Raw genomic sequence first — 57,671 nt, forward strand, 5'->3', positions numbered from 1 at the left:
GGGCGAGGGGGGCGAGGGTTTCGAACAGGCCCGACACCACCTCATCCCTGGTAACGGGGTAGAAGCGCCGGAGCCGGTGCCCTTCCGGGTGCGCGTTTTGCGCGTCCAGCCACGCGTGGCGGAGCCAATGGAATTCCACCCGGCCCAGCGCGGGTCCAAGGATCAGGTGCCGGTTCGGATCCAGCGCCAGACGGTAGGCACTGCCGCTGCGGTCGATGATGCAGGCAGCTTCCTCGACGTACTCAAACGCCGCCAACAGATCCTGTTCCGACCGGTAATACGAAAAGTCCCCGCTGTCATCGACGACGACGAAGTCCTCGGTGGTGCCCCCACTGGCAGACTTCTCCGGTGCCGGTCGGAACGTGGTGCTCATTTCAGGTGGCTCCTGCCGAGGACCAGACCGTGACCACGGTGGCTGCGGTGTCCTCTCGCTTCAGGACRGCACCGCGTGAGCTTCACAGGAACTGGCCTTAACGCTTTCCATATGCCGGAGGGTCAGAAATTTGCGTGATCCTAACGCGCCGGCTCATCCGGACGCATCGCAAGTCACCGGTGGTCCGTGTGCGTCGGGACGCCGTGAGCAGGCCGGCGAACACAAACGCCCCTCCGGAGGAATCCTCCGGAGGGGCGTTGTGGTCTTCGGGGAAAGTTTCCCGGCCAGGCGGCCGGGGCTTTTTCCGGAGTACTTAGAGCGGGCGGATGTTCTCAGCCTGCGGGCCCTTCGGGCCCTGCGTGACGTCGAATTCAACCTTCTGGTTCTCGTCCAGCGACCGGTAGCCGCTGGTGGCGATTGCCGAGTAGTGGGCGAAAACGTCGGCCGACCCGTCATCCGGGGCAATGAAGCCAAAACCCTTTTCGGCGTTGAACCATTTAACTGTGCCTGTAGCCATGCCTTTATCCTTCTGAAATGCTGCTGATCTCCGGCGGCCATAAGGCCAACGGCTGCGGAGACATTCGTCCGCTGTCCCCAACGTACGGTGCCACGGGCCGAGGTGCAAGGGTCTGTTGGGGGTCTTCGTCTCGGCCGGTCACTTCCGTCAGGCCGAGACGGTGGCGTCGAAGAGCGCGATCAGGTCCCGGCTGATCTGGTACGGCGAGGTCTCGCTGGGGCTGTGGCCCGCGCGGTAGACCGCAATCCGCGCACCGATCGACTGCGCGAAGTCGCGGTGCAGCGCCAGCGGCCAGAGGTCGTATTCGCCGACGGCGACAAGCTTTGGCAGCGTCGCGGCCGCCAGCACCCGCCGCAGATCCGGTGTGTGCTTCATGAGGCCCATGATGTCGACCACCGAGGCGCGGCGCGTGAGCGCAAACCGGCTCCTTACGAACCGCAGCCGCTGCGGCGCCACCCGGGCAATGTTCCTGCGGATACCCCAAATCATCAATGCGGTGCCGACCCTGCCGTTGACCCAGCAGCTCACCCAGCCGGCCAGGCGCACGCCTCGGAGACTCTGCCCCGGCTCGGGCGGGCAACTGATCAAGGTCAGGCTGCGGAACTTCTCTGGCCGTTGGGCGAACGCCAGTTGGGCGACGACCGCCGCGAAGGAGTACCCCACAACGTGCACCGCGCCTTCTTCGGCGTCCAGCATGGCCAGGAGATCGTCGCGGAAGAGTTCGTAGTCGTAGCGGCGCCGGGGCGGAACGAGGTTTTCGGGCCCGGCCCGGGCGGATTCATACTGCCCGGCGATGTCGCAGCTGAGGACGAAGTAGCCGGCCGCGGCGAGCTCGGGCAGCATGAGGATGAAGTCTTCCTTGGAACCGGTTGCGCCCGGGACGAGCACGACGCGCGGCTTCCCGGGATCTCCGGCGGAGATAGTCGCCAGGGTCCCGCTCGGCGCCTCGAACTCGCCGCGCACCACGCCTTCCGGAAGGACGGCCCAGTCGAAGTCGGGCAACGCGGCGTCCCGGCGGACGGCATCGTCCACCAGCCCCGAACCGAAGCCCTCGGGCTCGGGAACCTGGCCGCCCTGTGCGTTGCTGCCGGCAGACACCATCTATCTAACATAGCCCCTTGCATGGCGGCGTGGCGGCGGCGGTCCCGCTGCAACCCGACGGCCAGACGCCGGGACTGTCCGGAGGATCACGCTCAGCCAGCCAGGCTGCCGGCGGCGGTCGCGGGGGAGAGGGGGGCGTCCATCTGCCGCACCGTTCCGGCCGATCCGTCCACGGTCACGGTCTCTCCGGTCCGCAACCGGGTGGTCGCGTCCGGCACGCCCACCACGGCCGGGATGCCGTATTCGCGGGCCACCACGGCGCCGTGCGAGATCACCCCGCCCATTTCCATCACCAGGGCGCCGGCGGTCATGAACAGCGGCGTCCAGCCGGGGTCGGTGGAGGGCGCCACGAGGATTTCCCCGGGCTCGAGGTGCGCGCCCACCGGATCCAGGATGACCCGGACCGTTCCGGTGGCGGTGCCGGCCGACGCCGGTGTCCCGGCGAGGGCGCCCGAGGCGGGGGACTTGGCCATCACGGCCGCCTCCACGTCCGTGCCGTCGGAGAGCAGGAGCCGGGGAATCCGGCGCCGGCGCAGTTCGACGTCGTAGAGCCGGTGGCGGCCCGCGACGATGCCCTTGAGGTCGGCACCCCGCAAGCCCACGCGGACCTCGTCGAATTCTAGGAAATACACATCGTCCGCGGCGGCGATCGCACCGGATCGGGCCAGTTCGATGCCGATCGCGTTGAGCTGGCGGTGCATCTCCGCGAGGGCGAGGACGATGTAGAACTTGGGCAGTTCGCGCAGCCCGGACAACTGGCGCGTCCGGCGCAGGCAGAACTCCACCACCCGGGCGCGGATCCGGCTCCGGACCCTTGCCCGTTCCACCAGGCTGCGGATCCTGGCCTCGGCATGTTCCTCGGCGCGGGCGAACTGCCGGTCGGGGGCTTGCTCGGGGTCCACCACGTGAAGGTAGTTCGAGATCATGCCGAGGATATGGTCCGGCTTCTCCGACCACCGCGGCATGCCAAGGTCTATCTCCGCCACGGCGCGGTGGCCGTAGCGGTCCAGGAACCCGTGCAGGCCGGTCTGTGCCACTGCAGGCAGGGATCCGGCCTTGTACAGGGTGGCCAGTTCCCTTGGGCTGTGGGCCAGGAACACCTCATGGGACGCATCATGCGCGCCGATCGTGACGGCCAGTTGCCAGAGCTCGAGATCCATCTCGGTCGTGACGTTGTTGGGCAGCCCCCGCAACACGGCCTCGAGTTCCCGCGGTGCCGCGATGCCGCGCAGCAGCCTGCGGGCCCAGGCCAGCATGAGGTAGCCAACGGACGGTCCGGGCAGCGTCGCCAGGATCAGCCCGTCCACGGTGTTCTGCAGGATGCGCTCGGCGTGGTCGAGCCGGCCAAAAGCGGTTGCCGGCTCCGGCAGGACAAGCTCGGTTTCGAGGCGGCTTCCGTAATCAAAGGCGCGGCGCAGTTCGGCGGCCGGCCGCACCGCGGCCCGCAACAGGGACGGAAGCAGCCGGACCGTCAGGCCCAGGCCGGCCATGGCCCCGGGATCGCGTGCTGCGGCATTGCCCGCGCCGTGCCGTGTCCGCCGGGGCGGCCGTTTGCGCACGCCGAACCGCGGGTCATCCAGGAGTGCCGGAAAAACCGCGCCGGACCTCCCGTCCGCCAGCGGCAGCATCCGCAGCAGGTAGCGGCGGCCGTACCGGCTGCGCACCATGGCCGTCACGTCCACATACATCCGCAGCCCCGGGTTGACGTACCGCCATGGCCCGTTGCGGTTCCGCATTGAGCCCAGCACGGAGAGCCCCATGGGCGTCAGCGGCCGGGTCAGGCCCTGGAGCAAGGTGCCGCACAGGTACACGCGCGGGTCAGCAGCGGCCCCCGTCTCCGCGCCCAGGGGTTCGGCGGCGGCAGGGTCCGGCAGCGGATACAACGTGGTGATGGGCCGCGACTGGGTCACCCAGATCTTGCCCGCGGCGTCGATCACCCATTCCACATCCTGGGGTGTACCGAACAGCCGCTGGACGGTATCGCCCAGCGTCGTGAGTTCGCGGATCAGGGCGTCGTCCAGGCTCGGCCGTCGCCGGCCCGCGGTCCCCTTCGGTGAACGGAGGAGGACGCGTCCTGTAGCCGTGTCCACGACGAAATGGTCCGGGTTCACGCTGCCGGAGACCACCGCCAGGCCGGGCCCGGCGCTGGCATCGATGACCGTTTCGGTCCGGGTGCCCGTCACAGGATTGGCGGTGAAGAGCACGCCGGCGCTGGTGGCGGTGATGAGGTCCTGGACGACGACGGCGAGCCCCACCTCACGGTGGCTGATCCCGTTGGCGGCACGATAGGCCACGGCCCGTTCCGTCCAGAGCGAGGCCCAGCAGCGCCGGGCAGACTCGACCACGGCATCGGCTCCGGAGATGTTGAGGAAGGAATCCTGCTGGCCGGCGAAGCTGGCGAAGGGCAGGTCCTCGGCGGTGGCGGAGGATCTGACCGCCACTGTGGCCCGGCTGCCGAGCGCGGCATACGCGCCGCGGAGGGCGGCATCGACGTCGGCGGGAATCGGCGCGGTCACGATCATTTCCCGCGCCTGCCTCGCCAGCTCGCCCAAATCAGGTCCGGGCTGAGCCAACCCGGGCCGGACTGGCTGGCCGGGGCGTGGTTCGGCGTCGCCTGTTACGCCGTCATTCGACGAGTCGGGCTGCGCGGCGTCCAGGCGGGCCGCCAGCGCGTCCAGCTCCGCCGGGGCCGCCATTCGGTAGGCAACCGTAGTGAGGCAGAATCCGCGGGGTACGCGGAAGCCGGCCGCCGTGAGCTTGCCGAGGTTCAGGGCCTTTCCGCCAACGAGCAGCAGGGGAGCGGAACCCAGATCGCTGAGATCCACGACGAGACTGTCCGGTGCCCTGCCATCTGCAGAACCCATTTCCCTGCTCCCACGTCCTGTCCGCGTCTTCAAGCCGCGTTTTCAAGCCACATATTCAAACCACATGTTCAAGCCACAACCGGCCACCGGCCCTGAGTCCGGCGGCCCCTCCGGCAAGCGAAGCTGCAGGCCTACTGGCCGGCGTCGGCCTCGCCGGTGTCATCCCACATGAGATCCAGGTTGCGGAAGACCGGAGGGCCGTCGCACAGGGCGGCCATCTTCGCGGCGAATTCGGACGTCTCGGGCCGGTTGGAGTTCTCCATAGCCGACTCGTAGGAGTCGAATTCTACGATCGTGAGGTAGGTTCCGGGGCGGTCGCGGTCTGCGGTGGCCATGATGCGGCGGAAGGTCGGGGCAGTGGTTCCCTCCGTTCTGGAGGGCCGGCCGAGTTGCTCGATCTCCTCGATGCGGGAGGTCTGAAATTCGATGATCTGCACAAACCTGGCCATGACGACTCCTCGACGGCGGCGGATGCTGATGCGCTTCACGCTAGACCCTCGTCCTTGCCCGTGCAAGGGCGGGGGAGACGGCCGCGCGGGAACCCGTGCGGCCGCCTTCGAAACGCCCCTGGACAGTACAGCTACGGGGCCAGAATGCGGCCCTTGGCTACGGTTGACGGTGTCCAGCGCACGTGCACGGGCGCGCCGTCGGTCTCCGGTTCTTTGAGCAGGGACAGGCGCGGGCGGACGGCGTCGGTCCGGGCGCTCGGCGGTTTCCGGTTGCCGGCCCGGAACGGCAACGCCCACGCCGCAGAGTCGCCCACGAATGCCTGTTCGGCGGCGGCATGCAGCGTCCAGTGGGGGTCGTACAGGTGCGAACGGCCCACAGCGCACAGGTCAGCGCGGCCTGCCAGCAGGATCGAGTTGACGTCGTCGTAAGAGGAAATGGCGCCAACGGCTATCACGGCCACCCCGGCGGGGGCGGCCACCTCCTGGCGGATCCTGTCCGCGAACGGGGTCTGGTAGCTGCGCCCGTAGGCCGGCTTCTCCTCCTTGGCGACCTGGCCGCTGGAAACATCAATACCCGCGGCGCCGTGGTTCACGAAGGCGCGGGCGATCTCCACGGCGTCGTCCACCGTGTTGCCTCCCTCGCACCAGTCCGTGGCGGAGATGCGCACTGTCAGCGGTTTGTTGGCGGGCCAGGCGGCGCGGACGGCGTCGAACACCTCCAAGGGGTACCGGAGACGGTTTTCCAGGCTGCCGCCGTATTCGTCGGCGCGCTTGTTGGCCAGCGGCGAGAGGAAGGCGGAGAGCAGGTAGCCGTGGGCGGCGTGCACCTCAAGGAGATCGAAGCCGGCCGCGTCGGCGCGGCGGGCTGCGGCCACGAAGTGTTCCCGGACGTCGTCCATTTCGGCCCGGGTGATTTCCCGCGGGACCTGGTTGCGGTGGCCGTACGGGATGGCGGACGGGCCAGTGACGTCCCAGTTGCCGTCGGCCAGAGGTTCGTCGATGCCCTCCCACATGAGCTTGGTGGAACCCTTGCGGCCGGAGTGGCCGATCTGGGCGCCGATCTTTGCGGTGGACTGGGTGTGGACGAAGTCCACGATTTCCGCCCAGCTTTCACGCTGGGCGTCGGTGTACAACCCGCTGCAGCCGGGGGTGATACGGCCCTCGGCGGAGACGCACACCATTTCCGTCATGACCAGCCCGGCCCCGCCCATGGCCTTGCTGCCGAGGTGGACGAGGTGGAAGTTCCCCGGGACGCCGTCGACCGCCGAATACATGTCCATCGGTGAGACGACAATCCTGTTTTTCAGCTCCAGCGCGCCGATCCGGTACGGCTGGAACATGGCCGGAGCCACCTGGGCCAGGCCCTGGGAGGCGGCGAAATTCGCGTCCACGTGCCCGGCAAATCCGGGGTCGCGCAGCTTGAGGTTGTCATAGGTGATGCGACGGCTGCGGGTGAGCAGATTAAAGCAGAACTGAACCGGGTCCTGTTCCTTGTATTGGCCGATGTTCTCAAACCATTCCAGCGAGGCTTGGGCGGCGCGCTGGGTGGATTCGACCACCGGACGGCGTTCGGCCTCGTACGCGGCCAGCGCCTGAACCACGCTGCCGTGCTCGTGCAGGCAAGCGGCCAACGCCAGGGCGTCCTCCATAGCCAGTTTGGTGCCTGAGCCGATGGAGAAATGGGCCGTGTGGGCCGCGTCGCCGAGCAGCACGATGTTGCCGGCGCGCCAGTTTTCGTTGCGCACTGTGGTGAAGTTCAGCCATTTTGAATTGTTGGTGAGCACCTGGTGACCGCCAAGCTCGTCCGCGAAGATGGCGCTGATTTTTGCCACCGCCTTTTCATCGGACACGCCGGGGGCGAAGACTTCATTGGCGGTCTCGTCGAAGCCGGCCGCATGCCAGACGTCTTCAGACATTTCGGCGATGAACGTGGAGCCTTCGTCGGAGTACGGGTAGCCGTGGATCTGCATGACACCCCATTCGGTCTCCTTGACGAAGAACTTGAACGCCTCAAATACCTTGTCGGTGCCCAGCCACATGTACTTGTTGCCGCGCACGTCCAGCGTCGGCTTGAACGTGTCGGCGTAGTTGGCGCGGATCTGGGAGTTGACGCCGTCTGCGGCCAGCACAAGATCGTAGTTGGCTTCCAGGACGTCGACGGGCGGTGCCATGGTGCTGAAGCGGACGTCCACGCCCAGTTCCAGGGTGCGCCGCTGCAGCAGTTCCAGCAGTTCTTTGCGGCCCATGGCGGCGAAGCCCTGCCCGCCGATGGTGTTCCGCTGATCCTTGAAGTGGATGTCGATGTCGCTCCAGCGGGCGAAACGCTGGCTCATGTAGTCGGCCACTACGGGGTCGGCGTTGCCGATGCCGCCGAGGGTCTCGTCGGAGAACACGACACCGAAGCCGAACGTGTCGCTGGCGGCGTTGCGTTCCCACAGGGTGATGTGGTGGGAGGGGTCCAGCTGCTTCATCAATGCGGCGAAGTACAGGCCGCCGGGGCCGCCGCCAACAATTGCGATCTTCATGGTTTTGGTCCTATCGGGAGTTCGTGGTGGCGTTGATCCGGGCCCGCACCGCAGCATCTGCTGCGGGGGTGCCGGCGGCATGCTCGCGGGCGATGGCTTCACGGAGCCGGTAGTGCTGGAGTTTGCCGCTGGGATTGTGCGGAAGTTCGGTCACGAACCGCACGTCGCGGGGGTACTTGTAGGGCGCAATTCTCGCTTTGACGAAGTCCTGGATTTCCTTGCACTTGGCCGCGTCGCCGGTCACCCCCTCGCTCAGGACGACGAATGCGCAGACCACCGAGCCGCGTTCCTCATCGGGGCGGGCCACGACGGCGTTCTCCACGACATCGGGGTGTTCGTTGATGGCGGCTTCCACTTCCGGGGCGCCAATGTTGTAGCCGGAGGACACGATCATGTTGTCGGAGCGCGCCTGGTAGAAGAAGTAGCCGTCGTCGTCCCGCAGGAAGGTGTCGCCGGTGATGTTCCAGCCGTCGTGGACGTAGTTGGCCTGGCGCGGGTCGTCGAGGTAGCGGCAGCCGGTCGGGCCGATCACGGCCAGCCTGCCGGCCTCGTTGGGTGCTGCTTCGGCGCCGTCGGCATCGAGGATGATGGCGCGGTAGCCGGGCACGGCCACGCCGGTGGCGCCGGGGTGGATGTCGTCGTCCGCCGCCGAAATGAACACGTGCAGCATTTCGGTGGCGCCGATGCCGTTGACCAGTTTGACCCCGGTTTCCTCGTAAATGTGCTGCCAGGTTTCCTTCGGCAGGTGTTCACCCGCGGAGACGGCGATCCGCAGCCGGCTGAGCAGGTCCCCGCGCCCGGCCTTCAGGATCACCCGGTAGGCAGTGGGTGCGGTGAACAGGATGGAAGCGTTCGCGGCGGCGGCCGCCTCGGCCAGCTCCAGCGGCGTGCCCCGTTCCGTCAGCAGCGCGGAGGCGCCAAACCGCAGCGGGAACACGACCAGCCCGCCGAGCCCAAAGGTGAACGCCAGCGGCGGTGAGCCGGCAAAGACGTCGTCCGGGGTGGGCTTCAAAAGATAGCGGGCGAACGTGTCGGCGTTGGCCAGGATGTCGCGGTGGAAGTGCATGGTCACCTTGGGCACGCCGGTGGTGCCGGAAGTCGGACCCAACAGGGCGACGTCGTCGGCGGCGGTCGCGACGTTCGCAAACGTTCCGCTCTTGGCGGCACAGCGCGCGGTGAGGTCGCCGCCGTCGTCCGCACCGTAGGTAATGACCGGCAGCGCCTCCCCGGCGGCGGTGCGCAGGTCCTCGACAAAACGGTGGTCCGAGATGGCGAGCGCCGGCTTGGTGAGACCGATCAGCGTGGAGATCTCGGCGGAGCGCAGCATCGGCATGGTGGTGACGACGACGGCGCCGGCCTTCAGTACGCCCAGCCAGGCCGCCACGATCCACGGGTTGTTGGGGCCGCGCAGCAGCACCCGGTTCCCGGGAACCACGCCGAAGTCCTCGGTCAGCACCTGGGCCACCTGGTTGGCGTGCCTGAGCAGCTCACCGTAAGTCCAGGTGTCCCCATCGGGCGTGTGCAGCGCGGGCCGGCCGGCACCGAACTGGGCGACGGCGTCGTCGATCAACACGGTGGCGGCGTTCAACCGGTCCGGGTACTGCAGCTCCGGCAAGGTGAATTCGAAGGTGGGCCAGGACTCGGCCGGCGGGAGATGGTCGCGGGTAAAGGTGTCCGCATGGGCCGATGTCGTCAATGTCATGGCCGTTCCTTTCGGTTGCGATGCGATGTGGATGGGGAAGGCTGGTGCGCCGGTTCAGGCGCGGACCATGCCTTCCTGGGCGACGGTGGCCAACAGCAGACCTTCGCGGGAGAAGAACCTGCCCATGGCGAGGCCGCGGTTGTGTTGGCCGGATATTGCTTCCTGCGTGTAGAGCATCCAGTCGTCGGCGCGGACATCGCGGTGGAACCAGATGGAGTGGTCCAGGCTGGCCGTGGAGAGCCCGGGTGAGGACCAGTTGAGCCCGTTCACGCGCAGCAGCGGTTCCAGAATGGTGTAGTCGCAGACGTACGCCAAGGCCGTTCGGTGCACGTCCGCGTCGCCGGGCAGGCGGTCGAACGCCTTGACCCAGATGGCCTGCACGGGGGCGGCCTGACCTTCAACGTGAAGGTAGAGAGGACCCGGGATGTGGCGCATGTCGAAGCTGCGTCCGTGCGACCAGTACTCGGCGGCCGGGCCGGGGACGCCGTCGAGCACCTGCGCGGCGCTGCGCAGCGACTCGGGGTCCACGGCGGCCGGCATCGCCGGTTGGAAGTCGGGACCGGTTTCCGGCACGTGGAAAGAGCCCATCGCGGCGAAAACGGTCTTGCCGTTCTGGTGGCCACGGACGCTGCGGGTGGAGTAGCCGCGCCCGTCGCGCAGAATTTCCACCTCGTAGCGGACGGCCGCGCCAATATCAACGGGCCGCATGAAATAGCTGTGCATGGAATGCAGTGTTCGGTCCGCTCCCACCGAGCGCATCATGGCGGCCGCGGACTGGGCCACCATGTCGCCGCCGTAGGACTTGGGCCACGGTACGTACTGGGTCACCGCCTCGAAGGCCAGGTCATGGACCTGCGCTTCCACGGGCGTCAGCTCGATGGCTCTCAGGAACGTCTCCGACGTGCCGGCTTCGATGATTACAGATTCCCTGTCCATGGAACCTACGCCCGCCGGTAGTCTGCGAGGATTTCATCCTTGACGTCCGGGAGGTTGACCACCAGGTTTTCCGGAGTGCGGGCGGTCAGCCACACCAGGTCCTCGGTGACGGACATGTTTGCCTCGACGTGGGGCATGAACGGCGGCACGAACACCCAGTCGCCGGTCTTCATGTCCAGGAATTCAGAGTAGTTCTCGCCAAAATAGATGCGCCCGTGGCCGCGCAGCACGTACCCGCCGGTCTCCGCCTCGCCGTGGTGGTGCGGCAGTGAGCGGTAGCCGGGCGTGTTGGACACCTGCCCGAACCAGATCTTCGTTGCGGGCGTGTGCTGGATGGACACGCCGGAGACGCGGATGCAGTCACCCGACTGGGCGGTGTTCGTGTCCTCTTCACCAGCGCGGGTAACGACGGGCACAACAGCGCCGTCGGCGTTGGCGTAGATGGAGTTATCGCCCTCGACGCGGTAGGTGGTGGTTTCGCTCATGATTCTCACTCCTGGCTGATTCTTGGTGCTGGCAGTTTGCTTGCAGCGTGCTTAGTGGCTGGCGGTGGCGCCCTGGCGGATCCGGACCAGGTTTTCCAGCCGGCCGATCCCGTCAATCTCGGTGCGGAGGACGTCTCCGTCCTTGAGGAAGCGCGGCGGTTCCATGCCCATCCCGACGCCCCCGGGCGTGCCGGTCAGGACCACGTCACCGGGCCGCAGGGTGGTGAATTGGGAGATATAGGACAGCAGCCGCGCCGGGCCAAACACGAGCGTGCTGGAGTTTCCGTGCTGGACGAGCTCGCCGTTGACGTGCCCGCGCACATCGAAGCCGTGCCCGGCCGGGAATTCGTCCGCTGTGACCAGGACCGGGCCCAGCGGCGTGGTGGCATCGAACGCCTTGCCCTGGAACCACTGGAGCGTCCGGCTTTGCCAGTCGCGCATGGAGACATCGTTGGCCACGGTGTAGCCGGCAATGGCCGCTTCCGCCGCCTCTTCGCCGGCCCGGGTCAGCGAAGCACCGACAACGACGGCGAGCTCGGCTTCCCAGTCGACACGCTCGCTGCCGTACACCTCAATGGTGTCCGCGGCGCCGATCAACGTGTCCGCGTATTTGGCGAAAAGCGTGGGGTATTCGGGCAGTTCGCGGCCCATCTCCTGGATATGGTCCGAGTAGTTCAGGCCGCAGCAGATGACCTTGCCGGCCGTGGGCAGCAACGCCGCCAGCTCCGCTTCGTTGGCAGGGAGGATGGCGGATTTCTCACCCTTGGCCACGGCCGCGACCAGCGCCTGCCAGTCCGGGAGCGCCAGCAGTTCCCCAACATCGCGGGCGGGGAGCGGAAGGTAGCCGTCGGCACCCAGCGCGAGGGCCGCCGTCGTACCGTTTTCCGCGGTGCGCAAGGTGGCAAGTTTCATGAGTGCTGTTCCCTTCAAATGAATGTGTCGACTTTTTTACGACCGTCACGTAAGCTCAACGTAGCACGAAGGAGACTTCTGTCACAGCCTTTTGGACAAATTCTTGCCACTTACCCTGAAGGAAACTCGATGCCCAATAAGACGATCAATCCGGCGTCCCTGCCCAAGCCCTCTGGCTACGCCCACGGGATCCTGGCGGGAAACACCGTCTATCTCGGCGGTCAGACGGCCCTGGATCGGGACATGCAAATTGTCCCCGGCGGCATTGTGGCGCAGTTTAAGCAGGCGTTCAGCAATGTCCTGGCCACGCTGGCGGAAGCCGGCGGCGCTCCGGAGGATCTGGTCAGCGTCACGATCTACCTCACTGACGTGGACGACTATATGGCGAACGGGCGCGAAATCGGCCGGCTCTGGCGGGAAATGGCCGGGTCTGAATACCCGGCGATGGCAGGGATCGGCGTCAGCCGGCTCTGGCAGAAGGAGGCCCTGATCGAAATTCAGGGCGTTGCGGTGATCCAATAACGGCCGCGCGAAGGACAACGGGAGCGGCGCCATCAGTCGGGGACTGGGGCGCCGCTTCCGTTGTTCAAGGCCGTCGTTCAGGCTGCTGCCAGGATGGCACCATGGCCGTAACGAAGGTTCGAGGCGGCCCGGCTAGGCTTCGGCTGTCCTGTCCACGAGAGCCAACACCCGGGCCGGGCTTCCGGTTCCGCCAACAATCGGCAAGGGGCACACGATCAGGGCGGCGCCGACGGCGGGCAGCTTGTCCAGGTTCTGAAGTGAAGTGATGCCGTACTTGTCGTTGCCGAGCAGGAAGTGGTGCGCCGGGAACGGGGGGTCAAGAGCCACGCCGTTTCCGGCGTCGATTCCTACGGTTTCGACGCCAAACCCGGTGATATTGGTTTCCTCGGCGAGCCATTGTGCGCACTCGGCGGACACGCCGGGCGTGTGCGACCCTGACGCGTCCACATTCAGGAACTCCTCCTCGTTCCTTGAATATTTGTCCCAACCGGTCCTGAAGAGCACCCAGGCATGGTCGGGCAAGGCCCCGTGCTGGGCTTCCCACGACCTGACGTGGGAGATTTCCAGCAGGAAGTCGGCATCGTTGGCCACTTCCTCGCTGAAATCCAAGACGACGGCCGGGCCCATGAGCCGCTGCACCGGAATTTCAGACACGTCCAGACCATCCTTGCCGGTCGCCCAGTGGATGGGCGCGTCAAGGTGGGTGCCAATATGCTCGCCGGTGTGAATATTGTTATGGCGCCAGAAGGGGCCAGGCTCGTTGTACGCGCTGACCTCATCGAGGCTGAAGTCAATGAGGCTGGCAAACGGTGCCGGAAGGCGCAATGCGGGCGTGCTGCTGCTCAGCGGAGCAGTGAGATCGATGATTTCAATGTCCCCATGCGCCATTGCCCGCAAAGCCTCACCCAATCGGGTTGCATCTGTCGTAGTCACGAGTACTGCCCTTCTAAAGGTTGAACACAGTTTTTGACGATCGTCACCAATTTGCCATGCGTCGAATTTTGCCCACACTACCCAGCAGTACCCGCCCCGTCAATGGACGCATCACGCCACCTTCCGCGGCGCCGGCCCGTTGCGGGCGCTAGTAGCTCGGCGGCGTCACGGCGGTAATGAACACCGTTGGCTCGTCACTCGTGTTGAGCAAGCGGTGGGGCAGGGTCGAATCAAAGTGGCAGCTGTCGCCCGACTCCAAAGAAATACGTTCGCCCTGAATTTCGATTTCCAGCAAGCCGGAGATAACGACGACACACTCTTCTGCGGGATGGCTCCACGGCTCCACGTTCGACGCGCCTCCCGGCGCGAGGGTTCCACGCAGGACTTCGAGCTGGCCATAGCCGGCCGACTGTCGAAGGTAGGTGATGCTCGTGGCGGGGGACGTTATTTGGACCTGGCTGCCTTTTCGGAGGACGGTCAACCTGCTGGGGGCCTCATCCTGGTTGAAGAGCTGGAACAGCGGCACGTTCAGGACCCGGGAGATTTTTCGCAGCGTTTCGAGGCTCGGGTCGGTTAGACCACGCTCAACCTGGCTGATTGTCCCCTCGGAAAGACTGGACTGACTGGCCAGTTGAGACAGCGTCATCCCTTGCTCCGTCCGCAACTCGCGTATGCGCAGGCCATCCATGGTGTTCCTTTCGGGATCGCTGAAGTTATCTTTAGTGGCACCAAATATCTATTGACCACACTAAAGACAGTGTATATGGTCTCCTCATGACGACGAACAAAAATCCGGCACATGATGGTCAGGTCTTCGATCCGACCGACTTCCGGCGGAACTTCCCGCCGCTGGCCAACATGACCCACTTGGCCAGCTGCAGCCAGGGCGCCCTGTCGGCTCAATTAACTTACAGCCTGCTCGACATCGCCGGCTCGCTGCAGAACTCTGGGGCGCCGTGGGGCTGTGGGTGAACAAAGTGGAGGATGCCCGCGCACGTTTTGCGCGTTTCATCAACGCCGACCCCAGTGAGATTGCCATCATCAATTCCGCCTCCGAGGGCGCCTACCAGGTGGCCTCGAGCTTCGCTTGGAACAACCGGACAGGCATTGTCACGTCCGCCCTGGAATTCCCCTCCGTGGGCCATGTGCTCCGCGCCCAGCAGGTCCAGGGCGCCAAGATCAAGATGGTCTCCGACCGTTTTGAGGCGTTGGAAGTTGAAGCGTGGGCCAACGCTATCGACGAGTCGACTGCCCTGGTCTCAGCCCCGCTGGTTAGCTACCACGACGGTGCCCGGCCGCCGCTGGCCGAAATCACCGCGCTTGCCCGCCAGAACGGGGCCCGCATGTTTGTTGACGCATATCAGGGTGCCGGCGTGGTCCCGATCGACGTGAAGGCGCTGGACTGCGACTACCTGGTCGCAGGCTCGCTCAAGTACATGCTTGGTCTTGCCGGCATCGCCTTCCTCTACGTCAAGGACGGCATCGACTCGGAGCGCGAACCGGAACTCACCGGCTGGTTCGGCCGGGTGAATCCCTTCGCCTTTGACCCGGAACTGGTGGATTACCCCCAGGATGCGCGCCGCTTCGAAGTCGGGACCCCGGCCATTCCAGCCGCCTACGCTGCTGTGGCCGGCCTTGGGCTGCTGGAGCAGGTCGACCAGGTTGCCGGCTTTGCCCACGTCATGCGGCTTGCTGACAAGTTGGCTGCCGGTGCCGTGGCCGCCGGCTTCAAGGTCAGCCGATCCGATAACAGCGACCGCCACGGCCCGCAGGTGGCCGTTTTCGATGCTGACCCAGTCGTGCTTGGCACATGGCTACACGATCGTCACATCATGACGGCCCCGCGAGGCGAACTGTTGCGCATGTCCCTGCACTACTACACGACGGACGCGGACATCGATACGGCCATCCAGGCTCTGACGGAATACCGCTCGCTGTAGGCGCGCAGTCCGGACCGTCACCAGAATCCGCAAACAAGACCATTTCAACGGAGAAATAGCTTGAATATCGCAGAATTAGTGGGCCAAACCTTGGCCCAACTCGGTGTTGGACACGCGTTCGGCGTCGTCGGCAGCGGCAATATGGCGGTGACGAACGCACTGCGAAGCAATGGCGTGCCCTTCATTGCCGCGCGCCATGAGGGCGGCGCCGTCACGATGGCCGACGCCTACTCACGCATGTCCGACACGCTGGCGCTTGTTTCCACCCACCAGGGGTGCGGGTTGACGAATGCCATGACGGGCATTGCCGAGTCGGCCAAGAGCCGGACGCCGTTGATTGTGCTCGCCGCCGACAGCGCCGGGTCAGCGATTCGCTCCAACTTCAAGATTGACCAGGACGCCATCGCGCGCAGCGTTGGCGCCGTGGCGGAGCGGGTGCACTCTGCGGAAACGGCCGTGTCTGACACAGTGCGCGCGTACCGGACGGCCGTCAATGAGCGGCGGACGGTCGTGCTGAACCTGCCGCTGGATGTGCAAGCCCAGCCTGCGCCGGCCACGGCGTCCAAGACTGTTGCGCCGCTGCCGGCGCCGCAGGCAGTCCGGCCGAATGCGCACGCCGTGGCGGACCTGGCAAATCTCCTTGCCGCCGCCCAGCGTCCCGTGTTCGTTGCCGGCCGGGGCGCCCGCCGTGCCGGGCCGGCCGTGCTGGCGCTGGCCCAACAGGCCGGTGCGCTGGTGGCGACATCGGCGGTGGCGAATGGGTTGTTTGAGGGCCAAGAGTTTTCGCTGGGCATCTCGGGCGGATTCTCGTCCCCGGCAGCGGCCGAGTTTATTCGCGATGCCGACCTGATCGTCGGGTGGGGCTGCGCGCTGAACATGTGGACCATGCGCCATGGCAGGCTCATCGGCGACGACACCGTCGTCGTGCAGGTCGATCTTGAAGATTCTGCCCTCGGCGCGAACCGCCCCATAGATCTCGGTGTCGTTGGCGACATCCACGAGACCGCAAAGGCAGTCCTGGAACTGTTGAAGGGGCGCGGGCCCGCCAGGGAGGGTTACCGAACGGATGCCAACGCTGCCCGGATCAAGGACCAGTCGAAATGGCGGGACGTCGAAACCGAGGACGTCTCCACATCGACGACCATCGATCCCCGCGTGCTGACCAGGGAATTGGATGACCTGTTGCCGGAAAACCGTGTTGTCTCCATCGACTCAGGAAACTTCATGGGCTATCCCAGCACCTATCTGCGTGTTCCGGATGAATTTGGGTTTTGCTTCACCCAAGCCTTCCAGTCGATTGGGTTGGGCCTGTCCACGGCCATAGGTGCCGCGCTGGCCCAGTCGGACCGACTACCGGTACTGGGTGTCGGGGACGGCGGTTTCCTGATGGGAATCTCCGAACTTGAGACCGCCGTCAGGCTCAAGATGCCGCTCGTTATCGTCGTCTACAACGACAACGCATACGGTGCGGAAGTGCACCATTTCGGGCCGGAGGGCGTCGACCTGGAGTCTGTGACGTTCCCGCAAACAGACATTGCCTCCATTGCCCGCGGCTACGGCGCAACGGCGCTGACTGTTCGATCAGTCGCCGATCTGAGCCCCGTCAGGGACTGGCTGGCGGGACTGCAGGACGCCCCGCTGGTCATCGATGCGAAGATCGCATCCGATGGCGGCGCATGGTGGCTTGCCGAAGCGTTTCAGGGGCACTAAGTTCCACGCCGCGCACCCGCCAATGAAAGTCATATGCGCAATCTCTTACGATCGTTCAATTAGTGATATAAAGTGTGTTGCGTGGCTCACACCCCGTTGTATTCGATGTAGGAATCACCGAATAAAGGGAGCCTGATTCCGGCAAATCCCAGCAAGACCCATCCGGTTTGTAGCCGGGAGGGAAGCCGGAGTAGTGGACTGTGGCAGAGTCCGGTTCCGCCCTCCATTTCTCAATCTGAGACAACCTGGCTATTCCAGGTCCAACGGCCGCGCAGCAACAAACTGAGGGGCCGCGCTGCCGCAAACCGGCCGATAGCGAATAAAGCACTGCATTCCCAAGATTTCCCTAGAAACAAGGAGGAAAAACGTCATGACGGTACGCGAAACATCGGCTCCCTTGGAAGCGAACACCCATGGTCTGCAGCGCAGGCTGACTGGCCGCCAGCTCAGCATGATTGGTTTGGGCGGAGCAATTGGAACGGGGCTGTTCCTGGGCTCCGGGCTTGCCATCTCACAGGCCGGTCCATCAACAATCATTGCCTATGTGGTGGGCGGACTGGTCGCGCTCGTCATCGCGTGGGCGCTTGCCGAAATGGTCGTGGTTCACCCCACCGCCGGAGCATTTGGCGTCCTGGCCCACTCCTACGTTGGCCGGTGGGCCGGCTTCGTCGTGCGGTGGACTTACTGGGCCATTCAGTGCATTGCCATTGGCGGCGAAGTTATTGCCGCCGGAATCTTCGTCAGGTTCTGGTGGCCGGAAATTCCCCTTTGGCTCACCACGGTTGTCTTCTCCATCGCGATCCTTGGCGTTAACGCGGCGGCCGTAAAACTGTTTGGAAAAGTCGAATACTGGTTCTCCATGATCAAGGTCAGCGCCATTGTGGCCTTCATCCTTCTGGGCATTGCACTGATCTTCTTCGGCCTTCCCAGCCGGCCTCCCGTCGGCGTTGACAATCTGGTCTCCAACGGCGGCTTCATGCCCAACGGAGTCCAAGGCCTATTGCTGGCCATGGTCTTTGTGATCTTTAGTTTCATCGGTACCGAAGTTGTTTCGGTGACTGCCGCAGAGTCCGAAAACCCGACGCGTGACGTGGTCCGGGCCACCAGGTCAATGGCATTGCGTCTGGCACTGTTCTACGTCATTGCCATCACGATCGTCCTGGCCGTGGTGCCGTGGACTGCCACAGCCCAGGTCGGCAGCAACATCCGCGCCAGCCCGCGTCTTGGTCTTTGCGGCAGCCGGCATCCCGGCCGCCGCAACCATCATGAACTTTGTCGTCCTGACCGCGGCGCTGTCCTCCGCCAACGCCAACCTCTACCTCACGTCCCGCATGCTTCATTCCCTGGCGGCGCACCGGTATGCGCCGAAATGGACAGGGAAGTTGACCAAGGGCGGTGCCCCGGCCGCGGCGTTGATCCTGAGCTCAGTGGGTTTGCTGCTGGCAGCGATTATCTCGGTGGTGGCCGCGGACACCGCGTACCTGGCACTCTTCGGAATCTCGGTCTTCGGCGCCCTGGTTGTCTGGATCCTGATCCTGATCACCCATATGCGATTCCGCATTGTTCGGGCCCGTCACAATCTCCCGAAGTCACCGGCACGGCTGAAGGGTGCGCCCGTCACCACCGTGCTGGCGATCCTGTTCCTGACAACCGTTCTGGTGTCAACGATGTTCATCGATGGCCTGACCTGGACGTGGATGGCAGGTGTGCCGTTCTTCGCCTTGCTGCTGGTCGCGTTCTACTTCGTCGACAAGCGGACAAAAGCCGGAGGCGATCGTTACGATCCCCTGCAGGAGGAAATCGCGCGGACCAACGCCGGTTCGCCTGACTCGGACCTTGAGCCGATCGCAGAAGGTGCACACTAGCCACACCTAGTTCCTGGCCGTGAACCAGGAAGGCCCCCAGTGGACAGGGCGAGTTCTAGCGGTCGTTGCAACACCCAGACTTTGGGAGTTGCAACGACCGTTGTTCGCTGTTCACGGGGGGCCTTCGTCATGCCACCAACGTGTCCGGGTCAGGACATCAAGTGACGGGCGTGGGCTGCCGCCAGTGGGGCAATAAGCCGGTGGACTTCCAGGAATGCCTCCCGGGCGGCCAGACCCTTCCATCCATCCGGCAGGTATTCCGGCGGAAGGTTAGGGTCCTTGTACGGGAACCGCCGCCAGATGGTGAGCATGGGAATGTAGTAGCGGAACGCAGCATGCCAGATCTCCGGAGTTGATTCAGCGAGCGCTCGTTCCGGGTCGTCGCCGAGCAGGGAGGTCCATTGTTCGACTCCATCGCCGTAGAGGCCGAGAAACTGGCCAAATTGATCATCAAGATCGGCCAGGTCCCACCATTCGGCGACCTTGGCTCGTATGGTGCCGTCGGCAATGTAGTCGCCTCGAAAGAAATCCACGAACTGGCTCAGCCCGAGCACGTCGAGCTGTTTCTTCGTTCGCTCCAGCGCTGACAAGGGCGCGATCCACACCCCTGATGCCATGAAGCCAAAACCGAAGCCCGAGAGCACCGTGCGCAGCTGATGGCGGCGGCTGCGCATCGACTCGGGGACAGAGAAGATGGCCAGTACCCAGCCTTCATCGTCTTTGGCGGGGGTCGGCGAGAAGATACGCTCGTCCCCTTCGCGGAACACCTCTGCCACGTTAGCCGCAAGCTCATACTTGGCTACGTTTCCGGCTTTGACGCTCTTCAGAACTCCCTTGGCTTTTAGCCGGGACACCGAGGACCGCACCCCTGGTGCGTCGTAGCCAAGATCGCCCAGCATTTCGATCAGCGCGGAGACTGCCAGGGCGTCCCCGGATTCCCGGCTATACAGGCCGTAGAGGGTAATGATCAGTTGCTGGTGCCGAACGTGGGGTTCGGGAATGGGAATCATGCTGCGGCCTTGATGGCTGCCCGGAAGCGCTCCGGCCAGGGGGCGGAAGCGCTTCCGCCGGCCGGGACGTAGGCGGTGACAAACGTGCCGTCGGCGGCGAGGCCGCCGTCGTGCTCGCCCAGCGGGTCGGCGACGACCTCGAAGCCCAACGTCATGGACGTGGCGCCCATGGCCTGAACCCAGAGCGTGGTGGTGACGCGTTGGCCGAACCACAGCTTGGCGCGGAAATTGATCGACTGGTGCACTCGGGGAGCCGATGGAAAGTACTCGGGTAGGTCCAGCTGGCGGAACAGCTCGGCCTCGGCGGATTCTGCCCAGCGCATGATGGCCGAATTGTGTTGGTGGCCGGAGGCGTCGGTGTCCACCCACTCGACGGTGCGCTCAATGCTGGCGCGTGAAGCACCTGCCTGCGGCGGCCGGGCGCTGGTCCGCTCATTGAGTTCGCTCATGCTTTTTATTCTATGGCGATCCTCTGACGAACGTTCACAACGCGCGATTCTCAGCGCCCGGCGGCAGCACATCGGCTAGGGGGTCAGCAGGACCTTGATGGCGCGCCGTTCGTCCATGGCACGGTAGGCCTCGGGCGCCTCCTCCAGCGGCATGACCGAGTCGAACACCCGGCCCGGATTGATGGTGCCGTCCAGCACGTCGGCCAGCAGTTCCGGGATGTACGTCCGGGCCGGGGCCATGCCGCCGCCGATCGTGATGTTGGTGTCGAACAGGAAGCGCAGCGGGGCCTCGGCGCCGCCGGTGGGGACGCCGACGAAGCCCAGGGCGCCGCCCGGGCGGACGCTGTGCAGGGCCTGCTCCATGGATTCCTTGGTTCCCACGCATTCCAGCACGGAGTCGGCCAGCACTCCGCCGAGCAGTTCGCGGACCTTGGCGACGCCCTCGTCGCCGCGTTCGGCGACGATGTCCGTGGCCCCGAATTCGCGGGCGATCGCCTGGCGGTCGGCGTGCCGGGACATGGCGATGATCCGCTCCGCGCCGAGGCGTTTGGCGGCGAGGACGCCGCAGAGGCCGACGGCGCCGTCGCCGACCACCACGACCGTCCGGCCGGGGCCGGCCTTGGCGGCGAGGGCCGCGTGGTGTCCGGTGGCCATGACGTCGGAGAGCGTCAGCAGGCTGGCGCGGAGGGCATCGTCCGGATCGGTGACGCCCGGAACCTTGACCAGGGTGGACTCGGCGAGCGGTACGCGGACCGCCTGGCCCTGGCCGCCGTCGATCCCGTGGCCGGTGTCATCCTTGCCGCCCCAGCCGGCGAGGCGGTCGCAGGCGACCGTGACGCCGTCGAGGCACTGGGGGCACGCGCCGCAGCTGACCACGAACGGCGCGATCACGAGGTCGCCCACGGCGAGGTCTTTGATATCTTCGCCGATGCTCTCGACCGTTCCGATGAACTCGTGTCCGATCGCGGACGGCTTGTGGGTGGGCTTGACCCCGCGGTAGGGCCACAGATCCGAGCCGCAGACGCAGGAGGCGGTGACCTTCACGATGACGTCGGTGGGCAGCTGGAGGGTGGGGTAGTCGCGGTCTTCGACTCGGATGTCGCCGGGGCCGTGGATGATGGTGGCGCGCATGGGTGCTCCTCGCATTTGTGGTGGATGGGCTGGGAACGAGTTTAGTCCTCCCTGCGAGGCTGACCGTTTGGAGCCGTGACCGGCGCCCAGGCGGAGGGCAGCCGCTAGCGCATTCCCTCGCGCCGGATCGCGGTGGCGATCGCAGCGGCCCGGGTTTCCACTCCGAGCTTGGCGTAAATGTGCGCCAGGTGCGTCTTCACCGTGGCCTCGGAGATGAACAGCCGCTGGCCGAGCTCACGGTTGCTGCGGCCTTCGATCAGCAGGCTCAGCAGCTCCGCTTCGCGCGGCGTCAGGATCTCGTCCGGGTTCCGCAGCTGCTGGAAGAGCCGCGACGCCACCGGAGCGCTCATCACGCTCTTGCCTTGGACCGCCCCTCGGATCGCGGCGAATATCTCCTCCGGCGCGGCATCCTTCAGGAGGTAGCCCATGGCGCCGGCGTCAACGGCGCGGACAATGTCAGCATCCGAATCGTAGGTGGTAAACACCAGTACGGCCTGCCTGCTGTTGCGGCGGCGCAGCTGTTTGATGGCCTCGATGCCGTCCATGCCCGGCCCCATGGCGAGGTCCATCACCACCACGGCCGGGCCGAGCTGCTCCAGCTGGACCAGGGCCTCCTCGCCGGAGGCCGCCTCGGCCACGACCTGTATATCGGGCTGCGTTCCCAGCAGCGCCCGGAGCCCGCTGCGGACCACCAGATGGTCGTCCACCAGCAGCACGGTAATCGGATTCACTGTTCCTCCGCAGTTGGCAGTTGCGCGGCCACGATGGTTCCTTCGCCGGGGGTGCTTTCCACCGAGAACACGCCGCCCAGCCGTTCCACCCGCTGGCGCATGGCCCGGAGCCCGTAGCCTCCGGCGTCCGACGGCGGTGCCAGCGACTGCGGGTCGAAGCCGGCGCCGTCGTCGTAAACATCCAGGGTGACGGCGCCGGGCAGGAAGCCCAGCGTCACCGTGGCGCTGGCCGCCGCTGCGTGAAGCTTGGTGTTGGCCGCAGCGCTCTGCACCACGCGGAGCAGCGCGTGCCGGACATCCGCGGGGACAGGGCGCGGCTGGCCCGTGACCAGCAGGCGCACGCCCGGGACGTACTGGGACGCCGCCTGAAGCAGGGCATCCGGCAGCGGTGCAGTGTCCAGCCCGGGGGAGGCGAGCTCGTGGACCAGGCTGCGTGTGTCCGCCAGGTTCCGGCGCAGCATTCCGCTGGCGTTAAGGACGTCCTCGCGCGCCGCCGTGCTGGGCCATGACCTGTTCGCGGCTTCCAAAAGGAGGAGGCTGCTGGCCAAGCCCTGCGTCACGGTGTCGTGGATTTCCCGGGACACCCGCTCGCGCTCCTCGACCGTGCCGGCCCTGCGCTCGCTGGCCGCCAGCCGGCCCTGGGCCAGCGACACCTCGGCGTGCAGCCGGCGCTGCTCGGCGGCGTCCTGCTCGATGCGGTCGTAGATCAGCGTCAGCATGACGCCGACGGCCAGCGGTCCCAGGAGCATGGCAATATCGCTGCCGCCGCTGAGGCGGAACAGCCCGACGGCGGTGGCCGCCGCCGTCGCGCCTCCCGCCAGGTACGCCACACGGCCGCTGAAGGCAGTCCGGCACAGGAAGAACAGCGCGAACGAGCACCACGCGAAGCTTGGCGCCACGATCACCAGCACCGCCCAAAGCGCCACCAAGGCGAACATCCACACCGCCCACGGCCGGCGCCGCTGCGCGAGGACGGCGATCACGGCGTACAGCGAACACACCGCCGCGGCCAGGGCCAGCACCCACAGGTTGTCCGCGGGGCTGTGCCGCATCACGTAGCGGACCGCCGACGCCACCAACAGAACGGCAAATCCAAGATGGACGACGGCGTCAATCCGGCCCAGCGGGCGGCTTCCGGCCGCGGTGTTGTGCGGAACGGGTGCGGGGCCCGGTGCGGGGCCCGGCGGCGTGGGTTGGGCTGGTGGAGAGGAGGGCATGGGGGTCCGGTTCCGGTGGAGGAGTGCTACCCACCATGCTATGACCCGCGCCGTTACTGGTCTCTCCGCCTTTTGGCTGATACGTCCAGCCCGATGGGGGAGGCCGCGGCAGACTAACGCCCGATGCCCTGCCGGGTCCTGAGCGGAAGCATGGATTCAAGGCCCGGGGCACGAATCCGGGCAGTCCCCAGAACCTGATTCCAAGGAGTACTCGTGAAGATGTCCAAGAAAATCGCCGCTTCCGCTGCCGCCGGAGCGCTGCTCCTGACGGGCGGTCTGACGGCCGCGGCCAACGCCGGCACGTCAGCCGTGGCTCCTGCGGCGGCGGCCGCTCCCGCCGCCGCTGTTCCCGCCGTCGCTGTTCCCGCCGTCGATGTCCAGCCGGTTCCCGAAACTGTGGTTGCCCAGAACCGGATCAGCGTCGGTGCCTCCGCGGACGCGGTCAAGGCCGCCCTCGCCAAGTGCCAGGCGGACAAGCTGCCGTTCGTCACGGTGGCCCTGGTGGACAGGTTCGGGACCGTGCAGGTCTTGCTCCGGGGCGACAATGCTGCCGAGCACACCATTGAAGCGGCGCAGCAGAAGGCCTATACGGCTGCCGCCTTCGGCACGCCCACCAGCGAACTTGCCAAACGCATTAACGGCAACGGACCCAGCATCGCGGACCTTCCCGGCACCCTTTTCCTGGCCGGCGGAGTCCCGCTCAAGGTCAACGGGGCCTCCGTGGCCGGGATCGGCGTGGGCGGCGCCCCGGACGGCATGCTGGATGAAGCGTGCGCAACTGCCGGCGCCGAGGCCATCGCTGCCGGGGCCTCGAAGTAGGCTCTGGGTTCATGAAGCGGTTCAGGACATGGCGGCGGGCGCGGCAGGTATCCGTGGCATTCATCGCCACGTCAGTCCTGGCTGTCTGCCTGGCATCCTGCCAGCCGGCCGGGGACCCCGGCCCGTTGCAGACACCGCCGTCGTCCGCGTCGTCAACGCTCTCGGCGCCTGTTGCACCCGAAGCGCCGACGGCGCCGGCGGCAAGTCCGCCATCGGCGGCGACGGCGCCGTCCGCCAGTACCAGTCCCGCCTTGTCCCCTGAGGCGCAGGCTGACCTCGACCAGAGACTGATCCGGGCCGCGAAAGCCAACGATGCCGGCGCTGTGGCGGAGCTCATCCGGGCCGGGGGCAACGTCAACGCTAAGGACGCCATCCAGGACTCGGCATTCCTCTACGCCGGGGCAGAGGGGTTCAACGAGGTGCTCCAGCTGACCTTGGCCGCCGGTGCGGACGTGCGGAGCACCAACCGCTACGGCGGAACCGCGCTGATCCCCGCCAGCGAACACGGGCACGTGGACACCGTACGGATCCTCATCGCTGCGGGCGTGCCCGTGAACCACGTCAACAACCTGGGCTGGACAGCCATGCAGGAAGCCATCCTGCTCAACAACGGGGGTCCCCAACAGCAGGAGGTTGTGCGCCAGCTCCTCGACGCCGGCGCGGACCCCAACATCCGCGACCCCCAGGGCCGCACAGCCCTGGAGAACGCGGAACGGCTGGGGTTTGCGGAGATCGCGGGCCTGATCCGGGGGCGGGACCAGCCGCGGTGACGGTGCGGAACCTCCCCACCTTCGCGATCCCGGTCTGCCTTGCAGGCCGGAACACGCCGGTGAAGTGCGTCAAACGTGGGGAGGATCCGCGGCCCTTTGCCCTCAGACGGCTTCGAGCACGCTGACGTAGTTGGCGATGCCCACGCCGCCCATGTTCTGCACCGCGGCCCGGCGCGGGTTGGCCAGCTGCATGTCGCCGGCCGTCCCCGTGAGCTGCATGGCGGCGATGACGTGCTGGGAGACGCCGGTGGCGCCGACGGGGTGGCCCTTGGCCTTGAGCCCGCCCGAGACGTTGACCGGCAGCTTGCCGTCCTTGAAAACCCAGCCTTCCTCGAGCGCCCGGGCGCCCTGGCCGCGTTCGGTCAGTCCCATGGCCTCGTACATGAGCAGCTCGGCGATGGTGAAGCAGTCGTGGACTTCCGCGAAGTCGAGCTCCTCCAGCCCGACGCCGGCCATCCCCAGGGCCCGCTGCCAGGAGGCGCGCGTGGCGGCGAATTCGGTGGGGTCCCGGCGCTCGGCCGGGAAGAAGTCGTTCGCCTGGCCGAAGCCGGCGAGCCGCACCGGCGCGGTGGCGCCGCCGGTCGGGGCAACGCTGAGGACGACGGCGGCGGCGCCGTCGGACACGGGGGAGCAGTCGGTGCGGCGCAGCGGATCGGCCACCATCGGGTTCTTGTCCGAGGCGGTGCGGCAGAACTCCTCGCCGAGGTCCTTGCGGAGCTGGGCGTAGGGGTTGTCGACGCCGTTGCGGTGGTTCTTCGCTGCGATGGTGCCCAGGACGTCGCCGAGACTGCCGGAGCCGTAGCGCTTCCCGTAGTGCTTTGCGACCTCGGCAAAGAGCCCTGTGAACCCTGTGGTGGAGGCCTTGCCGGCCATGTCGTAGTCCGCGCCGAGCAGGGCAGCGCCCACGACGTCGGCCCCGGCCTGGGTCATCTTCTCGGCCCCGATCACCAGGACGGTCTTTGCGGTGCCGGCCAGCAGGGATTTGGTGCCCTGCTGGAACGCGGCCGAACCGGAGGCGCACGCGTTCTCGACCCGGGTGGACGGGACGTTGGCGAGCTGGTCCGAGACCTGCAGTGCGAGGGAGGACGGGAAGGCCAGCGGCATCATGCCGGAGTTGAACTGGCCCAGGTAGATTTCATCGATCTGGCCGGCCTCGATCCCGGCATTCCCGATCGCCTCCGTGGCGACCTGCACGATCAGGGACTCGAGGGTCTCGTCCGTCAGCTTGCCGAAGCGGCTGTGTCCCCACCCGGTCAGCAGGACATCTTTGCCGAACTGTTCGCGCAGGCTCATGCCGGAGCTCCTTCCAGGGTGGGGGTTGCGTCGAGGGAGGGAGCGACGTCGAACGCGGCCTCGGTTTTCTCGCGGATTTCGTCCACGGTGACACCCGGGGCGAGGCGGGTGAGCGTGAGCCGCCGAACGCCGTCGACCTTTTCAAGGTCGAAGACCGCGAGGTCGCTGATGATGCGGTCCACGCAGCTGAGCCCGGTGAGCGGCAGCGTGCATTCCTTGACGATCTTGGCGGTGCCGTCCTTGGCGTTGTGCTCCGTCAGGACCACGACGCGCGGGGTGCCGGCCACGAGGTCCATGGCGCCGCCCATGCCCTTGACCATCTTGCCGGGGATGGTCCAGTTGGCGAGGTCGCCGTTCCCGGAGACCTGCATGGCGCCCAGGATCGCGACCTTCACGTGGCCGCCGCGGATCATGCCGAAGGAGGTCGCGGAGTCGAAGATGCTGCCGCCGGGCAGGACCGTGACGGTCTGCTTGCCGGCGTTGATGAGGTCCGCGTCTTCCTCGCCCTCGTAGGGGAATGGGCCCATGCCGAGCAGGCCGTTCTCGCTCTGCAGGACAACGCGGACGCCGTCGGGCAGGTTGTTGGCCACCAGCGTGGGGATGCCGATGCCAAGGTTGACGTAGTCGCCGTCGTTCAGTTCTTCGGCCGCGATTGCGGCCATTTCATCTCGGGTCCAGGCCATGGTGGTTCTCCTCGAAAAGTGGGGGAAGGGCGGGCGCCAATGCTGGCGCGCTCGGGGTGGGCGGCGCTCAGGCCGGATTAGACGGTGAAGGCGGACGCGGCGTGCGCACGTTCTACTTCCGCTTCGGGACGGGCGCGGACGGTCCGCTGCTCGATGTCCTTGACGCGGCCGCTGGCCCGGACCAGGCGCTGGACGAACACTCCGGGGGTGACGATGTGGTTCGGGTCCAGCTGGCCGGGCTCGACGATCACTTCGGCTTCGGCGACCGTCACGGCGCCCGCCGTAGCCACCACCGGATTGAAGTTCTGGGCGGTGTACCGGTAGATCAGGTTGCCGTCTGTGTCGGCCGTGTGGGCGTGGACCAGCGCGACATCGGCCTTGATGGCGCGTTCCTGGACATAGGTCTCGCCGTCGAACTCCGCCAGCGGCTTGCCTTCGGCGACGAGCGTGCCCACGCCGGTCTTCGTGTAGAACGCCGGGATGCCGGCGCCGCCGGCGCGCAGCCGCTCGGCGAGGGTGCCCTGCGGGGTGAACTCCACCTCCAGCTGGCCGGCGAGGTACTGCTCGGCGAAGAGCTTGTTTTCCCCGACGTAGGACGCGATGACCTTGCGGACCTGGCCGCCCTCGATCAGTACGCCGAGGCCCTTGCCGTCCACGCCCATGTTGTTGGAGACGACCGTCAGATTCTTCACCCCGGAGTCCCGCACGGCCTCGATCAGGTCAGCGGGGATCCCGCTGAGGCCGAAACCGCCGACGGCGAGCGTCATGCCGTCCCGCAGTACGTCCTGCAGAGCGGCCGCCGCCCCGGATTTCACCTTTGACATTGCATCTCCTCGTTGAGCTCTTCTTGCTGTCCACTCCGGCAATCCACTTTGTGGACTCCTTGTCTGAAGAAGGAGCCTATGGTGTGTCGCAGACCACTGTCAATGCGAAGTTTCCGTGCGAACTGGCGAAGTTTATAGTGTGGACGCTACGCTTACGACTATCCATTATGTGGACAATTGATGCGGAAAATTGTGTAAAAGCATTGGTCAGGTCCGGTCCGAGAAGAGGCAAGAGATGAATGCGACACCCGTCCAGGGCGCCCAGGTGGTCAGCCGGGCAGCCGGCCTGCTGCGCCTGGTCGGCAGGAAGCCGGAGGGCTGCCCGCTGGTGGAGCTCGTGCGTGAATCGGGGCTGACGCGCCCCACCGTGCACCGGCTGCTGAGCTCCTTGGCGGCCGAGGGGCTGCTGGACCAGGATCCGGGCAGCGGCAACTGGGTCCTGGGCCCGGAGATCCTGCTGCTGGGGTCCGTGGCCTCGGCGCGCTTCCCCCTGGAGGACATCGCGAGGCCGAGCCTGCGCCGCCTCGCCGAAGAGACCGGCGAAAGCGCGTTCTTCTCCATCCGCCGCGGCAACGAAACCGTGTGCCTGCTCCGGGAGGAAGGCAGCTTCCCGGTCCGTTCCTTCGTGCTGCACGAGGGCGTGCGGTTCCCGCTCGGCGTCGCCTCCGCCGGCACGGCCATCATGGCCTTCCTGCCGGCACAAGAGCAGGACGAGCTGCTCGGAAACTGGGCAGCCCATGCCGGCAGCTTTGCGGCCGCGCACACCGAAGCCCGGGTCAGGGAGAACCTGGAAGCGACGCGGCGGGCCGGTTATGCGGTCAATCCGGGGCTGGTCCTGGAAGGCAGTTGGGGGATGGGTGCGGCGGTCTTCGACCAGCGGGGGCGCCCCGCCTGGGCGCTGTCGCTGACCGGCATCGAGCCGCGCTTCCGGGAAGACCGGCGCCCGCAGCTGGGCAGGCTGCTTATGGACGAGGCCCACCGGATCTCGACGCTGCTGACCCGCTCGCCAGGCGCCTGACCCTCGCCGGGGACCTGAATTTCGACGGCGGCACCCGGCGCCCCGTCGTGCCCGGCCGTCGTGGGGCACTTTGACGCGGACACGCCGGCAATTGAGGCCGAAACGGTTCAGCCAGGGCTCAAAGTGCCCCGGTTCGGCTCAGGCTACCTCGGACAGTTCACCTGGTCGCGAGGCTCTTGCGCAGGCGCCAGTTGTGCCAGAAGCTGGCAGCACAGCTCACGATCGCGTCGAGCCGAAGGAGCGCAGCCTCATGAAAAACATCAAAATCTCTTTCGATCACTATGGCAGCCCGGACGTCCTCACTGCGGGCGAGGAGGAACTGCCGGCTCCGGGGGAGAGCGAGGTCCAGGTGGGAATCCGCGCCGTCGCCGTCAACCCGATGGACTGGAAAATCGTTGCCGGCTACCTGGAGCGGTACCTTCCCCTGGACTTCCCTGCAGTTCCCGGCTGTGAGGCGGCTGGAACAGTGACCGCCGTCGGCCACGGCGTGACCGGGTACGAGGTGGGCGACGAGGTCATCTGGAACGGCATTTCCGGAGGCTACCGCGCCGTGGCCAATCTTCCGGCCAGCCAGCTGACGCCAAAGCCCGCGGGCATCGATTTTGAGCAGGCGGCGTGCGTCGCGATAGCTGGCGGCACAGCGTATTCGGCGCTGGTCCAGCTTGGCATTGGCGTGGGGGACACGGTCCTCATCCACGGCGCAGCGGGCGGGGTCGGCTCGGCGGCAGTCCAGGTCGCGCGGCACCTCGGCGCCCGGGTCATCGGCACCGCATCAGAGCAGAATCATGACTATTTGCGCGGCCTCGGCGCCGAGCCTGTGGCCTATGGCGAAGGGCTCGTGGAACGCGTCCGCTCCCTGGGCACCATCACCGCCGTCGTGGACACCTTTGGAGGGGAGGAGACGACGACGGCGACGGTCGAGTTGCTCGGCGGCCACGGCGCCGCGGTGACCACTATGCCTGGAAAAGAGGCCAACGCCGCCGGATTTGCACCGGTCAGGCTGCTGGACGGACGTGTTGCGGAGGCGGCCCGGCTGTCGGCCGATGGAAAGCTCCGCTTCAGCATCCAGGAGCGGATTCCCCTCACCGATGCGGCCCGGGCGCTGGGCATCAGCCGCGCTGGGCATGTCCGGGGCAAGCTCGTGCTGATCCCGTAAAGAAGGCTGTCGTGGGGCACTTTGACACACGCCGGTCGTTGAGGCCGAAAAGGCTCAGCCACGGTGAAAAAGTGCCCCTTTTCGGCCTGCAGCCCGGCCCCGGGGCTCCCGGCTCAGGCTATTTCCACCAGGTGTCGAAAATCGTCACGGGCACCGTGCGCTTGTGCCGGGTCCGCAGGTACATCGACTCGATCCGTTCGGCCGCGGCATCCGGCACATCGCGGCCCTCGAGGTAGTCATCGATCACGTCGTAGCCCAGACCGAGTTCGTCCTCGTCGGTGCGGCCAGGCTTGCCGTCCAGGAGATCCGCCGTCGGGATCTTTTCCCAGATCCGGGCCGGGGCGCCGAGTTCAGCCAGCAGCGCGCGGTTCTGGCGCTTGTTGAGGCCGAACAGCGGCAGGATGTCCGCGCCCCCGTCGCCGAACTTGGTGAAGAATCCGGTGACGGATTCGGCGCCGTGATCCGTGCCGATCACCAGGTAGTTGTGCTCGCCGGCCAGGGCGTACTGGGCGATCATCCGGGTCCGGGCCTTCGTGTTGCCCTTGTGGAAATCGGAGATCTCCGTGCCCACGGTCTTCTGGAATTCGTCCTCGAAGCCGTCCACCGCGGCCGAGATGTTGAACGTCCATTCGGTCTTGGCGCGCACGAAGTCCAGGGCAGCCTGGGCGTCGTCCTCGTCGTGCTGGACGCCGTAGGGAAGCCGCACGGCCACGAAATTCGCCTCGGTGCCCTCGGCCTCGAGTTCCTCGACCGCCAGCTGGGCCAGGCGACCGGCCAGGGAAGAGTCCAGGCCGCCCGAGATGCCCAGGACGAAACCCTTGGTGTGGGTGGCCGTCAGGTATTCCTTGAGGAACGCCACGCGCTTGCGCACCTCCCCGGCGGGGTCGATCCGGGGCTGCACGCCCATTTCCTCGATGATCTTCGCCTGGAGTTCACGCATGCCTCACAGCCTAGCCAGCGCTGTCAACAACGCTCAACTGTGTCCGTCAGCATGGCGCTGCGCACAACTACTGGCGCGGCGTACAACGACTGGCGTTGCGTAAAATACTCTGCGCTGCGCACAACCACTGGCGCTGCGCGAAATACTCTGCGCTGCGCGGATACCCCTAGCGCAAGGTATTCTGCGCAGCGCTCGCCAGGCGGCGCAGCGGAAACCACACCCCGCCATCACAAAGCCGGCCGCACCGGGCCGGTGGAGCCCCGGACCGTGAGATGGGTGGGCATCACGGACCGGCTTCGGATGCCGCCGCCGGCCAGCGGGTTCAGCTGGGCCAGCAGCATGGACACCGCCACGCGGCCGGCCTGTTCGATCGGTGAGGCCATGGTGGAAAGCGGCGGATTGCAGAAGTCGGCGCCAAAGATGTCGTCGCAGCCCACAATGCTCATGTCCTGCGGGACGCGGATGCCGCGTTCGCGAAGGCGCTGGAGCATGCCGATCGCGATGAGGTCGTTGAACGCGAGGCAGGCGGTGACTCCACTGTGTACGGCGGCGTCCGCGGCCGCCGCGCCGGACTGCGTCTTGGGGGCGAACGGCCCCAGCCGGCAAACCTCCACGCCGCGCTCCTCTGCTGCCACGGACAACGCGGTCCACCGCTGTTCGCTGGACTGCGACGTCGCCGGACCGGCCACGTAGGCCACCCGCGTGTGTCCCAGCGAAATCAGGTGGTCCAGCGCCTGGCTGGTGGCGGACGGGGTGTCGATCAGGACCGCGGGAACGCCGGGCACGTCACGATTGATGGCGACCATGGGCATCTTCGCCGCCGCGTCCAGCAGGGCTTCGTCGCTGAGCCTGGATGCGGCAACGATGATGCCGTCGGCGCTCTTGCGCAGCTGCTCCACGGTGCTGGCCTCCACCTCGTCGGATTCTTCCGTGTCCACCAGCAGTTGGGTATACCCGGCCGCCTTGAGCTGGAGCTGGGCGCCCCTGATCAGGTCGAAGTAGAACGGGTTGGTGATATCGGGAACTAGGACTCCCACTGCGCCCGTGCGGCCGGAACTCAGCGCCTTCGCCTGGCTGTTGGGCGTGTAGTGCAGCTGGGCCGCGGCCGCCTCGATCCGCTGCCGCGTCCTGATGTTGACGCGGTCCGGCGTTGACAGCGCGCGCGAAACCGTGGAGGCCGCCACACCGCAGAGGGCGGCGATGTCATGGATGGTGGCCGGGCGGTCCACTGCTGCTGGTTGCGTCGTAGCCACGGCGCTCCTCTCTGAACGTGGTGGCCGGGCCGTGGTGGCCGGGGCGGTCGCCGGGCTGTGATTGCCGCCACGGGACCGGTCAGCAAAGAATGCCACAGATTGTCAGAGTTTGGCAATCGGTTGTCATTTAGCTGCGGTGCTGTCTAGACTGGGGCGTACACCGTTTGTGAACCGCGTCACCGCGCCGGAGCCGGAAGCTGCCCGCGGCGGCCGCGAAACCCAGGAGATCCGCGTGAGCAAAACACCAACCGCAGTCTGGTCGCTTTCAGGCTTCGGCGACGAGATAGATCCGGACCCGGCAGTCCAGGCCGCCGTGCTGCTGGCGCTGGGCGCAAGCCATATCGAGGTGCGCAGTGCCTGGGGGACTAACGTCTCCGAGCTGGAGCCCGGGCAGGTTGCCCGGCTCAAGGAAATCCTGGATGAAAAGGGCCTCAAGGTCTCGGCCGTGGCCAGCCCCATCGGCAAAGTGGATGTAAGCCTGCCGGTCGAGCATGAAATGGCACGGCTGCGCCAAATCATCTCAGTGGCCAAGGGACTGGATACCAAATACGTCCGCATCTTCTCCTTCTTCCGGGCGGAAGACCTCAGCGCGGAAGACATCCGCGAGGACGTCCTGGTCCGCATGGGCGCCCTTGCCGCGCTCGCCGCGGAAGCCGGCGTCGTGCTCCTGCATGAAAACGAAAAGGGCATCTACGGCGATACGCCGCAGCGCGTGCTGGACATCATGGAGTCCGTGAACTCGCCAGCGCTCCGCATCGCGTGGGACAACGCCAACTTCGTCCAGGTGGGCGTCAAGCCCTATACCGAGGGCTACGCCATGCTGCGCCCCTACCTCGAGTACTTCCAGGTCAAGGACGCGCTCGCCACCACCGGGGAAGTGGTTCCCTCCGGCGAGGGCGATGGCGAACTCGACGCCACGATCGCCGCCCTCAAGGCGGACGGGTACGCCGGTTTCGCCTCGCTGGAACCCCACCTGGCCAGCGCCCACGAGCTGGGCGGCTTCTCGGGCCCGGCGGCCTTCGGCACTGCGGCCCGGGCCTTCGCCGCGCTGGCCGCGAAAAACCAGATCGAGCTCGTCTAATCGATCTCTTTTAGCAGGAATGCACCACCACTAGGGAAATAGGGAGCTCCGGATGCCAAAGGCGGCAATCATCGGCTGCGGCGACGTGTCGGTCGTTCACTTTGAAGCACTTGCAGGGATGGACGACGCCGAATTGGTGGCCGTCTGTGACACGGATCCGGGGCGGCGCGCCGCGGCGCAGGAGGCCCACGGGGTCCCCGGCTTCGAGGACTACCGCGACATGCTCGAGGCGACCGCTCCCGACGTCGTGCACATCACCACCCCGCATCACGAACATGCGGCGATCGCGATCGAATGCCTGCACCGCGGCGTCAACGTGGTGCTGGAAAAGCCCCTGGCGCACACCCTTTCCGAGGGCGAAAGGCTGCTGGCCGCGGCTGCCGCAAGCCCGGCGAAAATTGGCCTGTGTTTCCAGAACCGCTACAACGCCCCGGTGCAGGAAATGCGCCGGCTGCTGGACTCCGGTGAACTGGGCAAGGTGCTGGGGGCCTCGGCCACGGTCATGTGGCACCGGCAGCCCGATTACTACCTCGGCCGGCCCTGGCGCGGAAGCTGGGGCGAGGGCGGCGGCGGCCTGATGATGAACCAGGCCATCCACACCGTTGACCTGCTGCAATGGCTGTTGGGCGACGTCGTCACGCTCGCCGGCACCGCCTCGACCCATGCGCTGGCAGAAGCGATCGAGGTGGAGGACACCGCGGAGTTTGCCGCGCTGCACAGCAACGGCGCGCGCAGCGTCTTCTACGCCACCCTCGCCAACACCTTCAACGCACCCGTCACCCTGGACATCAGTACCGAGAGGGCAACGCTGAGCCTGCGCGGGGACCTGACGGTCACTTACGACGGCGGGCGCAGCGAGGTGGTCCGTGAACGCGCCATTGGATCGGGCGGCCGTTCCTACTGGGGTGTTTCGCATGCCCTGCTGATCGTAGATTTCTATGCCGGACTGGCGCAGCCGGGCCCGTTCTGGATTGACGCCGCCGAAGGGGCGAAGTCGCTGCGGATCGTGAAGGAACTCTACCGGCAGTCCTACCCCGGCTCTGAGGAAAAGGTGTCCTAGCCGGACGCGTCTCCGCGGTTTTTCGCAACCGCGCGCGGACTTCTACGCGCTTCTCGTTCGTTGCGTGCGTGGTGATTGTTCACTACGTGCGCGCCTCCGCAGCGCCGTCGTGCACGCTTCCGCCGCGCCGTTGTGCGCCGTCGTGCTGCCCAGTCACACTACCTGTTCGCAATAATTCAATAAGGTTGTGACAACCGGTTGCCAGATGTGGCAACCCAACGTACGCTGAACCCACAAGCGGCAATGTGGCCCAAGCCACATTGCCGCCACCATCGTCCGTGGCAACGGACCTCGTCAAGCGATCCAAAGGAGCCAACAATGAAGTTCGGTCCCAAGGCAGCAGCAGCTGCCCTCATCCTCAGCGCATCCCTCGCGCTCACCGGCTGCGGCGGCGGCGCTGCAGCGGGCGGCTCGGCCGCAGGCACCACGGCCACGGCCCTGACGCTGGGCACCATCCAGGACGTCCGGTCCTGGGACCCGGCCCAGGCCCATGTGGGCCACCTCCTCCAGCCGTACCAGGCCGTCTATGACACCCTGATCCTGCGCCAGCCGGATGGAAAGCTCAGCCCCATGCTGGCAACGGCCTGGAAGTACAACGCAGCCAACACCAAACTGACGGTGGACCTGCGCACGGACGTCACCTTCAGTGACGGCGCCAAGTTTGACGCCGAGGCCGCCAAAGCCAACATGGACCACTTCAAGAAGGCCAACGGCCCGCAGATGGCCCAGCTCAACGCGGTCAAAGACGTCGCCGTTGTGGACGCCGACACCATCGACATCAACCTCAGCACCCCGGACCCGGCCCTGGAATACTTCCTCAGCCAGGCCGCCGGCCTGATGGGCAGCCCCAAGGCGCTCGGAACCGACGGCATCAAGACCGAACCGGTGGGCTCCGGGCCCTACGTGATGGACAGGGCCGCGTCGGTCAAGGATTCCCAGACCGTGTTCACCGCCCGGAAGGACTACTGGAACAAGGATCTGCAGAAGTACTCCAAGCTCACCTTCAAGATCCTGGCCGACCCCACAGCCCGCACCAACGCCCTGGTCTCCGGCCAGGTGGACGCCACCCTCCTGGACCCCAAGAACGGCAAGCAGGCCGAGGGCGCCAAGATGAAGCTGGCCGCCAACGAGGTGGACTGGCAGGGCCTGCTCCTGCTGGACCGTGACGGTGCCAAGAACCCGGCCTTGCAAAACGTCAAGGTCCGCCAGGCCATCAACTACGCCTTTGACCGCAAGACCATCCTGGACCAGGTCCTGCTGGGCCAGGGCACCCCGACGTCCCAGCCGTTCGGCAAGGCCAGCGGCGCCTGGACCGAAGGGCTGGAGAACTACTACAGCTACGATCCGGCCAAGGCCAAGCAGCTCCTCAAAGAGGCCGGCTATGAATCCGGCGTGACCCTGGAAGTCCCCAGCATCCCCGACTTCCAGACCCAGATTTCCGTGGTCCAGCAGCAGCTGGCAGACGTCGGTATCACCCTGAAGATTGGCGCCGCGCTCACCAACACCTTCACGTCCGATGTGGCTGGACAGAAATACACCACCATGTACTTCTCCCTCTTCCAGGGCCAGCCGACAGTTGCCATCAACCAGATCATCTCCACCAAGGCGCTCTACAACCCATTCAAGAACGCGTCGCCGGAGCTCGACGCCAAGATTGACGCCGTGCGCAACGGCGGCGCCGACGCCGGCAAGCTGGCCCAGGAAGTGAACAAGTATGTGGTGGAGCAGGCCTGGTTCGCTCCGCTGTTCCGCGTCAACCAGATGTACTACCACAACGCCAAGGTGAATGTGACGCCTCAGATCCAGCAGGCCGTTCCGTCCATCTACAACTACTCACCGGCCAAGTAGGACACCATGATCAGGTTCATTGCGAAAAGGCTGGGCAGCGGGCTGGTGGTGCTGTTTGTTGTCTCGGCGCTCACCTTCTTCCTGCTGTATATGTCCAGCGGGAGCATCGCCAGGAACATCCTGGGCGACCAGGCCACCGCTGAGCAGGTGGGGTTGAAAGAACACGAGCTAGGCCTGGATCAGCCCCTGCTGACCCGCTACTTCACCTGGGTGTCCGATGCCCTCAGCGGAAACCTTGGCGCATCCTGGTTCACCTCGGAACCGGTGGCCAACTCCTTGGCCAGCCGGATTCCCGTGACCATGACCATGGTTTTCGCCGCAATGATCCTGATCGCAATTTGTGCCGCACTCATTGGCATTGCCGCTGCGGTCAAGCGAGGCTGGGTGGACAGGGTGGTCCAGGTTGGCGCCATCATCGGCGACTCCGTCCCGGGGTTCGTGATCGGCGTCATCCTGGTCACCATCCTGGCCATCCAGATGGGCCTCTTCCCGGCTACCAGCACCATTTCCCCGGACTCCGGGGCCGACGCCTGGATCTATTCCATGTCCCTTCCGGTGATCGCCCTGCTGATCAACGGCGTCACCGGCGGCGCGCAGCAGATCCGCAGCGCCGTGATCAAACAACTCGAGCGCGACTATGTCCGCACCCTGCGCAGCCGCGGGATCGGCGAGCGCGAGATTCTGTTCAGACACGTCCTGCGCAGCGCCGCTCCGGCCGGCCTGACCGTGCTGAGCCTGCAGCTGATCGGCATGCTTGGCGGCGTGGTGATCATCGAGCAGATCTTCGCCCTTCCCGGCATGGGTCCGCTGGCGGTCGCCGCTACCGGCCAGTCCGATCTTCCGGTGGTGATGGGCGTCGTGATGTACACGGTGGTCGTCGTCATCGTGGTGAACCTGCTGGTGGACATTCTCAATGGCTGGCTCAACCCGAAGGTACGTGTCTCATGAGCGATTCTGTAGAAACCGCGGCAGTCGCCGCCCCTCCACCCTCTGCCCCTTCACCCGCCGCCCCTCCACCCGCCGCCCCCACAGGGAAGATCGGAACAGGGCAAAGCGGCACGCTGGTCCGTTCCACCGTCATCCGGCGCCTGTTCAAGAACCCCCTGGGCATCGTTGCCATGACCATCCTGCTGGCGATCTCGCTCCTGGCCATCCTGGCCCCGGTCCTGGCGCCCTTCGACCAGAACTACGCCAACATTGCCAAGACCCTAGCCGCCCCGGACTCCGTCAACATCCTCGGAACGGACAGCGCCGGGCGCGACGTGTGGAGCCGGCTGCTGTTCGGTGCGCAGCTGACGCTGCTTTCCGCACTGCTCTGCGCGGGCGTGGCCATTGCCATCGGCCTGCCGGCCGGCCTGATCGCCGGCTACTATTCCGGCAAGTTCGAGGCAGTCTCCAACTGGGTGGTCAGCATCCTCATGAGCCTTCCGGGCCTGATCGTGCTGCTGACCATCCGGGCCGCCTTCGGCCCCTCGGTGTGGTTGTCGATGATCGCCTTCGGCATCCTCATCAGCCCGTCCTACTTCCGGCTGACCCGGACGGCCGTCCAATCGGTGCGCAACGAACTGTACGTTGACGCCGCACGTGTATCCGGGCTCTCGGACCTGAGCATCATCGCCCGGCACATCTTCTCCGTGGTCCGGGCTCCGATCATCATCCAGACCGCGGCGATTGCCGGCGTGGCCATCGCCATCCAGTCCGGCCTGGAATTCCTCGGCCTGGGCGATCCCACCAAGGCCACCTGGGGCGTCATGCTCTCCGAGGGCTTCAAGAACGTCTACCTGAATCCGACGCTGCTCTTCTGGCCGGCACAGGCCATGGCGCTGACCATCGGCGCCCTGGTCCTGCTGGGCAACGCCATCCGCGACGCCCTGGAAGACGGCGAAAAGATCAAGCACCGCCGCACCAAGTCTCCGGTCACGGTCCCGGCTACAGGCTCGACGACGGCGGCATCCGCCGCCGCCCGCCCGTCGCGGAAGTCAGTGGCCGCCGTCGTTCCCGGAACAGAGCACCACCTCGTCAAGGTGACCAATCTCGGCGTCGGCTATCCGCAGGCGGACGGTTCCATCAAGAAGGTCGTTGACGACGTCTCCTTCCACGTGGACCGCGGCGAGTTCCTGGGCATCGTGGGCGAATCCGGCTCGGGCAAGTCCCAGACCGCCTTCTCCATCCTGGGGCTGCTGCCGGACAACGCCCGCATTGTGGCCGGATCCATCCAGTTCGACGGCAACTACACCGTGGTTCCGGGCGAGGAACACGTCAGCCAGGAGCGCCTGTCCAAACTCCGCGGCAGACGGATTTCCTACATTCCGCAGGAGCCTATGAGCAACTTGGACCCTGCGTTCACCATCGGCTACCAGCTGGTCACTCCCATGGTGCGCGTCCTCGGAATCTCCAAGGCCGAGGCCAGGAAGCGGGCGCTGAAGCTGCTCGCCGACGTCGGCATCGCCAGCCCCGACCGGACCTTCAACGCCTACCCGCACGAAGTCTCCGGCGGCATGGCCCAGCGGGTGCTGATCGCCGGTGCCATCAGCTGCGAGCCGGATCTGGTGATCGCGGACGAGCCCACCACGGCCCTGGATGTCACGGTGCAGGCGGAGGTGCTGGACCTGCTGCGCGGGCTCCAGGAGCGCCTGAACATCGGCGTCATCCTGGTGACCCACAATTTCGGAGTGGTGGCGGATCTCTGCGACCGTGTGGCCGTCATGCAGAACGGCCGGCTCGTGGAGGAGGGGCCTGTCCGCGACATACTCCGCCATCCGCAGGAACCCTACACGCAGACGCTTTTGGCCTCGATGCTTGAAGGCAAGGAACCCATGTCCATGCTCGTTTCCCCCCGGCAGAAGGAGCCAGTCGCATGAGCATCACCGAAAGCGCGCCGCTGCTCGCAGTGGACCGGCTGGTGGTTGAGTACCCCAGCAAGCATTTCCGGGCAAAGCCCTTCCGCGCCCTGACGGACATCAACATCACCATCGGCCGGGGCGAAACCCTCGGCCTGGTGGGAGAATCCGGTTCAGGCAAGACCACGCTGGGCCGCGCCATCCTGGGGCTGGCGCCCGTGACCGGCGGGAAGATCAGCTTCGACGGCAAGGACATCAGCCACGCCAGCCGCAAGGACCGGCGGGTCCTGAGCCGGGACCTGCAGGTGGTTTTCCAAGATCCCTACACCTCGCTGAACCCGGCACTGGAGGTCGGCGGCATCCTTTCCGAGCCATTGGGTGTGCAGGGCATGGATGCCGCCGCGGCCAGGAAGCGCGTGACGGAACTGCTGGACCAGGTGGGCCTGCCGTCCGACGCCATCAACCGGCTGCCGCGCGAATTCAGTGGCGGGCAGCGCCAGCGCGTGGCGATCGCCCGGGCCCTGGCTCTCTCGCCCAAGCTGATCGTCTGCGATGAACCGGTCAGCGCCCTGGACCTTTCCACCCAGGCCCGGGTGCTGGATCTGTTCCTGCAGATCCAGAAGGACACCGGCGTGTCCTACCTTTTCGTCTCGCACGACCTCGACGTCGTCCGGCACATCAGCCACCGCGTGGCCGTGATGTATCACGGGGAGATCGTCGAACAGGGCCCGGCCGGCGTGGTCACCACCGACCCCGACCACCCCTACACCCAGCGGCTGCTGCTCGCGTCCCCGGTCCCGGACCCGGACCGGCAGGAACAGCGCCGAGCGGACCGGCACCGCCTGCTCGAAACGCAGCGGATGCAGCATGAACAAGCGGGCGCCCTCGCCTGAGGGCACGCGCCAGATCCAGCACAACACGTATAGCAACGGAGGAACCAGAATGGCCAGAATTGGTGTGCAGGCAATGATGCTGAAGGACAGCGTCGCCGAACTCGGGGCGTTCGAGACGCTCCGGAAGGTCAACGCGATCGGCTACAACGCCGTCGAAGTCTCCCAGATCCCCATGACACCGGAGAACGTGGCGGAACTGGAACGCGCGCAGACCGAACTCGGCATGGAGGTGGCCGCCCTCTCCGTCGCCATGGAAACGCCCAAGGGCATGCCCGGCGATTCGCTCAAGGACCACTTCGACAAGATCGTCGAGGACGCCAAGCGCCTGGACACGACGCTGCTGCGGATCGGCATGCTGCCGTTCCCCGCCATGAAATCGGTCGACGCCGTGGTGGACTTTGCCAAGCAGGCCAACGACTACGCCGAGCGCCTGGCCGAACACGGGATCGGCCTGTACTACCACAACCACCATATCGAGTTCGCGAAGTTTGACGGCACCTACATGCTGGACATTATCGCCGCGAACTCCCCGGCCATGGGCCTGGAAATCGATGTCCACTGGGTGCAGCGCGGCGGCCTGGACCCGGTCCGGACCCTGCAGAAGTACGCCGGCCGCACGGCCATGGTGCACCTGAAGGACTACAGGATCGGTCGGCTCCCCGAGCGCGCCTTCGGGCTCCTGGAAACCGGGGATTTCAGGGGCTTCATGACCGAGTTCAAGGACGTGGTCCAGTTCGCCGAGGTGGGCGAAGGCAACCTGGACTTCCCCGCCATCATCTCCGCCGCCCAGGCCGCCGGCGCCGGGTACCTGCTCGTGGAGCAGGACGAACTGTACGGGCGCACGGTGTGGGACGCGCTGCAGACCTCCTACGACAACCTGGTGGCCATGGGCCACTCGAACCTTTTCTAGACTTTGCAACAAGACAGGGAGAATCACCACATGAGCAAGCAAGTACGCCTGGGCATCATCGGCCTGGGCCAGCAGGGCGGCGCCTACGCCCAGTTCATCACCGACGGGCTGGTCCCGAACATGGTGATCGGCGCCATCTGCGACACCGACCCCGCGAAGAAGGAACTGGCGGCCGCCAAGTATCCCGACGCGCCCTTCTACGACGACTACATCGCCATGCTCGAAAGCGGCAACGTCGATGCGGTCGTGACGTGCGTGCCGCACTTCCTGCACCCGGAAATGGGCATCGAGACCCTCAGGCGCAACATCCACGCCCTCGTGGAGAAGCCGGCCGGCGTGTACACCAGGCAGGTAAGGGAGCTCAACGAGTTTGCCGCGGGCAAGCCCGAGCTGTCCTTCGCCATCATGTTCAACCAGCGCAACAACCCGCTGTACCAAAAGCTGAAAGAGATCGTCGACAACGGCGAGATCGGCGGCATCCGCCGCACCAACTGGATCATCACCAACTGGTGGCGCCCGCAGGGTTACTACAATTCCAGCGAATGGCGCGCCACATGGGGCGGCGAGGGCGGCGGCGTGCTGGTCAATCAGGCCCCGCACCAGCTGGACCTGTGGCAGTGGATCTGCGGCGTGCCGAAGTCCGTCTACGCCAAGGTTGCCTACGGCTTCCGCCGCGACATTGCCGTGGAGGACGAGGTCACGGCCGTGGTGGACTACGGCGACGGCGCCACGGGCGTCTTCGTCACCGCGACGCACGACCTTGTGGGCACCGACCGCTTCGAGATCCTGGGCGACCAAGGCAAGATCGTGGTCGAGAACAGCAAGACCGCCACCGTGACCCGCCTGAAGAAGCCCGAGCGTGAACTCAGCGATGGCATGGGCATGGACGATGTCCGCAAGCTCTTCATGGGCGAGCTGAATCCCGGGGAGTACTACACCACCGAGGTCATCGAGTTCGAGTCGGCCTGGGGCACGCAGCACTCCGGCGTCCTGGCGAACTTCGCCGCCAACATCCTGGACGGCACACCGCTGCTGGCCCCGGGATCGGACGGCATCAAGGGTGTCCGCCTGGCCAACGCCATCCACCTCTCCAGCTGGACCGGCACGGAGGTGGGCCTGGACTTCGACGAGGACGAGTTCCTCGCCGAGCTGAACAAGCGCATCGCGGACGAAGGCAAGTTCCCCGAGCGCTCCTAGCCCCGCCCAACTGAGTCGCAGCAGGGGCCGTTTTGAGCCCTCAAAACGGCCCCTGCTGCGAGCTAGTTGGGATATTTCCTCGTTAGGATGGGGCGGTGACTGAACCCAACACGCCGGACGCTGCGGCAACAGCAGGCCCGGCCAAGAAGCACTCCCGGTCCGGAAAGTCCCACGCCACCATCTACGACATTGCCAAGGTTGCCGGCGTCAATCCCTCCACCGTCTCACGGGCGCTCAGCAAGCCCGGCCGCGTCAGCGCCAAGACGCAGAAACTCATCGAGGACGCCGCCGCCGAGCTGAACTACCAGGTCAATCCGTTCGCCCGCGCGCTGCCCACCGGCCGCACCAACACCTTCGGCCTGATCGTCGCGGACATCACCAACCCCACGTTCTTCGACATTATCCGCGGGGCGGAAACTACGGCGACGCTGCGGGACTACACCCTGATGCTGGCCGAGTCGGCCGAGTCCGGCGTCACCGAGCTGACGGCAGCACGCCGGATGATGGCCACCGTGGACGGCCTCATCCTGGCCAGCCCCCGCATGGACGACGACGACATCCGGGCCATCGCCCGGGACAAGCCGGTGGTGGTCATCAACCGCGAGGTTGACGGCGTGCCGTGCGTGGTTCCCGACGTGAACAAGGGCATCAGCGAGGCAGTCCGCAGCCTGGCCGCCAACGGGCACCACAAGGTTGCCTTTGTTGCCGGGCCGCCGCAGTCCTGGATGTCCGCGCGCCGCTGGGAAGGCGTGCAGGCTGCCTGCGAATGGTCCCGACTCGAGGCCGTGCGGCTGGAGTCCACCAAACCCACCGTCGACGGCGGCCGCCAGGTGGCGCGCGACGTCCGGGCCAGCGGCGCCACGGCGGTGCTGACCTACAACGACCTCCTGGCCATCGGGCTCATGCAGGAACTCCAGGCCGCCGGCATGGTTGTTCCGGACCAGATCAGTATCGTGGGCTTCGACGACATCTTCGGGGCCGATTTCACGACACCTCCGCTCACCACCGTGCGCTCGCCGCTGGGGGAGTGCGGCTCGGGCGCTGCCACGCTGCTGCTCGATCTCCTGCACGGCACGGGGGAGCCTGCCGCCACCCTGCGCGTCGAGACGGAGCTGGTGCTGCGCGGCTCGAGCGGACGGCTGCTGCCCGCGGGCTAGTCATGCCGTAAGGCCGCCCGCAACCTGATGGCAATTGTTGGCAACCGGTTGACAAATGCCGGAGGCAAGCCGGACCATTGATCTATGTCACAGTCGATTGCCGCCAACCCAGACCGGCTCCTGCCCGCGGATCCCGGAACGCGCAGCATTGCGCGCGACCTCCTGCAGCGCGTCCAGGACCTCCCCATCATTTCCCCGCACGGGCACGTTGACGCCGCAGTCATCGAGCACAACAGCCCCTTCCCGGACCCGGCAACGCTGCTGGTCAGCCCGGACCACTACGTCACCCGGCTGATCCACGCCAGCGGCGTCCCGCTGGACCGGCTGCGGGGCCCGGCAGCGGCGGAACCGGACTCCCGCGCGGTCTGGCACGAGTTCTGCAAGGCCTGGCCGCTGTTCGAAGGCACGGCCTCCGGCTACTGGCTCCGCACCCAGTTCAGCAGCGTCTTCGGCCTGCGGCAGGAGATCAGCGCCGAGAGTGCCGATGCCAGCTTTGATGCGATCTCCGCCAGGCTGCTGGAGCCCGGCTTCCGGCCCCGCCAGCTCTTCAAAGACTTCAACATCGAGGTCCTGGCCACCACGGACGACCCCCTGGACACCCTGGCCAGCCACAAGGCGATCGACGAGGACCCCACGTTCCACGGCCGAGTCCTGCCCACCTTCCGCCCGGACGCCTACCTCAACATCGCGCACCCCACGTGGTCCGCGAACGTGGACCGGCTCATCGCGGCAGCGGGCGACGGCGCCACCGGCTATGCCGGCTATCTCACCGCCCTGGAAAACCGGCGTCGATACTTCGTGGACCACGGCGCAGTCTCGGCCGACCAYGGTGTCCGGACACCGGCAACCCTCAAGCTCGACGCCGGCGATGCGGCCAGACTGTTCGAGCGCGCCCGCTCGGGCCAGGCCACGGCGGCCGACCGCGACGACTTCGAAGCCCACATGATGTACCAGATGGCCAGGATGTCCGTGGAGGACGGCCTGGTCATGACCATCCACCCGGGTTCCTACCGCAACCATCACGAACCAACGTTCAACGTGCACGGCGCCGACACCGGCCACGACATCCCGTTCGCCGTCAACTACACCGAGGCCATCCGCCCGCTGCTGCAGGACTTCGGCACCGCCAAGGACTTCCACCTGGTGCTCTTCACCCTCGATGAGACCGTGTTCTCCCGGGAACTCGCGCCGCTGGCAGGCTTCTACCCGTCCGTCTACCTCGGCGCCCCGTGGTGGTTCCTGGACGCACCGGACGCCATGCTGCGCTTCCGCTCGGCCGTGACCGAAACCGCGGGATTCTCCCGCTCGTCCGGCTTCATCGACGACACCCGCGCCTTCTGTTCCATCCCCGCGCGTCACGACGCCTCCCGCCGGATCGAGGCCTCCTTCCTGGCCAGGCTGGTGGCGGAGCACCGCGTCAGCGAGGACCGCGCCCATGAACTGATCGTCGACATCGTGGACGGCTCACCCCGACGGGTGTTCAAACTGTGAACGTCGACCAGCACTCCGAGGTGGCACCCGCCGTGGAACTTCCCCAACTAAGCCGCCGCCTGCACCCCGGCGCCAAGGCGCCCGTGCGGATCGTCCATCTGGGGCTGGGCGCCTTCCACCGCTCGCACCAAGGGTGGTACACCCACCAGGCGTCCGACGCCGCGGACTGGGGCATCGCGGCCTTTACCGGCCGCCGCCCCGACGCTGCACTGGCACTGGCTGAACAGGACGGGCTCTACACGATCGTGAACCGGGCCGACGACGGCGACTCCTTCGCCGTCGTCGGCAGCATCGTCGAAGCCGTGGACGGGGCGGATGTGCAGCGGCTGGCGGAGTTGGTTGCCGCTCCGGCCACCGCGGTGATCACCCTGACCATCACCGAAGCGGCCTACCGGCTCCGCGCCGACGGGCAGCTCGACCGCACTGCCCCCGACGTCGCCGCCGACCTTGCGCTGCTGGCGTCCGGCGGCGCCAACCCGACGACGCCGCTGGGCCGGCTGGTCTTCGCCCTCGCCGTCCGCCGGACTGCCGGGGCGGGACCGCTCGCCGTCGTCTGCTGCGACAACCTCTCCAGCAACGGCACTGTGGCGCACAACGCCGTGGCCGGCATGGCCGGGGCGTGGGACGCCGGCCTGGCTGGATGGATCGACGCCAACGTCAGCTTCGTCAGCACTTCCGTTGACCGCATCACCCCGCGCACCACTGCAGCGGACATCGCCGCCGTGCAGGCCGCGTGCGGCTACCGCGACAATTCGCCCGTGGTGGCCGAGCCCTTCTCCAACTGGGTGCTCAGCGGGGACTTCCCCGCCGGGCGGCCGCGCTGGGAAGACGCCGGTGCCGTGTTCGTGGCTGAGATCGAGCCGTACGAGAACCGCAAGCTGTGGCTCCTGAACGGCGCGCACTCCCTGCTGGCCTACGCCGGCCAGCTTCGCGGCCACACCACCGTGGCCCAGGCCCTGGCGGACCCGCTGTGCCTGCAGGCCGTGGAAAATTTCTGGGACGAGGCGGAAGCGAACCTGTCCGGGCCGGAGGGAAGCGCCGCGGATCTGCAGATCCCGGCCTACCGCGCGGCCCTGCTGCAGCGGTTCGGCAACGCACGGATTGCCCACCACCTCGCACAAATCGCGATGGACGGCAGTACAAAGCTGCGGATGCGCGCCGTTCCGGTGCTGCGGGCCGAGCGTGCCGCGGGCAGGTCCGGCGCTGCCGCCGCGCTCATGATTGCCGCCTGGATGGACTACAGCGCCGCCTCCGCCGCGTTCCAGGATCCCCTGGCCGGCGAGGTGGCCGCAGCGAACCGGCTCGTCGGCGCCGAGCGAATCCGCGCCTTGCTGGCCCTGGTGGATCCGGCCCTGGCCGGAGACGGCTCAGTCGCGGATCTCATTGAAAGCTTGAGCGGAACGTTCGGGGAGCGGGCTGTCTCCCCGTAACGGCGCTGCGTGCAAGCACTACTGCCCGGCTCCCGGACCACGGGGAGCCGGGCAGCAGTGTTTCGATGAACTTTCAACAAAATATGATGGCAACCGCTTGCCATTTGATTGCCAAGTGATTAGGATTACAGCAAGAGCAAAAAACCGGCCCCGGCGCCGGCCCCCAAAATCCTCCCCCGGCACTGCCCGCAAAGACGCGATAGGACCTCCCAGATGCTCAAGCCCCAGGCCAGCGAAACCCGCGAGATCGTCAACCTCGACGGCCTGTACCGGTTCAAGGTCGACTTTGACCGCTCCGGCCACCGGGACGAATGGTTCAAGGCGCCCCTGGAATCCGGACTGGAAATGGGCGTCCCGGCCAGCTACAACGACGTCTTCCCGGACAAGGCCATCCGGGACCACGTGGGCTACGTCTGGTACCAGCGCGAAGTCCGCGTCCCGCGCGGCTGGGCCGGTGAGCGCATCCACGTCCGCCTCGACTCGGCCACGCACGAGGGCATGGTGTGGGTCGACGACACCCTCGTGGCCCAGCACACCGGCGGCTACATGCCGTTCAGCGCGGACATCACGGACCACGTGACGCCCGGGCAGGTCTTCCGCCTGACGGTCTCCGTCAACAACGAGCTCACGCAGGCCACCATCCCGCCCGGGACCATCACCGTCACCGGGGACGGCCGCCGGCAACAGAGCTACCTCCACGATTTCTACAACTACGCCGGCCTGCACCGCAGCCTCTGGCTGTTCAGCACCCCCGCGGTGACGGTCGATGACATCACCGTCGTCACCGGCTTCGAAGGAACAACAGGCAGCGTCGACTACACGATTGCCACCGCCGGCGGCACCGGCGGGGAAACGGTCACCGTTTCGCTCCGCGACGCCGACGGCGTCGAGGTCGCCCGCGCCGACAGCGCCCGCGGCACCCTGACGATCGCCGACGTCGTGCTGTGGAAGCCCGGAGCCGCCTACCTGTACAGCCTCACCGCGGAGATCCGCGACGCCGGCAGGCTGCTGGACAGCTACACCCTGCCGGTCGGCGTCCGCACCGTGGAAGTCCGCGGCAAGGAATTCCTCATCAACGGCGAACCGTTCTACTTCACCGGCTTCGGCATGCACGAGGACCACGTGGCCATCGGCAAGGGCCACAGCAACGCCCAGATGGTCAACGACTTCCAGCTCCTGGACTGGGTGGGCGCGAACTCGTTCCGGACCTCGCACTACCCCTACGCCGAGGAAGTCATGGAGTTCGCGGACCGGCACGGCATCGTGGTGATCGACGAGACCGCCGCCGTCGGGCTGCACCTGGGCTTCGGCGCCGTCTTCGGCGGCATCGCCAAGAAGACCTACGAAGAGGGCGGAGTGGACGCCAACACCGCCGCCAACCACCGGCAGGCGATTTCCGAACTCGTCGCACGCGACAAGAACCACCCCTCCGTCGTGATCTGGTCGATCGCCAATGAACCCAACGGTTCGGAGGAGGGCGCCCGCGAGTACTTCGCACCCCTCGTGGAGCTGACCCGCGGCCTGGACCCCACCCGGCCCGTCGGCTACGTCAACGTCCTGTTCGACACCCCGGACAAGGAACTGCTCGGGGACCTGTTCGACGTGATCATGCTCAACCGCTACTACGGCTGGTACGTCGATAACGGCGACCTCGAAACCGCCGAGCAGCACCTCGAGAAGGAGCTGCGCGAGTGGGAAGCCAAGTACGGCAAGCCCATGATCATGACCGAGTACGGACCGGACACCATGCCCGGCTTCCACTCCATCTATGAACAGCCCTGGAGCGAGGAATACCAGGCAGCGTTCCTGGCCATGTACCACCGGGTCTTCGACCGGGTCGACGCGATGGTCGGTGAGCAGGTCTGGAACTTCGCGGACTTCCAGACTTCCAACGGCATCATGCGCGTGGACGGCAACAAGAAGGGCGTCTTCACCCGGGACCGGCGGCCCAAACCCGCCGCCTATGCCCTGCGCCAACGGTGGTCGGCACTGGCCGGCACCAAGAACAGCACCTCCGAGGCGTAGGCCTTAACGCACATTTTTCGCTGGACCCAGGTCCGGCATCGGGTAAAGGAGCCCATTCATGAAAAAGCTGAACAAGCTCAGCATCGTCGGCTATGGCGCCGGCGATGCTGCCAACAATCTTGCCTTCACCACCGCCACCATGTTCCTGCTGGTGTACTACACGGATGTGGCCGGGATCTCCGCCGCGGCCGCCGGTACCCTGCTGCTGGTGGTGCGGATCTTTGATGCCTTCGCCGACGTCTTCGCCGGCCGCGTGGTGGACCGGACCTACAGCAAGCGGTTCGGCAAGTTCCGTCCGTTCATCATGTTCGGTTCCATCCCGCTGCTGCTGCTGAGCGTGGCAACGTTCTCCATCCCTGAGCTCGGCGAATCCGGCACCCTGCTCTACGCCTACGTCACGTACGCCGCCCTGGGCCTGGCCTACAGCCTGGTCAACATCCCCTACGGCTCCCTCGCCGGCGCCATGACCCAGGACCCGGCCGAACGCGCCAAGCTCGGCTCCGCCCGGATGATCGGCGGGATGCTGGTCGGCTCCGCCCTGGGCATCTTCGTGGCCCCGCTGATCAAGCCGGGCGCCAACCTGCAGGCAACGTTCACCACCATCACCCTGGCGTTCGTCGTCATCGGCGCGGCCCTGTACCTCTTCACCGTCCTGACCGCCAAGGAACGGGTCCACCGCGCCGTCCCCAACGTCACGTTCAGGCAGAGCATGGACACCCTCAAGGGCAACAGGCCGCTGCTGATGCTGTGCGTGAGTTCCTTCTTCTTCCTGACCGGCTACCTGGCCCTCACCTCGGTCCAGCTGTACTACCTCCGCGATGTCCTGGGCCGGCTGGACCTGTACCCCGTGCTGTCCATCACCCAGCTCGTGCTGACCTTCGTGCTGGCCGGGTTCATGCCGAAGCTGGTCCGGAACCTTGGCAAGAAGCGCGTCTACATCTTCTCCTCGCTGCTCACGGTCATTGGCGGCGCCATCGTCTTCTTCACCCCGGCAAGCCAGGTCTGGATCGGATTCACCGGCCTGGTCATCAGCCTCGTGGGCGTGCTAGCGGTCAACATTGTCGTGTGGGCGCTCGAGGCCGACACCGTGGAGTACGGCGAATGGAAGACCGGAGTCCGGACCGAGGGCATCACCTACGCACTGTTCTCCTTCACCCGCAAGACCGGCCAGGCCGTCGGCGGTGCGCTCGCGGCCTACGCCCTGGCCCTGGGCGGCTACAAGTCCGGTGCCGTTCAGACGCCCGATGCCGTCTTCGGCATCCAGCTCGCCGCCGGCGCGCTGCCGGCCGTCATGACCACCCTGGCCGTGCTCGTGATGGCCAAGTACACGCTTACCGATGCCATGCACGCCCGGATCCTCACCGAGATCCGGGCCCGCCGCACCGACGGCGAAGGCACCGGAACTTCCGACGGCGCCGGCGTGCCGGCCGCTGCCCCCATTGTTTCGGCCGGCGCCGCGCCGTTGGCGCCCCGCAACTAAGACACCCCCGTAAGACCAGAAAAAGGACCTGTTGTGAAAATCATTGCCGCTGAAGTGTTCGTCACCAGCCCGTCCCGGAACTTCGTGACCCTGCGGATCACCACCGAGGACGGCGTGACCGGGATCGGCGACGCGACCCTGAACGGCCGGGAGCTCGCGGTCGCGGCGTATTTGAAGGAGCACGTCGCGCAGCTGCTGATCGGCAAGGACCCGCACCGGATCGAGGACACCTGGCAGTTCCTGTACCGGTCCTCGTACTGGCGCCGCGGCCCGGTCACGATGGCCGCGATCGCCGCCGTCGACATGGCGCTGTGGGACATCAAGGGCAAGCTCGCCGGGATGCCGGTCTACCAGCTCCTGGGCGGGGCGTCCCGGAACGGGCTGCGCGCCTACGGCCACGCCTCCGGCGCGGACCTCCCCTCGCTCTTCGACTCGGTCCGCGAACACCTGGAGCTGGGCTACAAGTCGATCCGGATCCAGACCGCGGTCCCCGGGATCAAGGCCGTCTACGGCGTCGCGGCCCAGGCCCAGGCCTCGGGCGAACGCTACGACTACGAACCGGCCGGGCGCGGCGCGTTCCCGCAGGAGGAGGACTGGGACACCCGCGCCTACCTCCGGCACCTGCCGTCCGTGTTCGAGGCGGTCCGGAACGAGTTCGGCCCGGAACTGCCGCTGCTGCACGACGGGCACCACCGGATGACCCCGATCCAGGCCGCGAAGCTGGGCAAGGCGCTGGAACCCTACGACCTGTTCTGGCTCGAGGACTGCACCCCGGCCGAAAACCAGGAGGCGCTGCGCCTGGTCCGGGCGCACACCACCACCCCGCTGGCGATCGGGGAGATCTTCAACACCGTCTACGACTACCAGACCCTGATCAAGGAACAGCTGATCGACTACGTCCGGGCCGCGTCCACCCACTTCGGCGGGATCAGCCCGCTGAAGAAGGTGATGGACTTCGCCGCGCAGTACCAGATCAAGTCCGGCTTCCACGGCCCCACCGACATCTCCCCGGTCGGGTTCGCCGCGCAGCTGCACGTGGGCCTGGCGATCCACAACTACGGGATCCAGGAATACATGCAGCACTCGGATAAGACCAACGAGGTCTTCGAACAATCCATGACCTTCGTGGACGGCTACCTCCACCCGGGAGACAAGCCCGGCATCGGCGTCGAATTCAACGCCGAAGCCGCCGCCGCCTACCCCTACCAGCAGGCCTACCTGCCCTACAACCGCCTCGTCGACGGCACCGTCCATGACTGGTGAGCTGAGCACCGCCGGTCCCGCCCGCCACCACGTTGTGGTGATGGGCGTGACCAGTTGCGGCAAAAGCACCGTGGGCGCGGCCATCGCCGATCGCATCGGAGCGGATTTCCTCGACGGCGATTCGCTGCACCCGCAGTCGAACATCGACAAGATGGCCTCCGGTACCCCGCTGGACGACGACGACCGGGCACCGTGGCTGGCCGAAATCGGCAGGCGCTTCGCGGCGTCGGACTCTGCCCTGGTCATCGCGTGCAGCGCGCTCAAGCGTTCGTACCGCGACACCATCCGCAGCGGTGACTCGTCCGTGGTGTTCGTGCACCTGCACGGGACCCGGGAATTGCTGGGCAGCCGCATGGCCGCCCGGCCCGAGCACTTCATGCCGCTCTCGCTGCTGGATTCGCAGCTGGAAACCCTGGAGGAACTCCAAACCGACGAAGCGAGTGTAGTAGTGGATATCGCCACGCCAGTGAAGCAAATCGTTGACGACGCTGTTGCGGCCCTTGACGGGCTGCAGGGCGATGCCACCCGGTTCCTGGTGGACCTGAAGGCCGCGCCGTTCAACCTCGACGACGACGCCATCGCCTGGGTGGAGTCCACCATCGACTCCATGTCCCTCGAGGAGAAGATCGGGCAGCTGTTCATCAACCACAACAACGACTACTCCCCGGAATACCTCGACGGTGTCCTGGAGCAGTATCACGTGGGCGGCATGCGGTACCGGCCGGGGCCGTCGGCCGACGTGCAGGAACACATCCGCTACGCGCAGTCCAAGACACGGGTGCCGCTGCTGATCGCGTCGAACCCCGAAATGGGCGGCGCCGGCAGTTGCGACGACGGGACGTTCGTCTCGACCCACCTGCAGGCGGGCTCGCACCCGGACAAGGACATCGCCCGGCAGATGGGGCGCGTTGCCGGTGTGGAAACAGCCGCGCTGGGCTGCAACTGGGCCTTCGCGCCGATCGTGGACATCCACTACAACTGGCGCAACACCGTCATCTCCACCCGGGCCTTCGGCAACAGCCCGGAAATCGTCGTGGAACGGGCCAAGGAGTACTTCGACGGCATCAGCGAATCACCAACCGTCTGCGCCATGAAGCACTTCCCGGGTGACGGCCTGGACGAACGCGACCAGCACGTGGTCACGTCCTACAACACGTTCGGCTACGAGGAATGGTCCAAGACCTACGGGCATGTGTACCGGGAGATGATCGGCCACGGCGTGCAGTCCATCATGGTCGGCCACATCGGCGCGCCGGACCTGTCACGGCATTTCCGCCCCGGACTGGCGGCGGAGGACATCCTGCCCGCGACCCTGGCGCCGGAACTCCTCCAGGATCTGCTCCGCGGCGAGCTCGGCTTCAACGGGCTGATCCTCACCGACGCGTCCCAGATGATCGGCCTCACCCAGGCCATGAAGCGCAGCGAGCTCGTCCCGGCCACCATTGCGGCCGGTTGCGACATGTTCCTGTTCTTCCGGAACCCGGCCGAGGACTTCGGGTACATGCTGGACGGCTACAAAACCGGGGTCATCACGGAGGCGCGGCTGCATGACGCCCTGCGCCGGATCCTGGGCCTGAAGGCCTCGCTCGGACTGCACAAGGCCGCGCGGGAATCCCTCGTCCCGCCGGCCGAAGCGCTGCAGCTGATCGGGAGTCCGGCGCATTTGGCCATCGCCGCGGAAGTTGCGGACAAGACCGTCACCCTGGTCAAGGACACTGCGCAGAACCTGCCCATCACGCCGGCAACGCACAAACGGATCAGGCTGTACGGCATTTCCGGCGGCGCGGACTTCACCATGGCGGATCCGCTGGCGTACCTGGACACCGTCAGGGATGAGCTCGAAAAAGCCGGCTTTGAGGTCCATGTGTTTAAGACGGCCGAGCAACGCCAGTCCGCCGGCGAGACCGGGGTGAATTTCATGTCCGTCATCTCCGAGGAAGCCACAGCGGATTACGCCCAGAAGTACGATGCCGCGTTCGTGTTCGCCAACGTCAAGGGCTTCGCCCAGGAGGCGGCGATCCGGATCAAATGGTCAACGCCCATGGCGGCCGAGATTCCCTGGTATGCCACCGAAGTCCCCACCGTGTTTGTCTCGCTCAACCAGCCCAACCATCTCATTGACGTGCCGATGGTGAGGACGGCCATCCACGCCCACGCGGGCACGCCGGAGGCCATCCGGGCTGCGATCGAGAAGATCCAGGGCAAGTCGGAGTTCCAGGGCACGTTCAACGAGAACGTCTTCTGCGACTCCTTCGACACCCGGCTCTGACGCGGCGTTTCCTAACGGTCGCTGCGCAAATTATCCTGCGCTACGGGGATTCCCGTAGCGCAGGATAATTTGCGTGGCGCCAACCAGAATGCGCCGCGAAAACCCCTCCCGCACCACCCCGCGCAGGCGTAGCGTGGGGCCATGGAGAAGACCGGATGCGCGGTGGTGGGCGGTGGACCCGCGGGGATGATGCTGGGCTTGCTCCTGGCACGGGCCGGGGTACAGGTGACGGTGTTGGAGAAGCACGCGGACTTCCTGCGCGACTTCCGCGGCGACACCGTGCACCCGTCCACCATCCGGCTCATTGACGAACTCGGACTCGGCCAGGAGTTCCGTCGGCTGCCGCAGAGCCGCCTGAAGAACGTCGTTTTCCCGGTCCCGGGCGGGCCGTCCGTGACCATGGGCGACTTTGACGCCCTGCCGCCGCCGTACAACTACATCGCCATGATGCCGCAATGGGATTTCCTGAGCTTCCTCGCCGACGCCGCCGCCCAGGAACCGGGGTTTACGCTGCTCATGAGCCACACCGCCACGGGTCTGGTCCGCAACGGGGGCCGCGTCCGCGGAGTCCGCTTCAGGACTTCCGACGGCACGCAGGACGAGCTCCTGGCGGATCTGGTGGTTGCCACGGACGGCCGCCATTCCGTGCTGCGCACCGCGGCCGGGCTGGCGCCAAAGGAGTTCCCGGTGCCCTTCGACACCTGGTGGTTCCGGTTGCCCCGCTATCCCTCCGAAACGGGTGAGGTGGCCGGGCTTGTGCCGGCGTTTGGGCCCGGCGAGGCGCTGCTGGCCCTGTTCCGCAACGACTACTACCAAATGGGCTACCTCGCCGCCAAGGGCGCCGAGGCCCGGATCCGTGCGGAAGGCGTTGAAGGCTTCCGACGGCGGGTTGCCGCGCTCCGCCCGGATCTCGCGGACCGGGTGGACACCATCGAATCCCTCGAAGACCTTCACTGGCTGGACGTGCGCCTGAACCGGCTGCGCTCGTGGCACATCAACGGGCTGATGTTCATCGGGGACGCCGCGCATGCGATGTCCCCGGCTGGCGGCGTCGGAATCAACCTCGCCATCCAGGACGCGGCCGCCGCCGCCGAATACCTTGCCCCCGCCCTGCTGCGGGGCCGGGTAACCACGGCAGACCTGGAGAAAGTCCAACGACGGCGGCGGCTGCCCACCGTCATTGTGCAGACGGTCCAACGGATCATGCAACGCGCGATCTTCGTCCCGATCATGACCGGGAAGCGGACAAAATTTCCGGCCGCGGCACTCTTCTTCGCCCGGCACGTTCCGGCGTTCCGCAAGATCATTCCCCGCTTCATCGCCTTTGGTCCGCGGCCCGAGCACGCACCGGCCTTCGCACGGCGTGCCGGACCCCAGCCGCAGCCCTAGCCTCAGCCCCGCCTGGGCGTCCGGCGCTCCGTGCCGGTGCCCCGGCACAGTGGGGTCCGACATACAGGACTCCGGCTGGGAATCCGCGGCGGACCAGCCACTAAACTGGGAGCCATGACTGCCACCCGTGACTTCGCAGCCGACGCTGCCGCTGCCCGTGCCCGACTCCTGGAACTGATCAAGGAACTGGCCGTAGTCCGCGGCAAGGTCATCCTCTCCAGCGGTGCCGAAGCCGACTACTACATCGACCTGCGCCGCATCACCCTGCACCACGAGGCGTCCAAACTCGTCGGACAGGTCATGCTCTCGCTGATGGAGGACGCCGGGATCGATTTCGAGTGCGCCGGCGGCCTCACCATGGGGGCAGACCCGGTGGGCACCGCCGTCATGCATGCCGCCGTCGACGCCGGCCGCCCGGTGGACGCGTTCGTCGTCCGCAAGGCGCAGAAGTCCTACGGCATGGGCCGCCAGGTGGAAGGTCCCTCGGTCGAGGGCCGCAAGGTCCTGGTCCTGGAGGACACCTCAACCACCGGCGGGTCCGCGCTGACCGCCGTCGAAGGCGTCCGCAAGGCCGGCGGCAACGTGGTGGCCGTCGCCGTGATCGTGGACCGCGATACCGGAGCCAAGGAAAAGATCGAGGCCGAAGCCGGTGTTCCGTACCTCTTCGCCTTCGGCAAGGACGAACTGGGCCTCAGCTAGGGGTTCGGCAGCGAGGGCTTCCCCTTCGGCTGGTGCGGGTGGACGGGGTATGGGCCGTGACCTATCATTTGTCCCATACCCTTCCCTTATTTCCATCTGGAGAACACGCGCCATGCTCCCGTCCGAAAAGTCCCTGAACAACGGTGTGAATCGTGGCCCTGAAGGCCAGAGCGCCGACATCTCGGTGGGCACGGTCGACCAGATTCAGAACCTGATCCTGGACAGCGCGGATTTCGAAGTGTTCCTGAACGAACTCGCGCGTTTTTCCGCGCACCAGGTGGCGGGCTCCGGTGACGATGCGCTGTGCGGAATTACGCTGCTGCGGGACCGCAAGGCCGCCACCATCGGGTGGAGCAGTGACTCCGCCCGCGAAGTGGACGAAATCCAGTACTCATTGTCCCAGGGCCCGTGCCTGACCGCTGCCCAGGAGGAACGGGAAGTCTACGTCCCGGACCTCTTCGACGAGGACCGCTGGGGCCCCGACTACGCCGCCGCCGTCGCCTCCCACGGCCTGCGCTCGGTGCTGTCGGTGCCGTTCCACCTCCAGGGCGAAGCCCAGGCGGCGCTGAACCTCTACTCCGATGTCCCGCGCAAGTTCGACGGCGACGTCGCGGCCCGGGCCCGCGGCTACACCCGCGAAATCTCCCAGGCGCTGCGGCTGGCAGTCCGGTTCTCGCTGCACACTGACAGCGCCACCAACCTGCGCGCCACGCTTGAGTCCCGGACCGTGATCGACATGGCTATCGGGATCGTCATGGCGCAAAACCGCTGCGACCAGGAAACAGCGGTCCGGATCCTCACCGATGCCTCCAGCAACGGCAACGTCAAACTCCGCGACGTCGCCAAATCCCTGGTGCAGTCTGTGGGCGGAACGGCAACAAGGACGCACTACGAGGAGCCGGATCGGCGACAGGCAGGCTGAACCGGCAGCCGCCTATGACTTGTGTGCAACCAGAAGCGCGGATACCCTGAATGAGGTTGAGCCGTCGGCCATAGACATCCTTATTTGGAGTACCTATGGACCAGACCCTGCAAGCACACGTTAAACTCGATGTCGTCTCCGACGTCGTCCGGATTAGTGTCCGGGGGAGCCTCACGCAAGCCTCCCGACCCGCCCTGATGCAAATTATCCAGCGCGTTCGCCGCATGGGGATCATCTCGCACATCCGCGTCGACCTCGGCCTGGCCGCATTCGTGGAATCATCAGCGCTGGCCGGCCTGCGCAACGACCTCAACGCAATCGACGGCGCGACCTCCGGCTCGGAGATCGCCGGCATGCACCCCGCCGGCGGCGTCTCCCTGGAACTGACCGCGCACCGCGACGACTCCGCCGCATTGCCCGCACTGGACATGTCCGGAGAATTCGTGGCTTCGGTCGATCCCTCAGGTACCCGGAAGCTGACCCGGTTCTCCGACGACGAACTCTTCGCCGCGTCCGACTCCGTGTTCGGCCTCCTCGATGACCCCGCTGACATGGCCCGCTCGGAACTCCTGGCGACCTATGACGAGATCGGCATGGAAATCAGCCGTCGCGAGGTCGGCCGCGAGCCCGAACCCGCGTAGCCGCCAACGGCGCCAACGGCGCTCCCACACTGACCTTCGGCCCCGCCGTTTGATCCGGTTTCTCATCCCCGCCGAACCGTGGATACGGTAGAGATGTGCCGGCCGAGATGGATTCGAACCATCCGCGAGGCCCCGGTGCTGCCGAGGCCCGCATGCTCCGCCGCGCCGTCGAGCTTAAACGGGTTTCCCGGCGCACGTTCCTGATCGGCGCCGGGTCCGCCTCGCTGCTGGCGGCGGACATGCTTTTCACACAGCGCGTGCAGGCCGAGCGGCGTGCCACCCGGATCCTCGAAGTACCCGATGATGTCGCCGAACGGTATTTCCCCCACGCCAGCTGGTTCCTCTTCCCCGGCTACAAAACGAGCTGGGAAGAGACCCTGTGGATCCTGAACGCCCTGCGCGGATCCCTGAACAAGAGGGGCCAGCTCGCCGCCGTCGGATATTCCAACGAGGGCTTGGACATCGACGAGGTGGTCATAGCCGTGATCGAGCACGTCCGCGCCCATAATCTCACCACCCTCTACTTCTACGGCCATAGTTTCGGCGGCATGGTGGCAACCCAAGTGGCCGCCCGGCTGCGCGAACTGCACGGCGTCGAAGTGGCGTTCATCCTCCTCGACTCGAGCCCGGCGAGCCGGCACGACGTGCTGGACCAGAGCTGGTTCGAGGGCGTGGTGCTGCTCTACGAAAGCGGGTTCCGCTTCCCCACAGTGCTGCGCGGCGGCTATGAGCTCGGCGAGAGGATGCTGCACAAGAATGAGCGCAGTTGGGGCCAGGTGGTGGACCAGACCCTGGAACAGCTGTCCCCGATCGCGCCGTCCAGTGTGCTGATCCAGTCCGAATCGGCCTACATCTACCACTTTCAGGCCAGCCGTTTCGTCGGGAAGCTGGGCGAAACGAAGATGGCGTTCATCGGCAACCCGCGGGACAAGACGGTGGATTACGAGA

Annotated in this window: 50 protein-coding genes and 1 pseudogene (1 of these 51 running past the window's edge); 29 read left to right on the top strand and 22 right to left on the bottom strand. The window is 66.4% G+C overall.

Annotated features, from left to right (window positions below; genetic code table 11):
* From AC1DZQ_RS20300 to AC1DZQ_RS20345, 10 genes are all read right to left on the bottom strand, one after another.
* On the bottom strand, positions 1–373 hold a 373-nt coding region (locus tag AC1DZQ_RS20300), incomplete at its 3' end, for a hypothetical protein (protein ID WP_476965192.1).
* Between the two features lie 313 nt (positions 374–686).
* Positions 687–890 (bottom strand): cold-shock protein, encoded by a 204-nt coding sequence (locus AC1DZQ_RS20305; protein WP_009357211.1) that lies wholly within the window; start codon positions 888–890, stop codon positions 687–689.
* Between the two features lie 147 nt (positions 891–1,037).
* Positions 1,038–1,991 carry an alpha/beta fold hydrolase gene (locus tag AC1DZQ_RS20310; protein ID WP_476965193.1) on the bottom strand — a complete coding sequence of 318 codons (954 nt, stop codon included), beginning with the start codon at positions 1,989–1,991 and terminating at the stop codon, positions 1,038–1,040.
* A 92-nt stretch (positions 1,992–2,083) separates the two neighbouring features.
* The gene (locus tag AC1DZQ_RS20315; protein WP_476965194.1) at positions 2,084–4,855 is read right to left on the bottom strand and encodes a PEP/pyruvate-binding domain-containing protein; all 2,772 of its coding nucleotides are present in this window, start codon (positions 4,853–4,855) and stop codon (positions 2,084–2,086) included.
* Between the two features lie 131 nt (positions 4,856–4,986).
* Positions 4,987–5,343 (bottom strand): hypothetical protein, encoded by a 357-nt coding sequence (locus tag AC1DZQ_RS20320; RefSeq protein WP_476965195.1) that lies wholly within the window; start codon positions 5,341–5,343, stop codon positions 4,987–4,989.
* A gap of 92 nt (positions 5,344–5,435) precedes the next feature.
* A complete protein-coding gene (locus AC1DZQ_RS20325) occupies positions 5,436–7,829 on the bottom strand; it encodes a bifunctional salicylyl-CoA 5-hydroxylase/oxidoreductase (protein WP_476965196.1) in 2,394 nt (797 codons plus the stop codon).
* A gap of 10 nt (positions 7,830–7,839) precedes the next feature.
* Entirely contained in the window at positions 7,840–9,531 is a 1,692-nt protein-coding gene (locus AC1DZQ_RS20330) for an AMP-binding protein (RefSeq protein WP_476965197.1), read from the bottom strand.
* Between the two features lie 54 nt (positions 9,532–9,585).
* Entirely contained in the window at positions 9,586–10,467 is an 882-nt protein-coding gene (locus AC1DZQ_RS20335) for an acyl-CoA thioesterase (RefSeq protein ID WP_476965198.1), read from the bottom strand.
* Between the two features lie 5 nt (positions 10,468–10,472).
* Entirely contained in the window at positions 10,473–10,952 is a 480-nt protein-coding gene (locus tag AC1DZQ_RS20340) for a cupin domain-containing protein (RefSeq protein ID WP_476965199.1), read from the bottom strand.
* 51 nt (positions 10,953–11,003) lie between these two features.
* Complete coding sequence (locus tag AC1DZQ_RS20345) at positions 11,004–11,864, bottom strand: fumarylacetoacetate hydrolase family protein (RefSeq protein ID WP_476965200.1); 861 nt, start codon at positions 11,862–11,864, stop codon at positions 11,004–11,006.
* Positions 11,865–11,993: 129 nt separating this feature from the next.
* Between AC1DZQ_RS20345 and AC1DZQ_RS20350 the strand changes: the two genes are divergently transcribed.
* Positions 11,994–12,386 carry a RidA family protein gene (locus AC1DZQ_RS20350; RefSeq protein WP_476965201.1) on the top strand — a complete coding sequence of 131 codons (393 nt, stop codon included), beginning with the start codon at positions 11,994–11,996 and terminating at the stop codon, positions 12,384–12,386.
* A 132-nt stretch (positions 12,387–12,518) separates the two neighbouring features.
* On the opposite strand, the gene AC1DZQ_RS20355 is transcribed toward AC1DZQ_RS20350, so the two are convergent.
* On the bottom strand, positions 12,519–13,274 hold the full coding sequence (locus AC1DZQ_RS20355) for a cyclase family protein (RefSeq protein ID WP_476965242.1): 756 nt from the start codon (positions 13,272–13,274) through the stop codon (positions 12,519–12,521).
* A 193-nt stretch (positions 13,275–13,467) separates the two neighbouring features.
* Positions 13,468–14,007, bottom strand: coding sequence for a cupin domain-containing protein (locus tag AC1DZQ_RS20360; protein ID WP_476965202.1), 540 nt, complete (start codon positions 14,005–14,007; stop codon positions 13,468–13,470).
* A gap of 86 nt (positions 14,008–14,093) precedes the next feature.
* Here AC1DZQ_RS20360 and AC1DZQ_RS20365 point away from each other — a divergent pair, with 86 nt between their 5' ends.
* The 4 genes and pseudogenes from AC1DZQ_RS20365 to AC1DZQ_RS20380 form a co-directional block, all read left to right on the top strand.
* A complete protein-coding gene (locus AC1DZQ_RS20365; protein WP_476965203.1) occupies positions 14,094–14,291 on the top strand; it encodes a hypothetical protein in 198 nt (65 codons plus the stop codon).
* A complete protein-coding gene (locus AC1DZQ_RS20370) occupies positions 14,288–15,259 on the top strand; it encodes an aminotransferase class V-fold PLP-dependent enzyme (RefSeq protein WP_476965204.1) in 972 nt (323 codons plus the stop codon). Before AC1DZQ_RS20365 ends, AC1DZQ_RS20370 begins: the two co-directional genes overlap by 4 nt.
* A 60-nt stretch (positions 15,260–15,319) precedes the next feature.
* The gene (locus AC1DZQ_RS20375; RefSeq protein WP_476965205.1) at positions 15,320–16,969 is read left to right on the top strand and encodes a thiamine pyrophosphate-binding protein; all 1,650 of its coding nucleotides are present in this window, start codon (positions 15,320–15,322) and stop codon (positions 16,967–16,969) included.
* 451 nt (positions 16,970–17,420) lie between these two features.
* Positions 17,421–18,794: pseudogene (locus AC1DZQ_RS20380) on the top strand (amino acid permease); the annotation flags it as partial.
* A gap of 189 nt (positions 18,795–18,983) precedes the next feature.
* On the opposite strand, the gene AC1DZQ_RS20385 reads toward AC1DZQ_RS20380, so the two are convergent.
* The 5 genes from AC1DZQ_RS20385 to AC1DZQ_RS20405 all read right to left on the bottom strand — a co-directional run bounded on the left by AC1DZQ_RS20385 (position 18,984) and on the right by AC1DZQ_RS20405 (position 23,372).
* Positions 18,984–19,844, bottom strand: coding sequence for a PaaX family transcriptional regulator (locus tag AC1DZQ_RS20385; protein ID WP_476965206.1), 861 nt, complete (start codon positions 19,842–19,844; stop codon positions 18,984–18,986).
* Entirely contained in the window at positions 19,841–20,293 is a 453-nt protein-coding gene (locus tag AC1DZQ_RS20390; RefSeq protein ID WP_476965207.1) for an acyl-CoA thioesterase, read from the bottom strand. Before AC1DZQ_RS20390 ends, AC1DZQ_RS20385 begins: the two co-directional genes overlap by 4 nt.
* A 75-nt stretch (positions 20,294–20,368) precedes the next feature.
* Positions 20,369–21,424 (bottom strand): zinc-dependent alcohol dehydrogenase family protein, encoded by a 1,056-nt coding sequence (locus tag AC1DZQ_RS20395; protein ID WP_476965208.1) that lies wholly within the window; start codon positions 21,422–21,424, stop codon positions 20,369–20,371.
* A gap of 104 nt (positions 21,425–21,528) precedes the next feature.
* On the bottom strand, positions 21,529–22,155 hold the full coding sequence (locus AC1DZQ_RS20400; RefSeq protein ID WP_476965209.1) for a response regulator: 627 nt from the start codon (positions 22,153–22,155) through the stop codon (positions 21,529–21,531).
* Positions 22,152–23,372 (bottom strand): sensor histidine kinase, encoded by a 1,221-nt coding sequence (locus tag AC1DZQ_RS20405; RefSeq protein WP_476965210.1) that lies wholly within the window; start codon positions 23,370–23,372, stop codon positions 22,152–22,154. The genes AC1DZQ_RS20400 and AC1DZQ_RS20405 overlap by 4 nt, the downstream gene beginning before the upstream one ends.
* A 219-nt stretch (positions 23,373–23,591) precedes the next feature.
* Here AC1DZQ_RS20405 and AC1DZQ_RS20410 point away from each other — a divergent pair, with 219 nt between their 5' ends.
* Together AC1DZQ_RS20410 and AC1DZQ_RS20415 are read left to right on the top strand one after the other, a co-directional pair.
* Positions 23,592–24,191 (top strand): GlcG/HbpS family heme-binding protein, encoded by a 600-nt coding sequence (locus tag AC1DZQ_RS20410; RefSeq protein WP_476965243.1) that lies wholly within the window; start codon positions 23,592–23,594, stop codon positions 24,189–24,191.
* Between the two features lie 11 nt (positions 24,192–24,202).
* Positions 24,203–24,961 carry an ankyrin repeat domain-containing protein gene (locus tag AC1DZQ_RS20415; protein ID WP_476965211.1) on the top strand — a complete coding sequence of 253 codons (759 nt, stop codon included), beginning with the start codon at positions 24,203–24,205 and terminating at the stop codon, positions 24,959–24,961.
* Between the two features lie 102 nt (positions 24,962–25,063).
* Here the strand turns inward: AC1DZQ_RS20415 and AC1DZQ_RS20420 are convergent, their stop codons facing one another.
* The 3 genes from AC1DZQ_RS20420 to AC1DZQ_RS20430 all read right to left on the bottom strand — a co-directional run bounded on the left by AC1DZQ_RS20420 (position 25,064) and on the right by AC1DZQ_RS20430 (position 27,761).
* A complete protein-coding gene (locus AC1DZQ_RS20420; RefSeq protein WP_476965212.1) occupies positions 25,064–26,254 on the bottom strand; it encodes an acetyl-CoA acetyltransferase in 1,191 nt (396 codons plus the stop codon).
* Positions 26,251–26,937, bottom strand: coding sequence for a CoA transferase subunit B (locus AC1DZQ_RS20425; RefSeq protein ID WP_476965213.1), 687 nt, complete (start codon positions 26,935–26,937; stop codon positions 26,251–26,253). The genes AC1DZQ_RS20420 and AC1DZQ_RS20425 overlap by 4 nt, the downstream gene beginning before the upstream one ends.
* A gap of 77 nt (positions 26,938–27,014) precedes the next feature.
* On the bottom strand, positions 27,015–27,761 hold the full coding sequence (locus AC1DZQ_RS20430; protein WP_476965214.1) for a CoA transferase subunit A: 747 nt from the start codon (positions 27,759–27,761) through the stop codon (positions 27,015–27,017).
* Positions 27,762–27,996: 235 nt separating this feature from the next.
* Between AC1DZQ_RS20430 and AC1DZQ_RS20435 the strand changes: the two genes are divergently transcribed.
* Together AC1DZQ_RS20435 and AC1DZQ_RS20440 are read left to right on the top strand one after the other, a co-directional pair.
* On the top strand, positions 27,997–28,779 hold the full coding sequence (locus AC1DZQ_RS20435; protein WP_476965215.1) for an IclR family transcriptional regulator: 783 nt from the start codon (positions 27,997–27,999) through the stop codon (positions 28,777–28,779).
* A 250-nt stretch (positions 28,780–29,029) separates the two neighbouring features.
* Positions 29,030–29,935 (top strand): NADP-dependent oxidoreductase, encoded by a 906-nt coding sequence (locus tag AC1DZQ_RS20440; RefSeq protein ID WP_476965216.1) that lies wholly within the window; start codon positions 29,030–29,032, stop codon positions 29,933–29,935.
* Positions 29,936–30,053: 118 nt separating this feature from the next.
* On the opposite strand, the gene nadE is transcribed toward AC1DZQ_RS20440, so the two are convergent.
* The gene (gene nadE, locus AC1DZQ_RS20445) at positions 30,054–30,875 is read right to left on the bottom strand and encodes an ammonia-dependent NAD(+) synthetase (protein ID WP_476965217.1); all 822 of its coding nucleotides are present in this window, start codon (positions 30,873–30,875) and stop codon (positions 30,054–30,056) included.
* Positions 30,876–31,102: 227 nt separating this feature from the next.
* The gene (locus tag AC1DZQ_RS20450) at positions 31,103–32,128 is read right to left on the bottom strand and encodes a LacI family DNA-binding transcriptional regulator (protein WP_476965218.1); all 1,026 of its coding nucleotides are present in this window, start codon (positions 32,126–32,128) and stop codon (positions 31,103–31,105) included.
* Between the two features lie 232 nt (positions 32,129–32,360).
* On the opposite strand from AC1DZQ_RS20450, the gene AC1DZQ_RS20455 reads away from it, so the two are divergent.
* The 20 genes from AC1DZQ_RS20455 to AC1DZQ_RS20550 form a co-directional block, all read left to right on the top strand.
* On the top strand, positions 32,361–33,209 hold the full coding sequence (locus AC1DZQ_RS20455) for a sugar phosphate isomerase/epimerase family protein (protein WP_476965219.1): 849 nt from the start codon (positions 32,361–32,363) through the stop codon (positions 33,207–33,209).
* Positions 33,210–33,261: 52 nt separating this feature from the next.
* Positions 33,262–34,269: a Gfo/Idh/MocA family protein gene (locus AC1DZQ_RS20460; RefSeq protein WP_476965220.1), complete on the top strand. Its 1,008-nt coding sequence runs from the start codon at positions 33,262–33,264 to the stop codon at positions 34,267–34,269.
* A gap of 318 nt (positions 34,270–34,587) precedes the next feature.
* Complete coding sequence (locus AC1DZQ_RS20465; protein ID WP_476965221.1) at positions 34,588–36,117, top strand: ABC transporter substrate-binding protein; 1,530 nt, start codon at positions 34,588–34,590, stop codon at positions 36,115–36,117.
* A 6-nt stretch (positions 36,118–36,123) separates the two neighbouring features.
* Positions 36,124–37,065: an ABC transporter permease gene (locus tag AC1DZQ_RS20470; RefSeq protein WP_476965222.1), complete on the top strand. Its 942-nt coding sequence runs from the start codon at positions 36,124–36,126 to the stop codon at positions 37,063–37,065.
* The gene (locus AC1DZQ_RS20475) at positions 37,062–38,978 is read left to right on the top strand and encodes a dipeptide/oligopeptide/nickel ABC transporter permease/ATP-binding protein (RefSeq protein WP_476965223.1); all 1,917 of its coding nucleotides are present in this window, start codon (positions 37,062–37,064) and stop codon (positions 38,976–38,978) included. The genes AC1DZQ_RS20470 and AC1DZQ_RS20475 overlap by 4 nt, the downstream gene beginning before the upstream one ends.
* Entirely contained in the window at positions 38,975–39,850 is an 876-nt protein-coding gene (locus AC1DZQ_RS20480) for an ATP-binding cassette domain-containing protein (RefSeq protein ID WP_476965224.1), read from the top strand. The genes AC1DZQ_RS20475 and AC1DZQ_RS20480 overlap by 4 nt, the downstream gene beginning before the upstream one ends.
* A 49-nt stretch (positions 39,851–39,899) precedes the next feature.
* On the top strand, positions 39,900–40,760 hold the full coding sequence (locus AC1DZQ_RS20485) for a sugar phosphate isomerase/epimerase family protein (RefSeq protein ID WP_476965225.1): 861 nt from the start codon (positions 39,900–39,902) through the stop codon (positions 40,758–40,760).
* A 30-nt stretch (positions 40,761–40,790) separates the two neighbouring features.
* Positions 40,791–41,957, top strand: a complete 1,167-nt coding sequence (locus tag AC1DZQ_RS20490; RefSeq protein WP_476965226.1) for a Gfo/Idh/MocA family protein — start codon at positions 40,791–40,793, stop codon at positions 41,955–41,957.
* A gap of 95 nt (positions 41,958–42,052) precedes the next feature.
* Positions 42,053–43,114, top strand: a complete 1,062-nt coding sequence (locus AC1DZQ_RS20495) for a LacI family DNA-binding transcriptional regulator (RefSeq protein WP_476965227.1) — start codon at positions 42,053–42,055, stop codon at positions 43,112–43,114.
* Between the two features lie 84 nt (positions 43,115–43,198).
* A complete protein-coding gene (uxaC, locus tag AC1DZQ_RS20500; RefSeq protein WP_476965228.1) occupies positions 43,199–44,605 on the top strand; it encodes a glucuronate isomerase in 1,407 nt (468 codons plus the stop codon).
* A complete protein-coding gene (locus AC1DZQ_RS20505) occupies positions 44,602–46,035 on the top strand; it encodes a mannitol dehydrogenase family protein (RefSeq protein WP_476965229.1) in 1,434 nt (477 codons plus the stop codon). Before uxaC ends, AC1DZQ_RS20505 begins: the two co-directional genes overlap by 4 nt.
* Positions 46,036–46,248: 213 nt before the next feature.
* Entirely contained in the window at positions 46,249–48,060 is a 1,812-nt protein-coding gene (uidA, locus tag AC1DZQ_RS20510) for a beta-glucuronidase (RefSeq protein WP_476965230.1), read from the top strand.
* A 58-nt stretch (positions 48,061–48,118) separates the two neighbouring features.
* Complete coding sequence (gene uidB, locus AC1DZQ_RS20515; protein ID WP_476965231.1) at positions 48,119–49,540, top strand: glucuronide transporter; 1,422 nt, start codon at positions 48,119–48,121, stop codon at positions 49,538–49,540.
* Positions 49,541–49,573: 33 nt separating this feature from the next.
* Positions 49,574–50,803: a D-mannonate dehydratase ManD gene (gene manD / locus AC1DZQ_RS20520; protein ID WP_476965232.1), complete on the top strand. Its 1,230-nt coding sequence runs from the start codon at positions 49,574–49,576 to the stop codon at positions 50,801–50,803.
* Positions 50,793–53,072, top strand: a complete 2,280-nt coding sequence (locus tag AC1DZQ_RS20525; RefSeq protein ID WP_476965233.1) for a gluconokinase, GntK/IdnK-type — start codon at positions 50,793–50,795, stop codon at positions 53,070–53,072. The genes manD and AC1DZQ_RS20525 overlap by 11 nt, the downstream gene beginning before the upstream one ends.
* 141 nt (positions 53,073–53,213) lie before the next feature.
* The gene (locus AC1DZQ_RS20530) at positions 53,214–54,461 is read left to right on the top strand and encodes an FAD-dependent oxidoreductase (RefSeq protein WP_476965234.1); all 1,248 of its coding nucleotides are present in this window, start codon (positions 53,214–53,216) and stop codon (positions 54,459–54,461) included.
* A gap of 114 nt (positions 54,462–54,575) precedes the next feature.
* On the top strand, positions 54,576–55,160 hold the full coding sequence (gene pyrE, locus AC1DZQ_RS20535; RefSeq protein ID WP_223914541.1) for an orotate phosphoribosyltransferase: 585 nt from the start codon (positions 54,576–54,578) through the stop codon (positions 55,158–55,160).
* A 112-nt stretch (positions 55,161–55,272) separates the two neighbouring features.
* Complete coding sequence (locus AC1DZQ_RS20540; RefSeq protein WP_476965235.1) at positions 55,273–56,082, top strand: GAF and ANTAR domain-containing protein; 810 nt, start codon at positions 55,273–55,275, stop codon at positions 56,080–56,082.
* Positions 56,083–56,177: 95 nt separating this feature from the next.
* A complete protein-coding gene (locus tag AC1DZQ_RS20545) occupies positions 56,178–56,723 on the top strand; it encodes a hypothetical protein (RefSeq protein WP_476965236.1) in 546 nt (181 codons plus the stop codon).
* Between the two features lie 107 nt (positions 56,724–56,830).
* On the top strand, positions 56,831–57,671 hold the 5' portion of the coding sequence (locus AC1DZQ_RS20550; RefSeq protein WP_476965237.1) for a thioesterase domain-containing protein. Its footprint extends 188 nt past the window's final position; 841 of the gene's 1,029 nt are visible here — the first part of the coding sequence; the start codon lies at positions 56,831–56,833; its stop codon lies beyond the right edge, outside the window.

The organism is Arthrobacter sp. P1_C12_2 (assembly GCF_056406415.1).

Coding starts and splice junctions, on each gene's coding strand:
- AC1DZQ_RS20305 (WP_009357211.1), bottom strand. CDS start 890: ATGGCTACAGGCACAGTTAAATGGTTCAACGCCGAAAAGGGTTTTGGC.
- AC1DZQ_RS20310 (WP_476965193.1), bottom strand. CDS start 1,991: ATGGTGTCTGCCGGCAGCAACGCACAGGGCGGCCAGGTTCCCGAGCCC.
- AC1DZQ_RS20315 (WP_476965194.1), bottom strand. CDS start 4,855: ATGGGTTCTGCAGATGGCAGGGCACCGGACAGTCTCGTCGTGGATCTC.
- AC1DZQ_RS20325 (WP_476965196.1), bottom strand. CDS start 7,829: ATGAAGATCGCAATTGTTGGCGGCGGCCCCGGCGGCCTGTACTTCGCC.
- AC1DZQ_RS20330 (WP_476965197.1), bottom strand. CDS start 9,531: ATGACATTGACGACATCGGCCCATGCGGACACCTTTACCCGCGACCAT.
- AC1DZQ_RS20335 (WP_476965198.1), bottom strand. CDS start 10,467: ATGGACAGGGAATCTGTAATCATCGAAGCCGGCACGTCGGAGACGTTC.
- AC1DZQ_RS20340 (WP_476965199.1), bottom strand. CDS start 10,952: ATGAGCGAAACCACCACCTACCGCGTCGAGGGCGATAACTCCATCTAC.
- AC1DZQ_RS20345 (WP_476965200.1), bottom strand. CDS start 11,864: ATGAAACTTGCCACCTTGCGCACCGCGGAAAACGGTACGACGGCGGCC.
- AC1DZQ_RS20350 (WP_476965201.1), top strand. CDS start 11,994: ATGCCCAATAAGACGATCAATCCGGCGTCCCTGCCCAAGCCCTCTGGC.
- AC1DZQ_RS20355 (WP_476965242.1), bottom strand. CDS start 13,274: ATGGCGCATGGGGACATTGAAATCATCGATCTCACTGCTCCGCTGAGC.
- AC1DZQ_RS20360 (WP_476965202.1), bottom strand. CDS start 14,007: ATGGATGGCCTGCGCATACGCGAGTTGCGGACGGAGCAAGGGATGACG.
- AC1DZQ_RS20365 (WP_476965203.1), top strand. CDS start 14,094: ATGACGACGAACAAAAATCCGGCACATGATGGTCAGGTCTTCGATCCG.
- AC1DZQ_RS20385 (WP_476965206.1), bottom strand. CDS start 19,844: ATGATTCCCATTCCCGAACCCCACGTTCGGCACCAGCAACTGATCATT.
- AC1DZQ_RS20390 (WP_476965207.1), bottom strand. CDS start 20,293: ATGAGCGAACTCAATGAGCGGACCAGCGCCCGGCCGCCGCAGGCAGGT.
- AC1DZQ_RS20395 (WP_476965208.1), bottom strand. CDS start 21,424: ATGCGCGCCACCATCATCCACGGCCCCGGCGACATCCGAGTCGAAGAC.
- AC1DZQ_RS20405 (WP_476965210.1), bottom strand. CDS start 23,372: ATGCCCTCCTCTCCACCAGCCCAACCCACGCCGCCGGGCCCCGCACCG.
- AC1DZQ_RS20410 (WP_476965243.1), top strand. CDS start 23,592: ATGTCCAAGAAAATCGCCGCTTCCGCTGCCGCCGGAGCGCTGCTCCTG.
- AC1DZQ_RS20415 (WP_476965211.1), top strand. CDS start 24,203: ATGAAGCGGTTCAGGACATGGCGGCGGGCGCGGCAGGTATCCGTGGCA.
- AC1DZQ_RS20420 (WP_476965212.1), bottom strand. CDS start 26,254: ATGAGCCTGCGCGAACAGTTCGGCAAAGATGTCCTGCTGACCGGGTGG.
- AC1DZQ_RS20425 (WP_476965213.1), bottom strand. CDS start 26,937: ATGGCCTGGACCCGAGATGAAATGGCCGCAATCGCGGCCGAAGAACTG.
- AC1DZQ_RS20430 (WP_476965214.1), bottom strand. CDS start 27,761: ATGTCAAAGGTGAAATCCGGGGCGGCGGCCGCTCTGCAGGACGTACTG.
- AC1DZQ_RS20435 (WP_476965215.1), top strand. CDS start 27,997: ATGAATGCGACACCCGTCCAGGGCGCCCAGGTGGTCAGCCGGGCAGCC.
- AC1DZQ_RS20440 (WP_476965216.1), top strand. CDS start 29,030: ATGAAAAACATCAAAATCTCTTTCGATCACTATGGCAGCCCGGACGTC.
- nadE (WP_476965217.1), bottom strand. CDS start 30,875: ATGCGTGAACTCCAGGCGAAGATCATCGAGGAAATGGGCGTGCAGCCC.
- AC1DZQ_RS20460 (WP_476965220.1), top strand. CDS start 33,262: ATGCCAAAGGCGGCAATCATCGGCTGCGGCGACGTGTCGGTCGTTCAC.
- AC1DZQ_RS20465 (WP_476965221.1), top strand. CDS start 34,588: ATGAAGTTCGGTCCCAAGGCAGCAGCAGCTGCCCTCATCCTCAGCGCA.
- AC1DZQ_RS20470 (WP_476965222.1), top strand. CDS start 36,124: ATGATCAGGTTCATTGCGAAAAGGCTGGGCAGCGGGCTGGTGGTGCTG.
- AC1DZQ_RS20475 (WP_476965223.1), top strand. CDS start 37,062: ATGAGCGATTCTGTAGAAACCGCGGCAGTCGCCGCCCCTCCACCCTCT.
- AC1DZQ_RS20480 (WP_476965224.1), top strand. CDS start 38,975: ATGAGCATCACCGAAAGCGCGCCGCTGCTCGCAGTGGACCGGCTGGTG.
- AC1DZQ_RS20485 (WP_476965225.1), top strand. CDS start 39,900: ATGGCCAGAATTGGTGTGCAGGCAATGATGCTGAAGGACAGCGTCGCC.
- AC1DZQ_RS20490 (WP_476965226.1), top strand. CDS start 40,791: ATGAGCAAGCAAGTACGCCTGGGCATCATCGGCCTGGGCCAGCAGGGC.
- uidA (WP_476965230.1), top strand. CDS start 46,249: ATGCTCAAGCCCCAGGCCAGCGAAACCCGCGAGATCGTCAACCTCGAC.
- uidB (WP_476965231.1), top strand. CDS start 48,119: ATGAAAAAGCTGAACAAGCTCAGCATCGTCGGCTATGGCGCCGGCGAT.
- AC1DZQ_RS20525 (WP_476965233.1), top strand. CDS start 50,793: ATGACTGGTGAGCTGAGCACCGCCGGTCCCGCCCGCCACCACGTTGTG.
- AC1DZQ_RS20530 (WP_476965234.1), top strand. CDS start 53,214: ATGGAGAAGACCGGATGCGCGGTGGTGGGCGGTGGACCCGCGGGGATG.
- pyrE (WP_223914541.1), top strand. CDS start 54,576: ATGACTGCCACCCGTGACTTCGCAGCCGACGCTGCCGCTGCCCGTGCC.
- AC1DZQ_RS20540 (WP_476965235.1), top strand. CDS start 55,273: ATGCTCCCGTCCGAAAAGTCCCTGAACAACGGTGTGAATCGTGGCCCT.
- AC1DZQ_RS20545 (WP_476965236.1), top strand. CDS start 56,178: ATGGACCAGACCCTGCAAGCACACGTTAAACTCGATGTCGTCTCCGAC.